Below are 57,545 nucleotides of genomic sequence, written 5' to 3' on the forward strand. Positions count from 1 at the left end.
ACAAGCGGCCGCTGCTCGCGACCTCGACCGACGGCGTGGGCACCAAGGTCGCCGTCGCGCAGCTGATGGACAAGCACGACACGATCGGCTTCGACCTCGTCGGCATGGTTGTCGACGACCTCGTCGTGTGCGGTGCCGAGCCGCTCTTCATGACCGACTACATCGCGACCGGCAAGGTCGTGCCCGAGCGCTCGCCCGCGGCGGGGTGAGCGGAGATGAGGTGGAGCTGAGGTGGAAGGGTCCCGAGACCGGGTCAGCGACGTTGCCGCCCCTGCTGGAAGGTGGAGAAGGCCGCCGTGACGGCCAGGACGGTGAGGATGAGCACGGTCAGCGGGAACAGTGCGGGCCACCAGTGGCCGAGCGAGGCGTCGGTCGCGCCCCGCGAGATCATGGCGCCCCACTCGGGCGTCGGCGCCGCGACACCGACGCCGAGGAAGCCGAGCGCGGCGGTGAGCATGATGCTGACACCGAAGAGCACCGACATGTAGAGCACCGCCGGCCGGGCGACATTGGGCAACACGTGGCGAACGGTCAGGCGCAGCTCGCTGGTGCCGGCCATGCGCGCCGCGTCCAGATACGCCTCGCCGCGGACCTGGAGCACCTCGGTACGCACGAGGCGGGCCTGCATCGGCATCAAGATGATCACGATCGCCACCGTGATCGTCACCGGCGTCGAGCCATAGAGGCCGACGGCGACCAGACCGACCAGGACCGCGGGCACAGCCTGCACGAAGTCGGCGGCCCGAGCGCCGGCCCGAGCCAGAACCCCGATGCCCCCACGGCCCGACTCGTTCATGCCGATCGCGAGGCCGGCGGCCATCCCCAGCGCTGTGGCGGCGAGGACCGTCGTCACCGCGATCAGCACGTCGAGCCGGGTCGCCATCACCGTCTGGGAGAAGACGTCCAGTCCGTTGGAGTCGGTGCCGAACCAGTGCTCGCCCGACGGCTTCATGAGGGGCGGCCCGGCGATCTTCCGCGCGTCATAGGGCGCAAGGAGCGGGGCGAACGCGGCGACCAGAAGGACCAGTCCGGCGCCGGCGAGGCCGGCCCAGCGCCATCCGCCGGCCCTCACGCGGCACCGCCGGAGCCAGGACGACGGCGTGGATCGAGCGCCATGTTGATCAGGTCGACGAGCAGGAAGACCACGAGTGAGACGGCGGCGATCACGACGAGCAGGCCCTGCAGCGCGGTGAGGTCGGCGGAGGTGACGGCATCGGTGAGGTACTGCCCCATCCCGCCGAACCCGAACAGCCCCTCGAGGACGACGGCACCGCCGACCATATAGCCGAAGAGCGTGCCGGACATGGTCACCGTCGCCGGCAGTGCCCGCCGGTAGATGCTGGCCAGGACGACCCACCGCGGCGCACCGGTCGAGATCCGGAATCTCGTTGCAGGGCGGGCCAGCTCGACCTCGAGCTGGGAGCACAGCAGTCGCAGCAGAACGGCGGAGTTGGCGACGACCATCGCGAACACGGGCAGCACGAGGTGCAGCAGCATCGAGCCCACCACCTGCGGGTTCCCGGTCAGCACCGCGTCCAGGAGGGGGAAGCGGGTGACCGGGGTCGGCACCGGGTCGTCGGGCCCGAGCCGTCCCAGGGGACTCGGCAGCCAGTGCAGCGAGGCGTAGAAGACGAAGATGCCGGCGACGGCGACCGCGAACTCGGGGATCGCTCCGGCGGAGCGGGCGTAGGCCATCGCCAGCCGTGAGATCACGCCGCGCGGCCGGAGCAGCACCACCGCGGACAACGCGAGGACCACCACCAGGGAGACGCTCAGGCCGAGCGCGGCCAGCTCCAGGGTCTGCGGCAGCCGCGAGCCGAACTCCTCGGTGACCGAGCGGCCCGTGATCAGCGAGTCGCCGAGGTCGAGCCGCAGCAGCCGACCGAAGTACTCACCGGCCTGGTGGGCCAGGGACCCGTCGAGACCGAGCCGTCGCTGGACGTCGGCGTACTGGTCGTCGCTGATCTGGTTGCCGGTGACGACCAGGACCGGGTCGCCCGGGATCGTGCGCACGAGCGCGAACGCCACAAGCGCAAAGACGAGAAGATGCACGGGAAGCAGGAGGAGGCGGCGCAGCCACCAGCCGTTGTGGTGCAGCCAGGGCCTCATGCGGCACTCCCCGCGCCTCGGCCGCGGAAGGCCGCGACCAGCTGACGGGTGTAGGGGTGGGCCGGGGCCGTGAGCACCTCGTCGCAGGTACCTCGCTCCACGATGCGCCCGTGCCGCATCACCACCAGCTCCTCGGCGACGAAGGCCGTCGCCGGCAGTCCGTGGGAGACGAACGCCAGCGCCGCCCCGGTGCGCTCGCAGTAGTCCTTGATCAGGTTGAGCACCTGCCCCTGGACCGAGACGTCGAGGGCGGAGACCACCTCGTCGCAGACGATCAGCCGCGGCTGCACGACCATCGCGCGGGCCAGCGAGCAGCGCTGTCGTTGACCACCGGAGAGCTCGTGGGGCCGACGGTCCAGCAGGTCCGGGGACAGGCCGAGGGCGGACACGGTCTCGTCGGCCAGCGCGTCAGCGGCGGCGCGGCCGAGACCGCAGAGCTGCTCGGCGGGCGTGCGGACGGCATCGCGCACCGTGCGCAGCGGGTCGAACGACGACATCGAGTCCTGCGCGACGAGCTGGACGACGCGCCGGTACTCCACCCGTTGGCTCCGGGAGCGCAGCACCTGCCGCAGCGGACGCCCGTCGACCACGACATCGCCCTCGTCGGGCTCATCGAGGCCGGCGATCATCCGGGCCAGCGTGGACTTGCCGGATCCGGACTCGCCGACGATACCGATCCGGCGGCCCACCGGGATCTCCAGATCCAGCTCGGCGACGGCCGTGAACCGCTCGGCGCCGCGGCCGAAATGACGGGACAGGCCCTCGGCTGCGACCGAGGTCAACCGCCCCGCCCGGATGGTCGTGGTGCTCACGGGGGCACTCATGCGGCGTCAGGGGAGATGACGTCGAAGTCGGCCAGCGTGGGTAGGCGGTCGAGGCCTGCCGACGCGAGCGTCGGCACACAGGCCAGCAGCGCGCGGGTGTAGGGGTGCTGCGCGGCGGCGAGCCGCCGCGCCGACAGCACCTCCACGATCTCTCCGCGATACATGACGGCGATCCGGTCGACGTACTCGGAGACGAGCGTGATGTCGTGGGTGACGACGAGCGCGGACGCTCGGCTCTGTTCGGTGAGCTCCAGCAACAGCTCCATCACCTCGCGGGCCAGGCCGGCGTCGAGGGCGCTCGTCGGCTCGTCGGCGATGAGCAGCCGCGGGCCACTGGCCAGCGCGATCGCCATCATCACCCGTTGGCGCATGCCGCCGGACAGCTCGCCCGGGCGCGCTGCCATGACCCGCTCGGTGTCGGCGAGCCCGACCCGACGCAGCCAGTGGCGGCAGCGCTCCTGGCGGTCCCGCCGGTCGACCTCCTCTCGGGCACCGACGACCGCGCGCAACTGGCTGCCGACGGTCCAGACCGGATCCAGCGATGTCATCGCGTCCTGGAACATCATCGTCACTCCGTCGCGGGCGCGAGGGAGCCGGTCGCCCACGACGGCCGGCACGTCGCGTCCCATCACCGCGAGCCGGTCGAGGGTGACCTCGCTCTGTTGCGTCCCCAGGAAGCCTGCCACGGCCAGGGCCAGCGTCGACTTGCCGGACCCCGACTCGCCGACGACCGCGACGCGCTCCCCCGCCGTGATCGTCAGGGAGACGTCACTGACCACGGCAGGCCCGAGATGCCCGCCGGGCAGCCGATAGCGGACGCTGAGCCGGTCGGCGACCAGCACGGGGTCGGCCGACGTCGCCGACCCGGGTGCCGCCGCCTTCGGCGCAGCGGCGGAGCGCCTGCGCGCGGAACGTCGTGCCGGGTGGGAGCTCGCCACCCGCGATGTCGTGGTCTCGGTGCTCATCGCGCCTCATCTCCGTCTCGATCGCCGGGGTGCACCATGCTTGTCGCGCGTTGTTTCGCGGGTGCCTGTCGCCTGTGAATCGTTGATTGCGCCGCCCGCGGCAGCGGCTGACCCGCGCAGACGCCGCCGCCCGGTGGACTCGCCGCCGGGCTCGGCCTGTCCGGACTCAGCCTGCGAAGTCGTCGGCGAAGGCCACGCCGCTGAGCGCGATCCGGTCGCTGCGCAGATGCGTGTAGCTCAGCTCCTGCGCGACACCGTCGATGTCGAAGACGACCGACTCCCGCAGCAGCACCGGCGCTCCCGCACCGACCTCGAGCGACAGCGCCGTGTGGTCCTCGCACGGGATGGCGGCGAGCACCGAACTGCTCCAGCCGAATGGCCGTCCATAGAGGATCTCGAAGACCTCCGGGTACGGAGGGGGCGCGGTATCCACCTCCTCGCGGGCCACCAGCAGGCGGTCGTGGGCATGGACGCGGGCGTAGCCGGTGCGCACGCAGATCGGGGCCCCGTCGGCGTGGAAGGTCTGCTCGATACGGACCACCTCGGTCACGTCCGGGCCGAGGCGGGCCCGTACCACGGACGTCGCCGGCACGGCCTCGACGGACGTGGTGTCGATCAGCAGTCGGTGCCGGGCCGCGTTGCCGAGCAGGACTCGCGGCACGACCTCGCCTCCAGCCAGCTCGATCTGGTCCCGCGCGAGGCGGGTGCCGAGCTTGGGCTGCCTGCTCAGCAGGCCCTCCTCCGCCAGCAGACGCAGCGCTCGTCGTACGGCGTTGCGGCTGGCGTCGAGCAGGGTGATCAACTGTGCCTCGCCGAGCAGGTCCGCGGTGCTGAGCTCACCGGAGCGCAGCAGCGTGCGGAGCATCTCGTAGGCCCGTCGGGTGGCCATCGGCCCGGAGCCACCGGGAGGCGGTTCGACTCGCTGGCTGCGATAGAACGACGATCGCCGTTCCTCGGGCTGGGAGAAGCCACTGCGGAGATGCGTTGGCACGGGCACTACAGCCTCCTCTGGACGGGAAGGGCCGCCGACCACGGCAGGGTTGGCGGCCATCGGGCGATCGATCCCCGAGATGCGGGTGACCGGTCCGTGGCGGACCCGGTCAGTCACTCAGCTCGCGAGCTGAGTGAAGGCAGAGCGATGCCAGACAAGCGGGCTGTGCTCGAAGTCGCTGTGGAAGGCATGCACACGGAGAACCACGATGTCGTGGTCGCCCGCTGGGTAGAGGTGCTCCACGGAGCACTCCATCCAGATCGGCGCATCCTCGAGCAGCACCGCGCCCGCCTCGGTCATCGCGTAGCGGACACCCTCGAAGCGCCGCTTCTTGTCCTTCGCGGCGAGCTGTCGCGCCTGCTCGGCGTGCGTGACCCCGAGCACGGAGACGCCGATCGCGTCGGCGCGGCCCAGGAGCGGCCAGGTGCTCGAGCTCTTCTGCACCGCGAACATCACCATCGGCGGATCCTGGGAGACGCCGACGGTGAAGGAGGACGCGATGAGGACGTGCTGCTCACCGTCGACCTCGGCGGCGACCGCGGCCACGCCGCACGGGAAACCGGAGAACGCCGACCGCAGCGCAGTCAGGTCGTCAGAGCAGGCGCGGATCATGCGGATACCTCCTGAAGGAGTCGGCGAACCACCGGCGCCCAACGGCTGAGCCACACGGCGCGGGAGTCATCGGTGTCGAACGTGGAGTCGAGCTGGTAGAGGGCCGCGGTCGGGCAGACGGCCCCGAGCTCGACGAGCACGGGCTTGAGCGAGAGCTCCGGGGCCAGGGCGTGATCACGCCCCGCGCCGAGCATCAGCGGCACCGCGACCTGACCGGCCAGACCGGTCTGCCCGGCGAACTGGTCGAGGAAGAGCTTGAGCAGACCGGTGTAGGTCGCCTTGAACGTCGGCGAGGCGAACACGACGAGATCGCTCGCCTGCACGCTCCGCACCGCCGCAGCGACGGCAGCGTCACCCCATCCCAGCAGGCCGGATCCGAGGTCGGCGAGCTCGATCACCTCCCTGTTCGTCGCCCCGAGCCCCCCGGCGAGCATCTCGGCAGCGGCGCGGGTGCGTGATCCCCGCTTCGGGTTGCCGACCACGACAACGGCTCTCATGTGCTCACTCCCGGCTACTGCGATCCGGACTCCCCGGCGCGACTGGATCCATGCTGGACCGAGCACGTCACAGCCCTATTGCGCCGACCCTGTCGGCTGTAACGCCTTGGTCGCGCCGCTTCCGAGGGCGGCTCACGCACGGGACTCCGCCGGAGCGTCGACGCATCTCGCCAGACCCACCCGACCCGGTTCTCGATATCCGCCGCCTCGAGGAGTGGTCGCACATGCACTCGCCGTCAGCCGGGGTGGTCGCAGCCGAGTTCACGCCGTCACCGCCATGCCCGTCGAGCGCTCCACGCCGTAGACCGACGCACGGAGGTCAAGAGCGGCTTGGCAGGCGACTAACGAGCACCTGTTTGATAGCTATGTATAGTCGCTGATGTGACCGCGCGCCCGATGACTGGCAACTCCGACCCGCGTGCGCGGCGTGCGCGTCAGGCGCTGATCGAAGCGTTCGAGTCCAAGGTCGTCGACCACGGCCTCGAGGAGATGACGGTCAGTGCCCTGTGCCGGGCGGCGGGCGTCACCAGGTCGACCTTCTACCAGCACTTCGCCTCGCCCGACGAGCTCGCCCTGGAGAGCCTTGGCGCGCTGTTCGACCACCTCCGAGACGCCGACATCGTGCTGCGCAGCGCGGGCAGCAAGGTGACCCCGGCCGAAGCCAGCCGTCACGCGATCGCGGGCATCGTCGGCCTCGTCGGGGGGCACCGCACGCTCTACGCCCGCCTGCTCGGGCCGACGGCTCCTCCTCGGCTGCGGACCGCGGTGACGACTGCGTTCGCCGAGCACAGCGTCGAGCCTTTGACCCGCATGTCCGTACGCCCCGCCGGCGTCGATCCGCGCACGGTCGCCGACTACCTCGCAGGGGGCGTCCTCGCCGTGCTCGGCTCCTGGCTCGCCAACCCCGACGACAGCGCCCGCACGGCCGACCACGTGGTCGAGGAGATCCTCCTGTGCCTGCCCGCCTGGCTCATGGGCGCTCACGACAGATCCAGCTGAGCGACAACCCGTCGCTCATCACTGCTCAACTGACGAAAGAGGACACGGATCATGGGACAGCTCGAGGGCAAAGTCGCCTTCATCACCGGTGCAGCACGCGGCCAGGGACGCAGCCACGCGATCGGGCTCGCTCGTGAGGGTGCGGACATCATCGCCGTGGACCTGTGCGCCCAGGCCGAGCACGTGCCGTACCCGATGGCGACCGCCGACGACCTCGCCGAGACTGTCCGCGACGTGGAGTCGCTCGGCCGCCGCATCCTCGCCTCGCAGGTCGACGTCAGGGACCTGAACGGCCTCCGCACCGCAGTGGATGCCGGCGTGGCCGAGCTCGGCCGCCTCGACATCGTGCTCGCCAATGCCGGCATCAACTCGATGGCCCCGACCCTCGAGATGGACGAGGCGATGTGGGACGAGATGATCGAGATCAACCTGACCGGGCAGTGGAAGACGATCCGGGCCGCCGTCCCCCACGTCGTCGCCGGCGGACGCGGCGGCTCGGTCGTCATCACCAGCTCGCTGGCCGCGATGTCGACGAACGAGAACATCGCCCACTACACCGCCGCGAAGGCGGGTCTCATCGGCCTGATGCGCGTCCTCGCCAAGGAGCTTGCTCCGCACAGCATCCGGGTCAACAGCCTGCACCCGACCACCGTCGCCACCGGGATGATCCTCAACGACGCCACCTACCGCCTCTTCCGCCCCGACATCGACAACCCCACCCGCGAGGACTTCGAGGTCGCCGCCCGCACCCTCAACAAGCTCCCCACCGCTGCGCTGGAGTCCGGGGACATCACCGCCGCCGTGCTCTACCTCGTCGGCGAGAGCGGTCGCTACATCACCGGCATCACCCACGTGCTCGATGCCGGCGGTCAGCTCGGCTGAACCGCCGATCCGTCGGACCCATCTAGCCACAGCACTGCAAGAGGAGAGCCAGTACATGCCCACGTTCAGCGACAAGGTCGCCATCGTCACTGGAGCCACGACCGTCGAGCCGGGCGGCCTCAACATCGGCGGCGCGACCGCCGTCGAGCTCGCCGCCGGCGGCGCCAAGGTCGCGCTCGCCGACATCAACATCCAGGGCGCACAGGCGCTGGCCGACCTCCTCAACGAGCGCCACGGCGACGGCACCGCGATCGCGGTCGAGACCGACGTCCGCTCCGAGGACCAGATCGAGCGACTCGTCGCGACCACCGTCCAGCAGCTGGGCGAGCCGACCATCACCATCAACATCGCCGGCATCTTCCCTGCGGACGACACCGAGGTCGCCACCATGACCGTCGAGGCGTGGGATGACGTCATGGCAGTCAACCTGCGCAGCGTCATGCTGCTCAGCAAGCACACCCTCCCCTACCTCCGGAAGTCAGGTGGCGCCATCGTCAGCACCGCGTCCACCCACGGCTCCGCGGGCGACACCAGCCTCAGCGGCTACGGCGCCTCCAAGGCCGGCGTCATCGCCCTGACCAAGTTCCTCGCCACCCAGTACGGCCTTGAGGGAGTGCGCTGCAACGCCGTCAGCCCTGGAACGACCCAGTCACCTCCGGCCCAGCAGCTGCCCCAGAACATCAAGGACATCTTCCAGCGCCAGAACCTCAATCCCTCGATGCCGACGCCCGAGCAGCAGGCCAAGGTCTTCGCCTTCCTCGCTTCCGACGACGCCGCCGGCATCAACGGCCAAGAGGTCAAGGTCGACGCCGGCCTGCTGTCCCACCAGCCCATGGTCGCCGACATGCGAGCCCTCGGAGCGACCACGGTCTAGGTGAAGCGCCCAGGTTTGATGCCGCTCCTGTTGGAGTCCAGGACGATGAGCACCACTCCGAAGAAGATCGATGATGAGCTGAAGACCCGGGGGGTGGCCGGTGAATGGTCACCAGGGCGAGTACTCGTCGATGACGGCCGCACGCGCCTGCCCCAGCTCGGCATACCCGTCGAGGACGTCGGCCAGCGGCGACAACTGCGCGTCACGGTGATCCGCTACGGCTTCGATCGCCTCGCGCAGGTCATTGGCCGAGACTGAGTGCCGCCGGGATAGCGTCCAGACGTCTCCGAAGCCCCACCACCGCGTGTTGGCCAGGTCTCGCTGGGTCGCGTCACGATCCTCTCCGCAGCTCGGACGAACAGCAGAGCCTCTCGCGCAGAGGATCTCCTACGAAGTCTCCCAGTACGCAAGGTGCGACCGGTGGAGCCAGTCATCAACCCACTCCCGATCGGGCTCATCTGGGACAGCGGCGTCGGCCTCTGCCGCGGCCAGCTCGGCTTCGGATGCATCGAGCGCTTTCAGTACCTCGGGCAACGAGACCTCCCCACGGCGTACCGACCGCAGGAACGACAGGTCCGGCTCCGGAACGGGAAGGGTGATCCGGCCGGTGCCCAACAGCTCGACTCCCTGAATGCCCAGGCGAAGCGCGTGCATCGCGAACTTCGTGTCATAGCCGTGCACAGCGACAAGCTCCGGGCGATTCGTGTGCGCGCCGGATTCGCCGAGCATCGCGGACTTCTGGCTCTGCAGGTAGCCGAGGAACCGGGCCGCCGCGAGCTTGGAGACGAAGCGGTGCGCGTTGTCGACCAGCTCGGCTCCTACCTCGTTTCTGAACACCACTTCCTCGTCCGGTACGAACAGCGCGAGCAGGACCGTCGGGTTCCCGGCCAGCGCAAGCCGGCACCACTTGCGCGCCGAGTAGATGACCACGTCAAGATCGCCTGCGCCGGACCGGTTCGCCAGTCCGCCGGGCTTGTCCCAAACGGTGTGGCGCTGGTACTGCTCGAACTCGACTTCGGCCTCGCCATCGATGCCACGAGGAACCCGCGCGAGGCCAGTGACGAACTCACGCGGCTCGAGGCAGATGCCCATCTCATCGCGGTCGTCCTGGCCACTGATGGACGTCCCGTGCACCCCCGAGCCGACCTGGACCCGCAGGATCAGGCCCGCCTCAGCGATCGCGCGGGCCTCCTCGGACGCGTGCGGGTGATTGAAACCCGCCGGCAACGAGCGGTCGCCGAGGATCGCTCTGGCCATACTCATGAGCGAACGCTATCCGTGCGCCAGCGTGACCAGCGACCACTTTCGTCCAGGTCTCCCGTTGGATTCATGCTCGGCGCACGGCGGACTTCGTCGGGCCGCGCACGCTCGTGCTCCTCGCTCCGCCCAAGGCGCCCGGGACGAACCGAGCGATCGCCAGACGACGCCCTCGGTCTCGGGGCTCGCTACGCTCGCGCCTCAAGCGGCGGGCGAAAGCGGGGCTATAGGCCCCGAAAGCAGATCGAGGCCAGACGATGTCTGGCCTCGATCTTTGGTAGCGGGGGCAGGATTTGAACCTGCGACCTCTGGACGAGGTCGGGGCGCCTGCGACAACTACGGAGTCAAGACGGTTGCTACGGAGTTCCCTTGTTTTGAGGGGGAAACCGGGCTGCTTCCAGTCACAGGGTACCCGTTGGATACGGACTCGCGGCGACTCAATCTGGACCCATTGTGGACAGGGGCTAATTCCCGTCTCCGCTCGTCTGCGCAACTCTCCTTGCATCCACTTCGGTGGAGGTGGAGATGAGCTGACTCGACCCCCTGACCGGATCGCCCCGTCAACGAGTTCGCCCTGCCCCTCGTCGGAGACGTGCACGATCGGCAGCCCGTTCGCCGCCTCGAGTCTCGCAGATCCGCGATATCCGGGTGCACAGCGCGCCTCCAGGGCGACCGGATCACGCCCTCGGTCGGAGACCTGGGCATGGTCGAGGTCACCCTCGCGCGCCGCGATGATCCGGTCCACATCCCACGCAGAGACCACCTGCGCTCAGGCCTGTCGAAGAGCTCGCGACGCGGTGACCAACATCCTGGCGGTCATTTCGGCCGTCTGCAGGAAAACGAACAGACCTGACGCCGGACCGCGCGAGCCTAGGCAGCCCGGCGGTCCGGCGTGTGCTCAACGACCGCACATCACAGACCGAGCACTTTCTGCATCCTCTGCCCCAAGGATCCACCTCCGCCATTTCCGGGAAGTGGGCGACGTGCTCGCACGTCGCCGCCATCTTGGGCAGCTACTCGATCCTCAGGAAGACGTCGTAGCTGTACGCCCCTTCCGGCTCGCCGACGATATTCCACGACCGGGACGAGAACACGATCCTGCGACCATCAGCGGCCATCGCCACGGGGCTGTGGACACCCGCGTTGGTCTCTCCGCCGTCCGGGCGCTGCGCGATCAGCTGCGTGCGGCCATCCGACAGGTCGACGACATATCCCTCGGGAAGCCAGCTCGTCGTTCCGGGCACGAGCTCGACGGAGCGGTAGGTATAGGACACTCGGCCTCCGTCGGCGGAGACCTGAACACTGTTCCCGCCTGCTGATGACGGCAGACGTCCGTCGGGTGTCAGCGATACGACGCGCACCGTGTCGGTCCAGCGATCCCAGAGCTGGGCAACGTAGATGTCGGGGCCAGATCCCGGGACGGGATGGGGGATCGGCGTGGAACCCTTGAACGCGACGAAACGGCCGTTCCCCGAGATGCTCGGCATTCCGGCGGAACCCGGCCCGGCTGGGCTGACAATGAGCGGATCGAAGGTCCCGGTCAGACGATCCCAGACGGCGACGTCGTCGCCGGGGTTGGTGTCGGCCCAGAGGTTCGTGGCCCGGGTCTCGAACACTACGTACCGGCCATCGGCTGAGATCACCGGAGTCACGGAGAAACTGTCGGCTGGCGCCCCGCCGGGCGCCCCGGTCACGAGTTGGGTCTGTCGCGTCACGCGATCCCACACGAAGATGTTGGCCTGCGCTGTCACGACATCGTCGGTCAGATTCGTCGCCGTCGACTCGAAGGCGACGTAACGGCCGTCTGCTGAGATCGATTGGTGGCGAAGATGGCCGTTCGGAGCGGGTTGGTCGTCCGGCGCGGCGACGGTGATGCTGCGACCGTCGTCGCGATCCCAGAGCACCAGCGAGACCGGGTCCAGCGGACTACCCGGGGGGATCTGCGGCGCTGATTGGTAGACGACGAATCTGCCGTCTCCGGAGATCTCCGGCCTGGTGTAGGCGCGCGGTGAGACGTCGCCGACAGGTTGCGTGCTCACCTGCTGAGTGATTCCCGTGACCGCATCGAAGGCGAAGACATCGGTCGCTCCAGCGTCGTCCGGAGAACCCTCGAGGAACCCGTTCGAGTGGTAGACGACATGGCGGCCGTCTCCGGAGATGGCAGGCTGGTACGACCAGCCACCGCTCTTGTCCATCGCCGCGCTGACCCGGACGAAGACAGGACCTTTCCTCGTCGTCGGGGCCGATGGCTGCGTCGTCACTACTCTGCGTTTGGGCGTCGCCACAGGGCGATGGCGCTTAGCGCCGAGCCGTACATCGCGCGCATAGACCCGGTAGGTCGTGGTGGCTGAGCGCACGTGAGACTTGAATCGAAATGAGCCGTTCCGCGCAGTCCGCGAGGACGACACAGTGACCCACCCCTTGCCCGTCTTTCGTTGCAGCACAACGGGACGCGATTGACGAGGTGGCAGCTTTCCTCGGAAGGTGATCGCGGCTCCAGCCACGCCAGCGCTCGGGGTGACACGGAGAGATCCGGCCACGGCTGCCGATGCCCGCGGCGGCTGCGCAACGAGTACGCCGAGGAGGAGCCCGGCAAGACACATCACGACACTGGCGGTTCTCAACCTATTGCGGACGGCAACCCGTCGGAGCATACGGGGCATTCGGGCATGCTAGACCGGTCGGACACGGGAGCGGAGGCAATCGGCGGGGTACCGCCGGGCGGTGACGGTCGAGGTGCTTGAGTTGATCACGGAGTATCGCGGCAACGGATTCGGAGTTCGGGTCCACCGAACACCAACGGCGGCCCTGGATCCCGATCTACCCGCACGCCGCGCGCCATCCAGGACGGTCCGGTCGGCAGGGGCTTGCAGACCTCGATGACGTCGTACGTGCCGATCGCAGCTTGTGGGCGCGTCCACCAGCCATGCGATGTCCCGCGGCGGTGCCGGACAGCGGGACGCCGGGGGTCCATGCCGGACAGGTGCGCCAGCCACGACGAGGCAGGAGCGAGCCGGCTCGGAGCACGACCAGGGACATGGCGGGGCAGGCCAGGGCACGGTGACGTATCGAGCAAGTTTGTGGCCATGTGATCAAGTCTCAAATGCACTCAGGCTCGGAGGACCACGGTACATCGTGCGAGTGGACTCGGCATGGGAGGCGGTGATCGCCTCAGCGATCCGGACGGCCTCCTCGATGCTCAGGCCGGCGGGCAGAGGGAGGTCGTCGGGCGCGGACGTCAGGGATGGGTTCACCCAGAGGTTGTACGGGACCGGGACTCCCCCACTGGATCTGGCCCGGTAACGCCGCCACCGGGGCCAGTCGTCGAACCACACGCGACTCATGCGCGGAACGCTCTGTTGCACTCGATCTACGACCAGCCCGATGCCGACGCGGTCCACGCCCAGTTCGACCGCGTCGTCGACGCCCTCGCGGAGAAGCTGCCCACCGTGGCTGAGCACCTCGAGGAAGCCCGTGCGGACATCCTGGCGGTCAGCGCGTTCCCCAAGGAGATCTGGCGCCAGATCTGGTCGAACAACCCCAGCGAACGGCTCAACCGCGAGATCCGCCGCCGCACCGACGTGGTCGGGATCATCCCCGACCGGCCCAGCATCATCCGCCTCGTCGGTGCGGTCCTGGCCGAGCAGCACGACGAGTGGGCCGAAGGCCGCCGCTGCCTCGGACTCGACGTCTCACCCGCGCTCAAGCAGTCGATGCGCCCAGCGTCGAGGAGGTGACCGAGCCCGAACTCCAGGCCCTCACGGCCTAACCGACACGCCCAACCGAGGGCTCAACCTCGTACACCACCCCAGCGGACTTGACCTCTTCGCGGTGCAGCGGTCGGTGGCGATCAGGGTGCCGTCCAGGCGCACGAATTCCCAGCCCTCCCGTAGCGCCTTCGCGAGCACCTCACACAGGTCTGGTGCTCGGGCAGCGATCACGTCGATGCCCTCGCGCAGGTAGCGGTAGGCGGTCGCGATCGAAACCTTCGCGTCACGCGCCAGCATCTGCAAGTCGGTGTCGTCTTTTGAACCAGCGCAGCACTATGAGCGCCTGGATGTAGACCGTGGCGGCCCGTTGCCACGGGCGTGCGTCGTTATCTAGGAAAACCCCCTATGCTTACGACACGCACGGTAGGCGATGGACGCACCCAGCGTCCGGAGCAAAAGCCCTGACCAGAGAGTTTAATTTGCGAAGACTCTCGACACCACGAGGGCGACCGTGCGCGCCAAGGAAACCCTGCCGACCCGCGAATAGAACAGGATTTCATACAACATGATTTTCCGTGTCCGCAACCTGATGCTAACTCTTGTGTCGATTGCCACGATCAGCCTTGCCGTCTTGCCGAGTGCGCGTGCCGATACGCCGGAACCAGACGTTGAACCGATGTCAGTCGTGACCTGCGGACAATCCCATCACATGATGAGGGCGGTCCCATATGGCTCCGGGCCCAACTGGCTCGAATTCGGTGCCTATGTCTTCTGCAGCTTCCCGAGGGATTTGAGCGCCGATATCGTGATTGAGCGCAAGTTCCCAAGCACCAACACCTTCAGGCCCGTGGCTCGCGCTACCCGCTACTCGGTGGCCTCGGCAATGACCGTGTCTGACACGGAGCAGTGCACGAAGAAAGACAAGTATTTCGAGTACAAGATGACGGTCTACGCAACGCTCAATGGAGTCCAGCAGACCCCCTACGTCCTGAGGGAGGCGCTTATGTGCAAGTTGCCCTCTCTCTACTAGCAAGCATCCACCTGATTTGCGGCGTAGTGAGCCGCAGTCTGGCGGAGGCCCCCTCGCTGGAGTCGTACAGGCGTCACCAGCAAGGGGGCCTTCGGGGCCCTTCCTCTCCAGTTGTCCCAAGCATTTAGCGGGCTTCAAACGGTAATCGTCACTTCGTCAAAGGATCTTACGATGAACTTGTCCGCCAGCGACATCGTCCGCGCCAATGGCCTCACCTACGTTCGGCGCCTTTACGAAGGGGAAACGGAAAACGGTTCGCGCGCCACAGGAAGTCTCGAAGATCGGTTCGCCTCCAAGCCAACAGACGACATAACAACATTGGTAGGATCAGCCCGCAGGTACGCACGAAATTGTCGCTATTCAATTAGCGAGTATGCCGAGGATTTTCATATTGCTGTCGCAGAGACGCTCGAGGTGAAAGACGCGAGAGATGCTCTACCGTGGCAGGTTGCCGATTCATCTGGCGTGATCTCCGCCCTCATATCCCCTCCATTGATTGGGCGCCGAGTCAAGTTGACGAACGTATTCCTGACGGTAACCGATCACCCAGTCCGACCTGGCGCTCTTCACCTCTGGAGTTATGAGCGAGTATTCAACGAAGCCCGTGACGAGCGCCTTCTGTCTTTCGGGTGCGATCAGATGGATTCGGCGGTGCTGGCGTCAGCAATACTGACCGTGGGCTAACCCGGATCTTTCACCGCTCGGCTGCCTGATCGGCGTGTAGAAGCACGGAAGTGCCCGTCCTGCTTGGGATTCTTGTTCTTGCGACAGTCCAAGAAGCTCGAGCTGGAGGGCACTCCGTAGGTGAAGCGTACTTCGTGGTCTACAGGCTTGTCCGTGTCCGCTGATGGTGTCGGCGTGGTGGCCCACGCGGGCAGCGTCGCGACCCGGCTTCTGGCCGACCGGACCAGCCTGACCGGCGAGTTGTCCAAGGCGAGGGTCTGCTGCGCGGATAGGTGACATCTTGTCCTGCCCAGCCGATGACCCACGGATATGTCAGGAGAGCCGCCATTCCGTGGCCGGTCGCGGGCGTCACGAACCCCGCTCCGCGATTTCGCAACAGCCACCTGATGCCTGGGAACTCCCTGTCAACGACCACCCGACCGGCGTTCTATTTGAATCGTATGTGAAACACACTGTCCGGACCCCGGCGTTGGTCACGATTCAGCGGGGACGCTGCTGCCCCGACTCTGTGCCGTGTCAGCCTCTGGGCCCCGCGACTCGGAGAAGCCGCCACCAACGCCGACAGATCCAAGCTCGCTCAACTGCCCGGCGCCACTTGCGCCAGTTGCACGCCCAGTCGTTGAACCAGGGTGATCGCAGATTCCGCGCTGAGCACGAGTCTGGGCTCGCGCCTTTCGTCGGGCTCGATGACGACCCACGTGAGCGTGTCGCCGATGTGACGGCCCAGCCAGACCTGGAGATCGGTGCCCTGCAAAGATGCCGTGACGGGGATCGTGTCCTCCATCGCGACCACAGCAGGAAGGTACGACGCCTCGCTGCAGTGATAGCGGTCCGCAGGCTGGTCATCAGCATGGTGCTCGCGGACGCACCAGGACGGGCATACCTCGTCGAACCAGTCCCGTGTACACATCAGTGCGCCACCCGCCCTGACGCGCCGGCCGACGCGCCACGGACGCGCACATCCCCCACAAGAGCAGAGACCATCACGCGCATCGCCGTGACCACTCCAAACCCCGCGAACTTCATCCCGTCCCACGCCAGCAGCATCACCACCACATACAGCCAGCGCGGCGCACCGGACAGCACAACGAGATGGACAGCGTGTGCCAGCGCGATCGCTGCGAACCCCAGCGCGATGAGCACCGCGGCGTCGTGGATCCGCCGTGACCGTCGCCGTCGCCATCGGGCAAGGAGGAGGTTGGAAGGGGCGTAGGGGTGCAGGTATCGGTGAACGAGTGCGACCGGCACGATCACCGACGCGATGAGCAGCATAGGCATGGCGACTCCTACGAGAGTTGGAAGTGACCATCCCGGTGTACGTGGCAGATTCGGCGCGCGCCTGCTCACGCCTTGATCCTGTGGATGACAGGCGCTGTGGTGCGCCTGTGCGGCATCTGGGGTCACGCGGCTCGTGGGCGGGATCGAGCAAGTCGCCACTAATCTGCCCGTCGCGCGGATGGTTTACCTCGATCACGAAGTGGCTGCCCACCACGCCCCCTCGCTCGCGCCACCAAGTCGCGCTGCCAAGTCGCGTCTGAGCATCGTCCGAGGTGCGGAGCGGTGAGGGGTGGTGCGGGAGACGTCCCTACGCCACCCCTCGCCGGGCTCAACGGGTCAGCGGATCAGCGGGTCACCCGGATGCTCCTGGTGACCTTGACTCCGCGGAGCAGCGGATCGTCCGCGTACCGCACCGCGATGGAGCGTCGCCCGAGGCCGGCGGTGCGGGGGATCTTGATCCGCACGACCGCGCGTCCCCGCGCGTTCACCGGCACCGTCACCGTGCGGCTTCCGACCCGCAGGGTCACCGTCCCGGAGGGTCTGATGCCCGATGCCCGCACCTGGACCCGGACGGCGGCCGTCCTGCCACGCCGCACCGTCGGCTCGAGCCGGATCACTCGGAGCCGCGCGTCGGCCTTGACGATCCGCACCCGGGCCGTGGCTTGCGACGGCGCGAATCGACCAGGGACCCCGGTGTACCGGACCGTGAGGCGGTGGGTGCCGGGCATGAGCGCCTTGGCCGGCAGCAGCACGGTCGCTTCGCCGTCGGACAGCTCTGCCTGCTGTGGGGTCGAGCCCGGCAGGTCCACCACCACCGATCCGGTCGCGTTCGGGGTGAGGCGCACCCGGAGCCGGGTCGGCTTGCCGTAGACCTGACGGCTCGGACTCACCAACGCCGAGGTGGCCGTGGCGACGGGTTCTGGGCCGGGGTCCTCGCCCGGCCCGACCGCCAGGGTCACCGCGGGCGAGGGTCCGTAGCCGACCGCTCCCCCGGGCTTGAGGAGGCTGACCCGGTACTGGGTGCCGTCGTCGGCCGCATCGGCTGGGAAGGACAGTTCCGCACCGGTCTCGTCTTCGACGGTGGTCCACTCCTCGGCACCGGCGACCCGCTTCTCCCATCGGTGCTCGGTGAGCACGGTCGCGCCGTTCTCCGGCAGCTCCCGGGTCAGGGTGACCAGGTTCCCCGCGGTGTACGACGTCGCACCGCCGACGGTGGGCTGCTGCCGGGGCGCCCCGCCGTGGTCGTCGTGCTGGATGGTCACCGGGTCGGTCACCAGGGTCTCGTCGGAGTCGCCGTACTCCAGCCTGGCCCGCACCTCCACCCCGGCGAGCGCCTGCTCGGCGATCAGGTGGTGCGACAGCCCCGAGGCACCGGGGAAGGGCACCCAGTCGGCGCCGGGCCACTTCCACTCCCAGACGAGGGTGTCTCCCGCGTCGATCTCGGGGTCGGCCACCAGGTTGAGATCGATGTCGTAGCCCTGATGGTAGTGCTGGCTGAGGTTCTCGAAGAACAGCAGCTGGGTCCCAGGGTCGGCATCGGAGACCTTGACGGTGGTGCTCCACTGAGCCGCCCAGATCTCGTCCCCATAGAGAGGGCCGGCGCCGTTCGCCTCGGCGACGGCGACGAAGTGGAGCGGCTTGTCGTGCCAGTCCATCGTCATCGGCAACTCGATGCTGAGCGCGTCGGGGCCCTCCTTCAAGGTGGTGGTCTCGGACCCGTCGACGGTGAACCATCGGTAGGTCAGGCCCTCGCGAGGCGGGTACACCTCCGCGGTGGCCGTCAGGCTCTGGCCGACTCGGTAGACGCCACGGACGCCCTGCACCAGCACCTCACGCGCCTTCACCTCTCCGGTGACCGGCGTGGACATCGCCACCACCACACCGTCCCGGAGGGTCTGGACGGCGAACTCCGAGGCTCCCATCGGGTAGGGCGGCCGGGCCACGATCGTGTCGTCGACCCGCTGCGTGCCCGGCACGTCGAACCAGGGGCTACCGCTGCGGTAGACCAGTCGCGCCGACTCACCGGCAGCCGGCTCGGGGCCGTCGAGGGGGAAGACGAGGTCGTCGCCGAGGTACTGCATGCCCTGCGGGAAGGCGGTCGTGACCGGGGCCACGGCGTTCTCCACCCGGAGCGGTACCCAGGCGGTGTCCTTGCCGGTGACGTACGCCGTCCCTTGGCGCAGTCGGGCCCGGATCTCGTACCCGTCGTGCCGGACGTCGAGCAGCTGTCGCAGGCGGCCCTGGGAGGCCTCGGTGCTGTCGCCGTCGCCGTAGAGGACGTAGCCGCCGGTGGTCGCTCCGACCGGGCGGATGATCCACCGCCAGCTCTGCTCCTCGGTGAGCTCGTGCCCCACGACGCGCGCCCGGAGGACGTCGCCGACCTGGTACGACGCGTCGATACCGGCGATGCCGAGCTCGGTGGCCGTCTCGTCGGTGACGCTGACCGTGACCGGCTCGGACGGTCCGTAGGCGACCTCTCCGGTCGGCTTCAGGATCGAGACCCGGTACGACGCGCCGTCGTCGCTCGGTCGGGCAGGCAGCGCGAGCTCCTTGCCCGACTGCCCCTCCAGGACCGCCCACTCCTGGGCACCGGCCGCCTTCCGCTCCCAGCGGTGGCCGGTGAGGATGGTGGGGCCGTTGCCGGGGAGCTCCAGACGCAGGGCCAGGCTCTCCCCCGCGGTGTAGCCGGCGCTCGCGCCGGCTACCGAGGGGAGCTGGCGCGCGGGCGCGCCGTGGTCGTCGACGGCGATCGTCACCGGGCCGGCGATCATCGACTCCTGGGCCTGGTCGGCGAAGGTGAGCCGGGCACGGACCTGCACCCCGTCCAGTGCCTGCTCGGAGTTGATCTGCTCACCGGCGGCGGCGATACCGGGGAACGGCTCCCAGTCCGACTCCGCCCCGGGCCACTTCCACTCCCAGGTGATCTGGTCGCCCTCGGCCAGCGCCGGATCGATCGCCAGCCGCAGGTCGATCGGGTCGTTTTGGTGGTAGTGGGCGAGCAGGCTGGGCAGCTCGAAGAGCTGGCCGGTCTGCTCGGTGACGTTGATGGTCGTCGACGCGCCCGATGAGGAGCCGTCGGGGCGGGTGACGGCAAGGCCGAGTCGGGCACCGTCGTCGGCCAGGCTCAGCTCGCGCAGGACCGGGGTCGGCGGCGTACCGATGCCCTCGGCGATCACCGTCGCCGAGCCGCCGGGCGGGGTCCACCGCCAGGTATAGGTGACGTCGTCGACGCCGTCGCGGACGGGAAAGTAGCGGCCGGTCGCCGACAGGGTCTCACCGACGCGGTACAGACTCCGCACGTCCTCGATGTGCACCTCGTAGAAGCGGATCGTCAGCGCGACGGGCGCGGACTGACGCACCGGCACGCCGTCCCGGACGACCCGGACGGCGAATTCCCGCTCGGCGGGGTTGCGGACCCGGAAGCTCGACTGGGTCTCGCCCACTGCGACGTTGGTGAAGGTGGCGTTCAGGACGGCCCACCGGGTCGCCGAGGTGCGGGTCACCACCTCCAAGGACTCACCGTCGGCGAGGCCGGTTCCCGGATGGTCCAGTACGACCGTGTCGCCGGTGAAGAACGGGGCGGGGGTGGCAGTATTGATGGCCAATGACGGGCCGGTGCCCTCGGGCGTCACGGTGATCGGCACCCAGCCGGTGGTGGCGACCGGGGTGGTGCCCTGGCGGACCTGGGCGCTGATCTCGTAGCCGTCGTCGGAGGCGCCGAGGACCGTCGTGTACGTCGTGCTCGCCGCTGTCGCCAGGGTCGCGCCGTTGGCACTGGTGGAGCCCTGCGATCGGATCCGCCAGCGCACCTGCTCCCCGTCGGCGAGGGTGTAGCCGCTCAGCGTCGCGGTCAGGGTGTCGCCCGGCTGGTACGCCGCCTCGATGCCGGTGACAGCGAACGGCTCGCCGGAGGCATCGGTGACCGTCACCGTGACGGGTGACGAGGTGGAGGCGGTGGCGAGGTTCGTGGTGGTGGGCACGAACGCGGCGGTGAGCGCGTGGGCCCCGACCGCCAGGGCAGGGACGGTGAGCTGTGCGATCCCGGTCTCGTCGACCGGGTCGTGGCCCAGGACCGTGGCGCCGTTGCGGAACTCGACCGCCCCGGCGATGCCCTCGATCCCGGCCGGACTCACCCTCGCCGTCAGCTCCACCGGGTCACCCGCGCTCAGCTCGGTCACCGAGGCGGTCAAGCTGGTGGAAGTCAGCACCTGCTCGGGCAGGTCGCCGACGACGAAGGTGTAGACAGCGGTGTCGGAGACCGGCTGCCCGGCCACAGCGGCATCGGCGCGGACCGTGAGCTCGTAGACCCCCGGCGCGGTGAAGGCCCAGTTGGCGTGCAGGTGGGTGCGTGGGCGGGTGAACGCGCGGTGCGCAGGCTCGTCGCTGGACCAGAGCCGCTCCGTGACGGCTCCGCCCATCCCCGACTGCCAGATCTCGACGTCGCCGGGTCCGGTCACGTCGAGGAGCGAGAGCGTGGTGGCGTTCTCATCGAGAGTGCCGGCCGGGACCGACTCGGTGGAGAAGCCGGGCCAGAGCTGCCCGGGTCCCTGGTCCTGCGGTGCCAGCCAGACGGTCGAGCCCTGCGGGGCCACGAACTCCGGACCCGTGCCGGGCCAGCTCGCGACCCGGGAGTCGTCGTCGACGTGGAACCACACCTCGTCCGCGTCATACCGCGTGCCTGGTGCGGGAGTGTCGGCCCGTGAGGCCAACCTGAGCTCACCGTCCTCCCAGAAGGTCGCAATGGCGTCGGTGTGGACGTCGGCGACCACGGTGCGCTGCGTCGACGGCGGTGCCGGCCCGTCCGCCGCTTGTGATGACGCCGAACCGGTACTGAGGACCAGGCCCGCAGCGGTCACGAGAGCAAGGAACGCGGTAGCCGGACGAGTCCGCCTTCGGCGCATGGCCGTCGACTTCACAGATGGCATCTTCAACTTCCCACTAGATCAATAATGAGAGTCATTATCACTTGTCGGGGATGGCGGTGCAAACTGGCCCCGCTCCGCGTGTGCAGGTCGCCCCCTCCCTGCCGCGCGTTGCGGCCCGGGATCCCTCCCGTCGATCCGGCAGAGGTACGCGGCGGCCACCTGCCGCTCTGAGGTCATCTATCGAGGATCGGCCCAGACCATGCTCTGGGGCGCTGGCGCGGAGGCTTGTCGACCAAGATCCACCGGCTCGTCAATGGCCGCAGCCATCCGCTCGTGATCGCGTTGACGTCTGGCCCGGCTGACGATTGCCGATGCTGGAGCCGTTGTTGTCGCAGGTCGCGGTCAAACGGCTTGGTCGTGGCCGTCCCCGAATGCCGCCCGACGCAGTGCTCGGCGACAAGGCCTACTCATCCGGAGTGATCCGCGCCAAACTCCGCTCGTGTGGGATCCAGGCCGTGATCCCACAACCAATGCTCCTCTTGGCCGTCAAGGCCGACAGGGCTCAGCGCTGCAAGATCAGTTGCCAGGCGAATCCGACGCGGTTGAATGGCTCTCGGTCGCAGAGCTCCACCTCGAGCGCCAGCAGGTCCTCGAAGAAGGCAGGGTCGTGCTTGGCGGTGTTGTCGATCAGCAGGTCGTTCGCGATCCGGTTGCCGTAGACCCCGAGGGGGGCCATGCCTGCCTCGGCTGCTTGGCTCGCGATGGCGTCGACACTGACCTTCCTAGCATCAGTTTGGAAGGTCTCGACCTTGGCTCGCTCGGCCTGTAGCTCAGCGAGTGCCGCAGCGGGGCCACCATTCAGCAACTCGCGAAGGACACGGCCGTCCGGGTTGACGTCCATGATCGAGAGCCGCCCGCCAGGACGGACGCGACTCGCAAGGGCCGCGACATCACCGTCGGCGCCGCTTCGGTAGCGCAGCACGAAGTGACACATCACAAGGTCCCATTCACCGACGGGCAGGTCATCCAGTCCACCACGAATCGTCGCGACGTTGGTGCCCGCAGTGGCCGCGCGCCGCGTGACCTCTTCCAGCCACTCTGCTGAGGGATCGACGATGGTCACGTCGTGGCCCGCCAGCGCGAGCGGTAGTGCGTCCATGCCGTCGCCGCCACCGACGTCCAGGACGCGGATCTGCTCGCCGAGGTGTTCGCACTGACGTCGCAGGACCTCCTCGACTACGCCGTACCGAATCCGCGCCCACGGAGTTTCGGTGTAGTCGCGCCAGGCTGCCAACTTCTCGCTAAACACATCAGTCACGTGGCCAGTCTGCCGTCCGATGATTGTTGGGCATCATGCGACGGCCAGCAGTCACAGGCCGTCGACGCCCCGGACCGCGACCGGCGTGGCGAGCAGCCGGAAAGCCTCGCGCGCGATCGCGCGCTTGAGCTTGCGCAGGATGTCACGGCTGCTGAACCCAGCGTCGCGCTGACGGCCCACGAACTCCTTGGTCCGCAGATCGCTCGACATACGCACCAGCGCGATCCGATAGAGCTCCCTTACTGAGCCGAGATGGCCTCGACTCCAACCGCCGCCGACCGAGGCTCCAGATGCTCGGCGGATTCGACCCTCCCCGCGTCCCGGGCTGCGCACTGGGCACGCAAGCGGTCCGCGCGCTGCGAGTCACTTACCGCTCCCCCGCCGACCGGCTGGTCCGCTGTGATCCGGTAGCGGTCGCGGTAAGCAGCCACGGTAGACGTCACCTCCAGCCAGAATTCGCGCTCGGCGCCCGTAGGAGGGGGCGTGCCGAGCCGACGGACCCACGGCTCGCCTGCGCAGACCGCTTCTTCTATGAGCGCCCGGGCGCGGGCCTCGATCAATATCTTGCGCTCATCGATCGCCTGGCGATCCTCCTGGTTCATGGCTCCGAGAGGTTCCGGGATGAGCCCGGCGATCAGCCTCGGGCGTAGTCGGCAACCCCGCGGAGGCCAGGCGGCAACCCGATCGACGCGGTACCGAAGGACAGCTGCGATGTCGGCGGCGTCATCGAGACCATGCTGCCCCACGATCAGAGGAACCAGTGTCTCCAGATCATGGTGATAGGCCTCAGCCCTCCGGAGTGCGGCGGAGAGCGGGCCGAAGACGGAGGAATCGAGGACGGCAGCGTGCTGGTCGGCCCTCAGGCCCGAGCGCCGCAGGAGGTCGACGAACCTGTCGTGCTGAGCCTCGGCCGCGATCGTCTCAAGCTCCGCGGCGAGCCGGTCTATCCCGCCATGGATTGCGTACTCGGCCTCCATCGTCTGGTGTGCGGACATGCTTGCTCCGCTGTGTTGGAGCACCCCGAAGAGCACGGTGTGAGCCGTGACATCGTCGGGTTCGGGAGTTGAGTGGCTGTCGTCGGGCTGGTCGAGGGCTACGTAAGCAATGTTCGACTCCCGGCCGCGGCTCATTGACACGTAGAGGTTCTCCCTGGTCGTCGACGGGGCGACAACGACGTGGGAGGTGTCGACGGTGATGCCCTGGGCCCGATGTGCCGTGACCGCGTAACCGAGGTCGACGTACCCCCGAACATACTCAGCCGACAGCACCGTCTTGCCTCGACGTCGCGGGTCGAGCCGGTCGACCAGCATCGAGCCGTCGCGACGGATGTCGACCACGCGCCAGCGGTCACCGTTCTTGACCCAGCCACCGCGAGAGGTCCGAACAGTGCGCTCGTTCCGCCGAGTGATGACCACATCCCCCACCGACGCGCTGTTGCCGGCGGCCAAAGGGACCTCACGACCATCGACAGCGCCGTCGAGCAGCAGCCGTTCTGCGCGGGCCCGCTCGTTCAGAACTCTCACAGCGTGCGACGACTCGGTCACCAGGATGCTGGCCTTGCCCGCGCTGGAGTCCGCTCGCCATGCCTCGTAGGCCCGGTCGAGCATGTCTTCAGTCAGCCCTTCGCGGACTCGCTTCTGACCCACGTACGTCGCGATCACCTCGACCTCACCGCGGCGAAGGGCGAGAGAGGCATGCCTCTCCCATTCGCTGACGAAGCGATGAATGTCGGTCAACTCGGGAACGTCGGTGCGGCGATCGACCAGGAGCGCGAAGGCGCCCCCGGCTTCCACAGACTGAAGCTGATGGGGGTCGCCGACGAGCAGGACCTTGGCTCCCGCCGCCTCGGCGACGCCACCGATCCGGTCGAGCGTCGCCGTTCCCGCGAGCGTGGCCTCGTCGACGATCACCAACTGCCCGGCGCGGAGACCTGTGCGTCCGTTGTCGTACTCATGCAACCACTTCGCCGTGTTGTCACAGGCGACCCCCAGGTCGTCGGCCAGCGCCTGCGCAGCTGTCGCGGACGGCGCCAGACCAATGACTCCCCGCTGCCCGTGCTCGACGATCCACGCGGAACGAAGGGCGCGCATCAATGTCGTCTTGCCAGCACCCGCGGGACCGACCAACAGGTCCACCGGTCGACCGGACGTGGCGATGCTCTCGAGGGCGGTCCGCTGCTGAGCGCTGAGCCGACCGTTCGAGTGCATCACCACCCGTGCCAGCGCGCTGAGGCGCACTGTCGGCGCGCCCGTCCCTTCCGAGCGGTTCAGAAGTCGTGCTTCTGCCTCGATGATCGCGGTCGATGAGTACTTGGCCGAGTGCCGCGGTCGGAAGAGGCTCGTGCCGTCCTCACGCTGGAAGCGAACCGGACTAATCGCCAGCTCCGGCGGGGTCAGCGACACCGACTTCCCCTGAGCGGCGTCGACCACCATGGACACGACCGCCTCACGGTCCGAGGTGGTTGCGAACCGGAGGTCCATCGTCTGCTTCGACGCCTCGGCCATGAGGTTCCAGTGGTTCCACACTGCCCTCCTCACCTCAACCGCCGCCACGACCTCAGCGCCGATCGCATCGATCGCTGCCAGCGGAACGTCGTGGACGGTGAGCGGAGCGCCACCTACACCGAGGAGCGTCGCCGCCCACGTGGTTGCATCGACACCCAGTCGCTCAGATGCGCGGCTTCGCCACTCTGCGGTCAGGTCAACGAGAGACCGCAGCTCCTTGGGTGGCCGAGTCGCCAAGGTCGCCTGGGCGCGTAGCTCCACGATGGTCTTCGGCGACGGCATCCGACCGTGCCGTGCGACGTACTCGGCGATGAGTTCGTCCTTCTTGAGCTCGATCTCGTGGGTGCGGCTCGAGAACTCTGCGATGAGCTCATCGCTGATGCCAGCGATCTCCCATTGCGGGTTGCGGTCGGCGCCGCGTTGGCGGAGTTCCCACTCGACGCCGATGTCTCGGCTGAGTCGGTCGGCGAGCAGGGCGTTGTAGTGCGCTGACAGTCCAGTGACGGAAGAGAACACCGGGCGGCCGTCGAGGCTGCGCCACCGACCGTCGCGCAGCGTGAGGACCTTGTTCGACACCACTAGATGGGTGTGCAGCTGGGGGTCCCCTGCACGGGAGCCGAAGTGGTCGTAGGCGACCGCCGCGACGCCCGCGACTTCAACCTGCGTGACCGCACCACCATCACCGTGGCTGCCAGTGTCGGCGAACCCGGACCGAGTGGCGGCCACCTCCCGCTCGACAAACTCCAACACGTCCGCCACGGCCGCATGATGCGCAGCAACGATCCTCTCCTGCGTGGACGCGTCGGTGATCCCCCACAGCACCGAGACCGACTTCGGGACGCTGAAGGTGAGGTCGTAGCCAGCAACCGCCCGACGTACCCCCGCGGCGGCCTCCTCGATCTCGATCCGTGCCACTTCCGCAGCACAGTCCCCGACCGACAGCTCGGAGTCCAGACGTCCTACGCGCTCGTCGACCCGGGACCTCAGCGACGGGTACTCGGGGTAGGCACGGCCCAGTTGTTCGCCAGTCATCGGATCACGGCCCATCCCGATCAGCAGCGCCAACTGCGCCTCCGTGACCTCCATGCCGGGCGCGATCTGGCCGCCGCCGAGCGCCGCGAGCCCGCTACCCATCCATCGCCCAGGTGGGGTGCCAGCCTCGGCGTAGTACCGCGTCATCGGAGTCGTCAGCGCTCTGTTTCCGTCGCCGGCCGCGACGGACCGCAGCAGGTATTGGTACCCGGCCCCCGCCGACATTCTGCGCAACGACACCGTCACCGAAGTCTCACCCCTCCATGGCCTCAGGTGGGCAGGGCGTCCCAGTCCCCCTCGATCTGCAATGCGTGTGAAGCGCGGGAGGAAGTCGGGTCGAAGGCAAGACGGGCATGACTAGGCGAGGCGGTGGCGAGTGGTAGCGATGGGCTACCTGATGGACGAGCCCTGTGGAGAGGCATGGGCAAAAAGGAAGATCGGGCTTACGATGTGGACCCAGACGATCGGCACACCGGTGTCGCATCGGCTGGAAACCTCGAGCCCGTAGGGCGAGAGGACTCGGGAACTCCAATGACTCATCCACTCGGGTTGAAGTCGTGGGCGACCGGCGCACTGATGCTGGCCGCAATGAGCGCCTGTGCCAGCGACGGCCTAGATCCAGACCTCCCGGCGCCGCCACCCGAGAACCCGTCGATGACGACTACGGCGACACCGAGCTCCTCATCCTCGTCGGCTTCAGATGCCGCGACCGCCACGGCGACGAACCTGCTCGCCAGGTACTTCGAGACCGTCGACCAGGTCAGGTCGGACCCAGCGGCATCGGTCGACAAGCTCAAGGACGTCGCGATCGGCATCCAGCTCGACGCACAGTCAAACCTAGTCCGGCGTGAGCGGGCTGACGGCCGACGCCAGGTCGGCACTACGAGCGTCGCCGTGTCGAAGGTGCAGTCGGTCAGCCTCGACAACACCGATCCCGCGAATGGCGTCGTGCCCACGGTCGTGGTCGACGTCTGCTGGGACGTGAGCGATGTGGACATCGTGGACACCACGGGCAAGTCAGTGGTCACCCCGGCCCGGCAGGATCGCGGTTGGACGCGCTACACCGTGGCCAACTACCAGTGGAACGACGACCCCGAGGGCGGATGGCGGGTCGCATCCGGCGAGGACCTCGAGGAGGAGCCATGCGCGCCCTGACCGCCGGGCTGCTGCTCTCACTCGCGTTCGTGATCGCCGGCGTTACCTTGAGTGCTGAGCCGACGTACGCCGACACGAAGTGCGTGCAGACGGATCCGGCCACCGGGACCTGCCTGGTCACCATCGAGGCACCGGACCCGGACCCGGCGCCAGACCCTGCCGGCGATCCGAAGGACACGGGCTCCGGCGCAGCGTGCTACTGGGACCCGAGTAAGCAGGGGGTGAAGAGCCCGCCTGCTGGGCCGGTGCCCTGTACGGCTGCGGAGGGCTACTGGTCCAACGCATACAACTGCTACATCAGTCCGTTGAGCCCGCAGCCGCCGGCGAATGATCCCTCGTGGCAGGGGCACCAGCCCGGCGACGGTGCGGTCTACAACTGCTTCCAGCCACAGACCCAACTCCTGGTGTCGATCTGGGCGGCGACGGCCCCGCCCGGCTCCGGAAGCGGACCAACACCTAGGGATGTCGCGCAGATCGCGATCGGCCAGATGGATCTGAGGGCGATCCGGATCGGGATCTTGCCGAAGCCGGGACCGGACAGTGTCGGCGTCGTCGGGATGCCGGTGTGGATGTGGGCGCGGACTCCGGACGCCCACACCTACGGACCGATCACCGCGTCTGCGTCCGCGGGAGGCATCACGATCACCGCCACCGCTCGTGTCCGTCAGATCACCTGGGACATGGGTGACGGCACCAAGGTCGTGTGCAGGAAGCCGGGCACGCCCTACCAGCCGTCGTACGGCCGCAAGCCATCGCCCGACTGCGGCCACACCTACACCACGTCGAGTGCCCACGAGCCGCAGCAGACGTACGCCGTGACGGCGACCTCGGACTGGATCGTCCAATGGTCCGGCGCCGGCCAGACCGGCACGATCCGGCTCAACGGACTCGTCCGCAGAACACAGATCACGGTCGGCGAGGCACAGGTGCTCGTGAACTAGCCATGAGCACTGCGAGAGGACGCGAAGCATGACGACCACATCCTCACGAGACGACCGAACGGCCGCCCCGCCGCAGAGTGCTGCGCCGTCGCCGATGCCGCCGCCGCGGATCAGGCGACGCCCGTCCCTGGTCACAGCCGGCATCGCGGCCATCTGCCTCGGTGCACTACTCGCCGTATCGGCATGGACGTCAACGACCAAGACCCAGGAGGTCCTCGCAGCTCGCACTACGATCCACCAGGGCGAGACCATCGAGGCCGACGACCTCCAGCGGGTGCGGATCAACGGCGACCCAGCACTGGACGCGGTGCCGGCATCGGCATACGACACGATCGTCGGCCGACGAGCCGCCCTCGACATCGCCGCGGGCGGCCTGCTCACTGCAGCGTCGAGCACCGATGCCGCGGTGCCTCCCGAGGGCCAGTCCATCGTGGGGATCTCCCTGGCTGCGGGTCAGGTTCCGTCGGTGCCGCTGCGCGGTGGGGATCGCGTGCGGGTCATCCTCACGCCGGGCCAAGACGGCGAACCCGGAGCCGGTCCCGCGGAGTTCACCGCCGCGACCGTTGTCGCCACCCGCGTCGACGAGACCACGGGGAACACCGTCGTCGATGTACAGGTTCCCTATACCCAGGCCGGTGCGCTTGCCGAACGTGTCGCCACGGGCCGTGTCGCTGTCGTCCTCGACTCGAGTGACTCAGGTGAGCAGTGATGGCAGTCATCGCCCTCACCTCGGCCTCCGGCTCTCCCGGTGTCACCACGACCGCCGTCGCGATGGCCCTGAACTGGCCACGACCGGTCGTTCTCGTCGAGGCCGATCCGACGGGCGGCTCCGGGATCCTCGCTGGGTTCTTGCGCGGCACGACGGCGTACGACGGCGGACTGGTCGAGATCGCGCTCTCCCCGCATGTCGTGGCCGAGTCGCTTCGCGATGTCGTGAGACCGCTCGCTCCGGATGTGTCGTTCGTTGCCGGTCCTCGTACGCATACCCAGGCCGCCGCGCTCCGTGATGTGTGGGAGCCGTTGGGTGCAGCGCTCGCCGATCTGGATGAGAACGGCCAGGACGTCGTCATCGACTGTGGCCGTCTTGGCCTCGTCGGCTCTCCCGCGCCGCTGCTCGAGCGTGCCGACCTGTCTCTCCTTCTCAGCCGCGCCACGCTCCCGGCTCTCGCCGCCGCGCGCTCGTGGGCCGAGCTCGCGCGGAACCCGACAACCGGTTGGCAGCAGGCTGGTGTGTTCCTGATCGGCGAGGGACAGCCATATCGCGCGAGCGAGGTGAGCAAGGTCCTCGGCATACCGGTCGTGACCGACCTTCCCGATGATCCCGAAGAGGCGGCTGTCTATCACCGCGGGACCCAACCCGCCCGGAACCACGGCGCAGGCGTCTACGCACGCGCGGTCACCTCCGCAGTACAGGCGATACGCGCCCGTGTCGCGCGCCGGCGATTCAACAAGGTCAACGTGGCCGACGTGGGCGGCGTGGCCAAGGGGGTTCCGCGATGACGGAGGCTGCCAAGCTGGGGACGGCGTATGGCGACATCACCCGCCTGCCCGTGTTCGCTGAACCCGCCGCGAACGTCGATGGCGCCGACAGGAATGTCGTCCGGCCGATCCACGCCGGTGCGACAGCTGACGGACCATCCGCTCGGGAGATGGACTGGACACTGGTCACCGCCCTGCGAGCTCAAGCCTCGGAGCAGCTGAGCCAGTCGGTGGCGGCGGACCGGACTCGGCTGGACCGCGCCGCGCAGGAGGAGCTGGGACGTGCCGTCGTGCTCGACCTGGTCGACGCCGCGATGGCCGAGGCCGTCAACGCAGGTGAGAGTGCGTGGTCGCCGCAGCGTCAGCGCGTGATAGCCCAGGCAGTCTTCGACGCGCTGTTCCGGCTCGGTCGGCTCCAGCCGCTCGTCGATGACGACAGGGTCGAGAACATCATCATCGCCGGCTTCGACCACGTGCTCCTCGAGCTCGTCGACGGCTCGCTCGTGGACGGGCCACGGGTCGCGGAGTCCGATGAGGAGCTGATCGACTTCCTGGTGTTCCTCGCCTCACGCAGCGAGGTCAACGCCCGCTCGTTCTCACAAGCACAGCCACGGCTGCACCTGCGGCTCGACGGCGGCTCCCGACTCGCTGCCGCGGCCTGGGTGACCCCTCGCCCATCCGTGGTCATCCGCCGCCACCGGCTGATGCACGTCACCCTCGAGGATCTCGTCGAACGTGGCGCCATGACGCCGGTCGTGGCGTCGTTCCTCCGGGCCGCCGTCCGTGCTCGGAAGTCGATCGTGGTCTCGGGCGAGCAGGGCGCCGGCAAGACCACACTGGTACGGGCGCTGTGCGCGGAAATCGACCCGCTCGAGGCGATCGGTACCTTCGAGACCGAGTACGAGCTGCACCTGCACGAGCTCGGTCGCCACAAGATCGTCCACCCATGGGAGGCGCGACCAGGCTCCGGCGAGCGCGGCCCCGACGGACGCCAGGCAGGCGAGTTCACCCTCGACGAGGCGTTGGTCGACTCCTTCCGCTTCAACCTCTCCCGCCAGATCGTGGGCGAAGTCCGCGGCCGTGAGATCTGGGCCATGATCAAGGCGATGGAGTCCGGCACCGGCTCGATCTCCACCACTCACTCCACGGACGCTGTCGCCGCCGTACGCAAGCTCGTCACCTGCGCGATGGAGGCCGGCGCCCATGTCACCCACGAGCTGGCCACCAGCAAACTGGCGGCGACCGTCGACCTGATCGTCCACCTCACCATGGACAGCATCCACACCGTCCAGGGCGGCGATCACTCGCGCCGTCGCCGCCGGGTCACGGAGGTCGTCGCCGTCGCGCCAGGCGAGCGAGCGACCGGCTACGCCACGACCCACGTGTTCCGAACCGACTCGCCGGAGTCGGGGTCGTCGGCTGGGGCGCTGCCCGGCGTCCTGCCCGATGACTACCGGGCACTCGCGGAACACGGCTTCGACCTCGCCGGGTACCTCGCCGGCCAACCGACCGGGGTACGGCCATGATCGCGCTCGTTCCCGGACTGGCCGGTGCCCTTGTGGTCGCGGGCATGCTCAGTGTCTGTCTCGGGCTCCGCCGTGCACCGGTCTCCGCGACCACACAGCCTCGACGACCGCGACGGGGCGGCCGGTCGAGCTTGCTTGTCTCTCGACGCACCCGAGTCCTGCTCCTGGCTGGAGTCGGGCTCGGGGTCGTGGGCTGGCTGATCACGGGCTGGGCACTGGCGCTGATCATCGCGCCGGTCACGGTCATCGGGCTGCCGATGCTGCTGGCCGCTCCCCCGGCCGTTGCTCAGATCGCGCGCCTGGAGGCGATGGAGGAGTGGACCCGCTCGCTGTCGGGCGTCCTGACCGTCGGGATCGGCTTGGAACAAGCCCTGACGGCCACGCTGCGCTCGACGCCGGCGGCCATCGCCCCTGAGGTCGGGCGCCTGGTGGCCCGCCTGCGGGCGCGGTGGGACACCGAGGATGCGCTGCGTGCCTTCGCTGAGGAGCTCGATGATGCGACCGGCGACCTGATCGCCCTGAACCTCATCCGCGGCGCGCAACGCCGGGGCACCGGTCTCGCGAACGTCCTGGACGGACTCGCCGAATCGGTTGCGGCCGATGTCCGCGGACGGCGACAGGTCGAGGCCGATCGAGCGAAACCCCGCGCCACAGCACGCTGGGTGACCCTGATCAGCTCATCGGTCCTCATCGTCCTCGCGCTCTCCGGCTCCTACGTCGCCCCCTACCGCAGTGCGCTCGGCCAGATCGTCCTCCTCGCCTTGCTGACCGGCTACGTCGCCACCTTGATCTGGATGCGCACGATGACCAACGGCCGACCAATCCCCCGACTGCTCACCACCGGTGCCGGATCTTCTCTGCCAGCGGCTGGGAGACTGCGATGAGCACGGCGCTCCAGCTGATGGTCCTTGCCGGTGGGCTGGCCGGGCTCGGCATCACGCTCCTCGTCGCCCGAGCTCTGCCCGCCGAGCCGGACCTCGCCGATGCCCTCGCCCGCCTGGACCGCACCACGACGCGCACGCCACAGGTGGACAAGGGTCCATCGACGGGGAAGGAGCGGGTGGGGCTGTGGGCGATGCGGACGTTGCCGAGCCCCCTGTGGGGTCGCACGCCCGCCCGGGAGCTCGCACTGCTCCGCATCCCGATCGCCCGGTTCTACGGCGACAAGCTCGCCTACGCCGCCATGGGTCTGGTCATCCCACCGCTGCTGACCTGGTTCTTCGGCCTGATCGGCCTGAGCCTGCCGATCGTCGTGCCGGCGGCCGCGTCCCTGGGCTTGGCCGGTGTGATGTTCCTCCTGCCGAACTACAACGCGATCGACGACGCGCGCCGTGCCCGCAAGGAGTTCACTCGCGCTCTCGCCGCCTACATCGATCTCGTCGCGCTCGAACGCAACAATGGCGCCGGGGCTCGTCAGGCGATGGAGGCGGCGGCCGAGGTCGGCGATTCGTGGGTGTTCACCCGGCTTGCCGAGGAGCTGGCCCGATCACGCTGGTCCGGTCTCCCGCCCTGGGATGCACTGCACACCTTGTCCACGGAGCTCGGGCTGCCCGAGCTCGATGACTTCGCCGACATCATGCGGCTCTCGGGAGAGGAAGGGGCGAGCGTCCACACCATCCTGCGCGCCCGCTCAGCCGCGATGCGCACTGCCCTCCTCAACGACGAGATCGCCGAAGCCAACGCCGTCGGCGAACGCATGAGCATCCCCGGATCCCTCCTCGGCGTGATCTTCATGGCGCTCCTCGTCGCCCCGTCACTGCTTCGCATGTTCAACGACACCTGAACCGCCACAACAGCACAGGCCACACCAGGAGCCGGTACCAGCAACCCCGGATCAGCACTGTCTCGGAAGGAACCGCCAGGAGGATTCCATGTTGAAACTGCTCGTCACCATCCACGCGATCGCCCACCGACTCCCAGCGCGCCTACATCGCCAAGCATCCGAGCGCGGCTCGGTCACCATCGAGCACGTTCTGTGGGCGGTGGCGGCGATCGGGTTCGTCGGCTTGGTCGCCGCAGCGGTGAAGGCCTATGTCACGGCCCAGGCCGGCAACATCAAGTAGCCGCCGGTCGGCCGGCAGCATACGGGGCTCGGTGAGCATCGAGCTCGTCATCGTGCTGCCCGCACTGTTCGCGATCCTGTTCCTCGGCATGCAGGCCGCGCTCTACCACCACGCCCGCACGGTCGCCATCGCCGCCGCCCAGGAGGGAGCCCGCGCGGCAGGCGCCGAACATGGCACCGAGAGTGCGGGCGTCACAGCCGCGACCGCATTCGTAGCCACCGCCGGCGGTGACGACGTCCTCGCGACGGCGACCGCAACGGCCGACCGCACCACCACGACCGTGACGGTCACCGTCACCGGTGTCAGCCTCAGCGTCATCCCCGGCTGGCACCCCCGCGTCACCCAGACCGCGAGCGTCCCCGTCGAACGGCTGACCGCACCCTCAGGTGAGTTCGCGAATTCTGAAGGGGTGAACCGTGGGAACTGACGGGTTCAGCCTCTCACAGACCGTGATCGCGGCCTTGAGTTCGCGAACTCAGGGCCCGTCGCGTGGTGGCTGGAGGTCAGAGGTCCTCGAGGTCGGGGCTGGGGAGGTAGCGCAGGGCGGTTTCGACCTTGATGCCGAAGAGTTCGCAGATGCGACGCAGGTCGCCGCCGGTGGCGTTGACCTCGTGGAGGATCCGGTCGTCGCGGATGACGCTGACGGGCACGTCCATGGTGCGGCTGACCCAGTGGAAGCCGACCGGGGTGAGGTTCCCGGCGTTGCGGTGGTTGATGAACATGTAGGGGTTGGCGGTGTTGGGCCATCGTCGGGTGCGCTGGTCGAGCCAGGCGGCGAGTCGGATCTTGACGGGTTCGGCGAGCAGGATGTTGCGCTTGTCCTTGGGCTGGTCGATGCGCAGGCGCCCGTCGGCCAGGTCGGCGAGCAGCATGTAGCGGATGTCGCGGGTGCGGACGCCGTGGAAGGCCGCGAGGGCGGCGATCGCGGCGCAGGCGCGCTCGGGCGAGTTCAGTGCGTTCTGGATACTCGCGGTGTCCAGGGGCAGGGGTTGGCGGCGTTCGTGGGTACCGGTCCGGACGCGTGCGATGGGGTTGACGAACAGGACTTTGCGGGCCTTGAGCAGCGTGAAGATGGAGCGGAGCCCGGCTCCCATGATCGAGCGCGGGTTGCCCGACGGCGGCAGGGTCGCGATGACGTCGGCGTGGGTGATCTCGCGCAGCGAGGTGTGTCCCTGACCGGCCCAGATCGTCAGGGCGGGCATGGCGCCGCGCAGGTAGTGCCGCATGGTCTCCTGTTCACGGGGACGTCGTCGCGGTGGCGTGGTCGACCCGTTGAGCATGATGTCGAACCAGTCGCGCAGCTCTGCCTGCATGGGAGCGGGCAGGTCGGCGATGGTGTCGGCGAACCAGCGGTCGATCGCTGGCTCCCGGTCGTCGAGCATGACCCCGATCGCGGTAGCGATGTCGATGACCGGGATCGCTGCCAGCTCGATGTCGTTGAGCAGCATCGCGTCGCTCGCCGAGAGCATGGCGCCGGGGGTGTCCTGCATCAGTTGGAGGACCCGCATCGACCTCTGGGCACGGTGGGTGCTGGACTTGGACCAGCCGTGGCGGCGGGCGTGGTCGCGCACCGCGGCGTCGAGGTAAGCGTCCATCCGCGGGTGCGGCGGATCCGGGTATCCGCCGTTGCGTTCGGCGGCAGCGCGGGCCGCAGGCAGGTCACGGGGCATGTCAAACAGGGTCAGCTGGACCTCTTCGACGGGATAGAACGCGAGGCGGTCCCTGGCACGTTGGTCGGCCCGCCGAGCGGCGCGCGGGTTCAAGGGGATGGCGCGTCGTCGCGCGGTTCCATGCGCCGTGCGGGTCGGTTCCCAGGAGATGTTGGCCAGGTAGAGCTGCTGTCCGCCGGCGTTGGCTTCCTCGAGACTGGATCCGAGGGCGATTACTCGCTGTCGGTCGCACAGGTTGCACACCTCGTCGGGCGTGACGGGAAGGTCGGGGCGGCGGCAGATCCGACAGGTTCCTCGGTCGAGTCGCGCACGCCAGCTGGTGCAGCGCCAGCACAGCCACTTGTACTTGCGGATCACACCCCAGGCCAGGCAATGACGACACGACTCGACGTGCTGCGGCGCCTTCGGGTGGCAGCGGGTGCACAGACCCTGGGAGTAGTAGGCGACGTCGTAGGGGTAGCCGTTGTTCCCGTCGTCGTGCCCATCGTGGTGCCGATCGTCGTGCCTGTCATTGCCCTCATCGGCGGTTCCGCCGGTTCCGCAGCGGCTGCAGGCGGGCGGGGCGAAGGGACCGCCGGGCAGGCAGTCGTAGCAGTAGTCGACGCGCGGGGTGGTCCAGGCGACTGGACGAGCGCGGCAGATGGTGCAGGGCTTGGGTGGTTTCGCCACTTCTGTGCCGGCGCCGTTCCCTGTGCCTACGCCGGCGGCTTGGTGCGGTTGCGGCCGAGTCGTGGCTGCACCGCCGGGCCGGGAGCAGCCTGGGGCTCCTCACCGGTCGCGGTCTTCGCCGACCTGCGTGCCGCGACCTTGTCGGGTTCGCGGATCAGCAGCTTGGTGGGCTCGCAGTCGAGGACCGCGCAGATCACGTCGAGGTCGTCGAGGCGGATGGTGGTCGGGGTGCCGGTCCACAACGCCGACATCTTGCCGGCGGAGATCTCGAGTCCGGCTTCGGCGAAGAGCCGCCGCAACTCGGTGGACTTCCAGATGCCGCGTTCGGCCGCAGCCATGCGCAGGTTCCACTGCATCGGATCATCGCTCCTTCGAGTCGGCGTTGAAGTCGGTACCGAGAGCGAACCGGTCGGTGAGGCGCTGGTTCGATTCGGCCCAGGCGTGCTCGATGTGGTCGCTGTGGACGTGGACGTAGACGGTGGTTGTCTTGAGCCACTCGTGGCCGAGCAGCTCCTGGATGGCCTTGAGCGCCATGCCGCGGTGGTAGAGCGTGCTGGCGCAGTAGTGCCGCAACACGTGCGGTGTCAGGCGGCCGTTCCAGCCCGGCAACCATCGTTCGACGGCCCCGACCAAACCGGAACGCAGCGTGTCGGGGCCCGCCCTGGTGGGGAGGTTGGTCATCGGGTCGTGGCGCTCGCTCGGCAGCAGTGGCGCTTCGGGGTTCTCCCAGTCGTCGCCGAACTGGTGGCGTACGTCTCTCAGCCACCAGGTCAGCAGGTCGTCGACGCCATTGATGGCCGGTACCAGCCGGGTCTTCGGTCCGCGACCGCGCGAGCCCTTGCCGTAGCGGACATGGAGCTTGCCGTACTCACCGAGGTCGGGGCGCCAGTCACGCAGGTCGAGCATGACGGTCTCGTTGAGCCGCAGCCCGACGCGTCGCCACAGCGATGCAGCCATGTAGTCGCGGGCAGCGGTCAGGTACTTGCGCTGGTCGGGCAGCGCGTCGCCCCAGCTGGCGAAGAGGTGGTCGACATCGTCGTCGCTGGGCGGTACTCGCACGGCGCGGGTCCAGGTCGACGCGGGACGGTTGAACTCGTCGATCGGCTGGGCGACAACGACGCCCGTGAGTGCGTGGATGTCGCCCTGGTAGCGGGCGATCATGAACTCGAAGAACCGTGCCACGGCGGTCGCCTTGGACTCCACCGTGGATCGGGCCAGGCCGCGGTCGCGTCGCAGCCAGGTCAGGTAGCGGTCGGCGTCGTCGCCGGTGGCCTTCCACACCGGCTCGCCAAGGTAGCGGGCGAACTCGATCACCGCGGAGCGCTCGGCGTCGATGTAGCCGTCGGTCAGTCCGGCGCCCACCATCGCCAGTGCGTGCTGGTCAACGATGTCCTGCTCGAACTCCTCGATGTCGGCAGCCGAGGCAAGCCGTCGCGGAGAGTCGATCGACCGCACCACCGCCAGCGTCACGAGCGGACCTTGGGATCACGAATCAGATGCACAGGTCATAGATATCAGACGCTGTTCGGGAATCCCGACATTCTCTCGAAGATGGATGGAGGTGTCGGATGCCCGCGTTGAGCAGGAACAACGGCCACAGACGGAAATCAGGGGGTTGGGGAACCCACGGCATTAGGGACACCATGAGCCGGAGTTCGATGATGAGACCGCCAATGGAGCGGGGATCCGCCTCGATCGAAGCAGCCGTCGGCGTACCCGCCTTCGTCCTCTTCATCGGCCTGATCATCCTCGGCGGACGCACCGCCACCAGCCACCAGGCCCTCCAGAGCGCCGCAGCCGACGCCGCACGTTCCGCCTCCATCGCACGCGACGCCACCGCCGCCAAAGCCGACGCACTGACAGCAGCGAAGTCGAGTCTCGCCAACCAGGATGTCCCATGCACCGCAGTGTTCGCCACGGTCGACACCGCAGCATTCCTCAAGCCCCCGGGCGAACCCGGCGTCGTCTCGGTGACCGTCTCCTGCCGACTCGACCTGTCGGACCTCGCCATTCCCGGCATCCCCGGCAGTCGCATCCTCCGCTCGACGATGTCGAGCCCACTCGACACGTGGCGGGAGCGGACATGACACACCTGGACCTGCGAAAGGGCCGCGGCGAGCGCGGGTCCGTGAGCATCTGGCTGGTCACCTCGAGCCTCGCGATGATCCTGCTGGTCGGCCTCGCCGTCGACCTCGGCGGTCAGGTCCACGCGCAGCAGCGCGCGCACGACCTCGCCGCACAAGCCGCCCGCGCCGGCGGACAGGAAGTCCAAGGGCCACCGGCCATCGAGGGCAGCAGCCTCGCGATCGATGTCGCCGCGGCACGCGCAGCGGCGCTGCGCTACCTCGAAACCGCAGGCCTCACCGGAACCGTCGAGGTCTCCAGCGCCGACACCATCACCGTCACCGTTCACGACCGCTACGAGCCGCGATTCCTCGGCGCGGTCGTCGCCGGCGACCTGCCGGTCACCGGTAGGGCTACAGCCCACCTCGTCCGCACCCTGGGAGGCGACCCCCGATGAAGAGGAACCTGACACCGTCCCACCTCAGGACGCGCGCAGCCGGGCTGGGAGCAGTCGTCGTGCTGCTCGTCTTCGTCCTCGGCACGCCGGCACTGCTCCTGGCCATCGAGGCCGGACCGTCGGCCACGGCGTTCGGCTGGTCCACACTCACCTCACGTGACGACGGCACCCTCGCCCTCGCGGTCATCGGCACCGTCGCCTGGGTCGCGTGGGGAATCTTCAGCGCCTCCATCATCCTCGAACTCGTCGCCCGCGTCCGCGGCGTCCGCGCACCTCACCTGCCGGGGCTGGCCGTACCGCAGATGGCATCGGCCCGCTTGGTCGGCGCCGCCTCGCTCTTGTTCATCGCCCTACCCACCCTCAGTGCCGTCACCGCGGCCGTGAACACTCCGCGCGCGGACGCGGCCCCAGCTCCTGTCCATGTCCCTGCCACGCGCCCTATGAACTCGCCAACCCCGGCAGTCGCTCCCTCATCCCCGCCGACAGCAACATCAACGCCGGCATCGGCGGGGGTCTCGACAGCGATCGGGGCGGCGACGGCGCACGTCGACGAGACGAGCGGAACAGAGGCATACACCGTGCGTCGCGGCGACAGCCTCTGGAAGATCGCCAAGGAACGGCTCGGCGACGGCACCCGGTACGTCGAACTGGTCGACCTCAACCGCGGAGTGCTCAACGGGCGACCCGACTTCCTCACCCCAGGGACCGTCCTCCGCGTTCCCTCCGTCAACCAGACCGACGATAGCCGCGGCGAGAGGCCCAGCGAAGATCTCGGCGGAGATCTGGGCAGAGACCTCGGCGAGACGACCTATGTCGTCCAGCCCGGCGACACGCTCTCCGAGATCGCCAACAAGACCGTCGGTGATGCCACGGCCTACCCGCGGCTGTATCGAGCCAGCATCGGAACCCCCCAACCCGATGGCGCCCACCTCACCGACCCGGACCTCATCAGACCGGGCTGGCACATCACCATCCCCGCCAACGACCCGACAGAACGGGAAGGCAGTCCGGCTAGCCCGGACCCAGAGCAAGAACTCGGCCCGCCGCCGAGCCCCGGCGACGCCCGTCCAGGTTTCCCACCCCCACCTCCGCCAACGACAGCTGCAGAAGCGGAACCGACCCGCTCCTCAGACGCCGTTGTGTCTCAGCACGACGACGACCGCCAAACACCAGGATGGCTGCTGCCCGGCCTGACCGCAGGCGGTGCCGGATTGGCAGGCGCCTTGCTGATCGCCCTACGACAGCACCGACGTACCCAACAGCGCTACCGCCGACCAGGCAGGATCCTCCAAGCCCCGCCAACCGAGCTACGCGCGACCGAGAAGTCGATCCATGCAAGCGGGTCGCTCACCGCTCCCCGCATCGAGGACATGGACCGCGCATTGCGCGCTCTCTCGGCGACCCACCCGTCAGTGGGCATCAAGACCGCGCGGCTCAGCGACACACTGCTCTCGCTCGAACTCGATGAAGCCGACCACCTGCCGAGCCCGTGGCAAGGAGCGAACACGACCTGGACCCTGGATCTCCGAGACCAACTGGCACCGGAGGCCGACGACGATGCCGACATCGCGGCACCGTGCCCGCTCCTGGTCAGCATCGGACAGACCAGTGACGGCTCGCTCGTGTTCGTGAATCTCGAGCGCTTGCGCGTCGTCACCCTGACCGGCGACCGCCAGCTGTCCGAGGCGCTCGGGCGGCACATTGCAGCCGAACTCTCGCTCAACCCCTGGTCACGACTCGTCGAGATCGACACTCTCGGCATCGGTGCCGAGTTGGTCGAGATCGACCCGCTGCGCATGCGCCACCATGCTGACGGCGACACCGCGTTCCTCGAGCAGATCGGAACCGATCTGGAATCAGAGGACCCGCACCTTGAGCCTGACCGCTTCCGGGCCGTCGTCGCCAGTGCGGAGCTGGCCGATCCCGGCATCCACGACAAGGTCGCCACGATCGTGACCAGCCACCCACGCCGGCCCGGAGCCACGATCATCACCATCGGCGGCCAACCCTCCGCCCACAGCGCCGTCGTTCACCTCTCGCAGGGTCGGTTGCGGATCGAAACCGTGGGCCTCGACCTCATTGCAGCAGGCCTTACGAGCGAGGAGGCAGCGGCGTGCGCCGCGCTGGTCGACATCACCCGCGACTACCCGACCAACATCGACATCCCCGCCAGTCCAGCCGAAGCCAACGGATCTCGGGTCGACCCGAACATCACCGTCTCGCGCGACACTACCGCCACCGACGCAGCCGGCGCACTCGCAGCAGCACTGACCCAGCCGCGTCCAGTGGGTCCTGCGGGTGAGGGATCACTGCTTCCCCTAGACGCCGCGGGGTACGAACACAGTGCGGCCACCACAGCCGATGACATCGACCGCCTCGCACCGCTCGCAACCGACGACGCCGCGAACGCGATCCGAGAGTCCGACCCGACCCTCGATGACGACCTGGCCCGCTGGGAGGCACCCGTCGTCCTCGTACCCCAGCTGACGCTCCTCGGTCCGGCCAACGCCCGCACTGCCGGCGACGCGAAGCAAGTCGCCCGCCGCAAGCCCTACTACGTCGAAATGCTGGCCTACCTGGCCCTCCACCCCCAAGGAGCGAGTGCAGCCGAGGTCGCCGATGCCTTCGGCATCCGAGTCGAGCGCGCACGGACCGACCTCAGCGTCCTACGACACTGGCTCGGCAACGACCCCACCACCGGGCAACCGCACCTCCCGAGCGCGCGGTCACGGAAGGCTCCTGGTGAGCCTGGTGGGGCGAAGTACGCGCTTCAGGGTGTTCTCACCGACTTCGACCTCTTCCGGCGACTTCGCGCCCGTGGGCAGAGCCGTGGCGCCCATGGCATCGATGATCTCGTCCAGGCGCTCAGGCTCGTTGCCGGCGAACCGTTCTCGCAGTTGCGTGCCGAAGGATGGACATGGCTCCTCGACGGCGACCGACTCGACCACATCGCCACCTGCGCCGTTGTCGACGTCGCCCACATCGTCACCACCCACGCGTTGGCCATCGAGGACCTCGAGCTTGCCCGCTTCTCCGCCGAAACCAGCCACCACGCAGCTCCATACGACGAAACCGGCAGACTCGACCTCATCACCGTCGCCGCCGCCACCGGCCACACAGCAGCAGCCGAACGACAAATCACCAACGGCATCCTGCTCCGCACAGACGACCACCTCGGCCCAGTCGAACTCCCTGAGCGTTCAGCGGCCCTCCTCCGAAGCCGCAGTCCGAAACGTCATACCGGTGAAGAGACGCGACCTTGACGTCGCCATTCAACAACCGGTCGACCAGTTCGGCGCAGTCCATACAGAAGGGCGAGTGCCGCTTACGCATCAGCCAATGGCCCCTGTCCCAAGTCGAACTCATCCCCTCGCAGGACCCCCGAGGGCGAGGTTCGCCGGCGGTGTCCGTCCGGATCAACTCGCTCTGGGGACATTGGCGATCAGGTTCTCCAGGAACGACTCCAGCCCGGAGCCACTGCTCTCTGGCCGCTCCTTCCACCCGCCGTCACCGACGTTCGCACATACCAATCACGTCGCCGGCCATGTTCTCCACTCACCAGCAGCTCTCTTCTTTTGCCGGACCCGAGGCGGAACCAGAGGTAGACCGGTGTTTCTCGGGAAGCCGAGCACGAACTCTCTGAATCTCAAACAGCCACGCCCGATCCAGCAACCCTCGTTGGCCAGCCCGAGTGCGTTCTGCCCAGCTGCTGCCATGCGTCGGAAGTGGATCCGGCTCCGGCCTCGGCCTAGGGTGGATCACTATCACCCCTAGATTTCCCCTTTTGGAAGGCGCCCCGTCATGGCCCAGCGTGTAGTGACTCAACTGATCAGTGACCTCTCCGGCGAGGAGATCAAGACCGGCAAGGGCGAGAGCATCGAGTTCGCCTACCGCGGCATCGCCTACCGCATCGACCTCACCAACAAGGAAGCAGCTGGCTTCGACAAGGCGATCGCTACCTACCTGCAGCAGGCCACCAAGACGAGCGGACGCCGCAAGGTCACCTCCGCATCCTCCAAGAACGGCTATGTCGCCAAGGATGTCCGCGCCTGGGCTGTGGCTCACGGCATCGATGTGCCCGGGCGCGGTCGCATTCCTGCCGGAGTGCTTGAGGCATATGACGCCCGGCGATGAGCTTCCGGACACATCCCTGCGTTTGGACAGAGCCCCCGAGGGGTGGCGGGTTTTGAGGTAATCCTCAGTGCCTACACGTCGCTGCTCCCGATGGCGGCGACCGGCTCAGTATCGCTGGCGTCGTAGAGCTTGGCCATAGACCCCTCGGACAGGTAGCGGCGCTCGCCAGCGATCCACTCGTCGTGCATGTCGATCAGCACCGCTCCCACCAGCCGGATCACCGCGGCGGCGTTAGGGAAGATGCCCACGACCCGGCTGCGGCGCTTGATTCCCTTGTTGACCAACCCACTCGAGCGGGTTGGTCAACCAGATCCTGCGCCAGTGCTCGCGTGGGAAGGCGGTGAACGCGGTGGCCTCAGCCTTCCCCTCGTCCATCAGCGGGCCGAGCTTGGGGAATCGGGCGGCGAGCTCGTCGCGGGTCCCGTCCCACGCCGCATGGACGTCCCCGGCGGTGGGCTGGGCGAAGATCATCCGGAACGCCGCAGCAACATAGTCGGCCTGCCCCTTGTGGAGGTGGGTGATCAGGTTGCGGGCGACGTGGACCCGGCACCGCTGATGCGCAACACCTTGGAACGCCCGCTTCAACGCTTTCACGAGGCCGGAATGCTGGTCGCTGATCACGAGATTCACACCGGCCAGTCCGCGTTGCTTGAGGCTAAAGCAGGAAGCTGCGCCAGAACACTGCGTCTTCGCCGATCCGCACTGTCGTCGACGCCCAGGCCGAGGATCTCCCGTTCACCGGTGGCGGTGACACCAGTCGCGACGACCACGGCCATCGACACACGACCTGTCCGCCCTTGCCGGGGGCATTGTGGACGTGGAGGTAGGTCGCATCCAGGTAGACGTAGGGGAAACTCGACGTGGTCCAGGGTGCGGGCGCCGAACGCACCGACGGTCTCGTCGATCCCGGCGCAGATCCGCGAGACCTCAGACTTCGAGACACCGGTGCCGCCCATCGCTTCGACGAGGTCGTCGACGCTGCGGGTGGAGATGCAGTGGACGTAGGCCTCCATCACGACCGCGTACAACGCCTGGTCAATGTGACGGCGGGGTCGAGGATCATCGGGAAGAACGACCCCTCGCGCAGCTTCGGGATCCGCAGCTCGACATCGCCGGCCTTGGTGGTCAACTGCCGCGGACGGTGACCGTTGCGTTCAGCAACGCGGACCTCGGTGCGTTCATAGGGTGCGGCGCCGTGCGTTCGGTGGCTTCGAGCTCGATCAACTCCTCCAGCGCGACCCGGACCGAATCACGGACCAGATCAACGCCATCACCGGTGCGGAATGCCTCGACGAGTTCGGACAGAGCAGACCGGGTAAGGCCATCGGTGGACCTCCTTCTTCGATGAGTGCTTGGCCGTACACACCGAAGATCCCGCCGATGGCCCTCTACGTCTTCACGCCTCGCTGCCGGCCCTCAAACCCACCACTCCCCGGGACTCTCCTCCTGTCCGCGGTCGCGCCACCGAATCAGAGTTGGGGCCGCGACCTCTTCCGTACTGCGTCGCACTACTGGTTGAGGGTTGTCCATCTACCAACAGGGCTCTACAGTTAGCCCTTACCAGAATGCATATCCCGAGGAGGGACCGCCGCATGAGCGCCATCGGAATCGGTCGAACGATGCCTACCCGCCACCATCGCATCGCGCACTTGGAACTGATCACGGAGCTTGAAGAAGCCGACGTCGTGACCGACGACGACGACGGCTCCGCCGAATAGGCGCAGGCTTGCACAACGCCAACGCGGATGGCGTCGAGCCTTTCCATGCCGAAAGCGGGCTTCGCTTGGGACGCCGTAAGCGCGGAGACCGTCCTCTATATTGAGTCAGCGAACGTCGCTGGCGTGACAACATCTGCTCAATGGGCAGTCCGCCACTTCGAGGACAAGATTCAGGACGCGAACGTAACGCGTGTCGTCGCGCGCATACCTTGCGACCGACTTGAGCTGCCACTGGCCGACTGGCAGAGAACCACGACGTACGTCCGCTGGAAGGGCGATGACCAGCCCTATGGACCTGACGCGCCCCTTGCAAGTACGAAGCATCAGGTCCAGACCTGCCGTTCCCGTAGCGCGCACGACGACCTGCTGGTCGAACGTTGGCTAGCCCGAGCCATCAAGGACGGCACGCGGCTGGCTCTAGGTCGTACCGTGCTGGATGATCGTGTCACCGAATACGTAGACGCGTGGATGTCGGATCCTCGCCGGATATCGTACGTCGCGCTCTGTGACGAATGTCGGTCCACAGTGGGGCACGCGACGCTCCTGTCACCATGTCCGAACGATGGGCAATCGTCCACCCCGTTCATGGAACTGGTTGACCTGCTGGTGGAGGATGGGCCGTGCGCGAGCACGGCACGGCGCGCTCTTACTAGGGAAGCCATCGTCGCGGCGAACAATCGCAAGCAGGACCTTGTGGGCAACGTGACCCATCTCCCAGGCGAAGGCACCGGTCGCAGCGGCGCTCGCACGATCTTGGACCGCTTGATCGAAAGTGGGTGGATTCCGCTCTACGCCCTCCTTCAAAGAGACATATCTTCATTTTGAGTCGGCGGCCTTTGGCGCCACGGAGAACTATTTCAGGTAGGCGATCTCGTGATTCATGCGGGAAATACGGAAATTCCAATGACCGTGGAGTTTTCCGAAGAGAAATTGCGGCAAATTCTATCTGCTCCACGAGGCTTCGGGCCGGCCCAATTGCTGTCAAAGGCTCGGCTGAACAGTTCTGGAAGTCGTATCGCCGCTCTGGTGATATCTATTCTAGCTCACGAAAACCCACATCTCTTAACTCGTGGAGCCAAAGACGAGCTCGACCGAGCCCGAGATCGCGCGGAGATCTATAGCGCAGTTTGGCAAGCCGTGGCCGCGAGGTCGCCCTCGGCGTTCGTCATCAAGGGACCTGAGTTATCGTCGCTGTACCCGCGAGGGATTGTGCGTCCTGTAGGAGATCTGGACGTAGTTTGTCCGAGCCAAGATCGGTCAGATTTCTGGAGCGCCGTAATCGCGGCCAGACGGGCGTTCGATCCGAAACGAGTTCGGCTTGAGATCTTCGAGTGCTCGGACGAACAGACCCACTATGTCGTGAGTCTCCACCGGCCGTCGCCTGACCCTCTTCTGGATCCGGAGCTCCGCCTTGAGATCAGCACATTCGCCTTCATCAACCACTCGAAGCAAGTGCCGATTCGACGTGACATCCCGCAGACCGGACCAGTCAGGCAGCTTATCTCGATTGCGAACGAGGGCTTCACAAGAACCTGGTCTACGTGTGACATTTTCGACGCGCTCTTGGTTCTGAAGCTTCTGACAGAAGCAGAATGGGAATCCGCTGTTGACGCCGCAATGAATTCGCTTGTAGCGCCAGAATTGGCATCGCTGATCCAGCGTGTCGTCGAGGTCTTTCCTGAGATGTGCGAATCATCTGCGCGGTTCTTGTCCATGTTGTCCGCCGCCGACGAGGCAGAGCGCCAACGGCGCGCTGACGCCGACAGGTCGCCGCCCGTGGCGGACCTGGGCGCTCAGCCTCTCACATATCCATCGTCGCAGTACAGCGGGTTTGAGATTAGGCGCACCGCGCTCTCAGCGCGGGGCGTGGTGGTTCTTGAACTCGATCAAGAAACGGTTTGCGAAACACCTGTCGGACATTTCCTGATTCCCGGAGCAGGGACGAACCGTGACTCGATTCGGCGCGTTCGCGAACTGGTTGACCAGAGGCCGTGAGTATCGGGAAGGGGCCGCACAAGGCGCCTCGGCTGCCGGTTTCCAAGCCTTCAGGTGAAATCTCCATGGCTACCCACGTTTCCCGAGCACGCATTCCGTGATCAACCTCTCAAGACTTGCGTCAAAATCGCCCGGCACAGGGCGTCTGCGCCTGAACCTGAACTTGTTCGTCGAGAGCGTACGCACCAGCGCTTCGCTCGAGCCACGCCTGTTCGCCGCTTCTCTTGCGCTTCATCTGACAGTCGCTGTCGGATCAGTTCTAGGGCTGCTATGCATCAGGACCGTCATTCGTGCCTTAGAGAGCTATCCGGACACAAGCGCTTTGACGATTTTGCCGTGGTCGGCGCTACTGGCGGCAACCATGGGCACAGCACGTGCGGCCACAATCTTGAACTCCCGGACGAGGGCAGCCATCGGCAAGAGCGTGGACCGAGTGATCGAGCAGGAAGTTGTCAAACTATCTCTATTGGCGCCTACGCGCACTCACGACGATCAGAACTTCTTGCACGTTCGCGAACGGGGCGCGTACTCAGTGTCCCGGCTCAGCGACAAGGTAGTCGCCGCCTGGCTCGGTTCCTATCTGCCGCTCGCTGCAATCGGGAGTGTTCTCGTTAGCGTGAGCTGGCTATTGCCGGCAACTGTTGCAATCGCGTCGTGGGTAGCGTACTGGACATCCAAGCGCATGGGCGTCGCCGCTGGACAGCAACGGCGCATCGAGTCGCGATCACAACGACAGAAGGACTCTCTTGCTGACGCGCTGTTCAGCGACAGCGGGGCCTTGGAGCGCTATTTCCACGGCGTCGATTCCGTTCTCTATGCCGCGTATCTGGAAGCGGCTGATCGCGAGTTCGCTGCCACGAAATCGGGGATGCGCTCGCTCAGTCGGTTGAACATGAAGAACTCGATCTACCGTGGGATGGCAAACTGTCTCGTCTATTCGAGTCTTGGTTTCGCTGTCTTCTCAGGAGCGGCAGGCGTAGCTGACGTTGGCATGGCAGTCGCGGCGCTCGCTATGGCGAGGAGATTTCTCAAGACAGGTGCGTCGGCCAGCGGCCAGATCGCGGAGGAGTTCAGTTCTTTCGAGGAACTGGTGAACGAGCTTGGCCAAGTTGATCGAGACCCGACGTGCCGTATTGATATCAACATCGGAGCGAAAGCTCCGGTCGTGACGTTTTCAAATGTCAGCTTTCGCTACCCGAGTAGTGAGGGTTTTGCACTGGAAGGCGTATCCTTCTCAGCCTATGCTGGACAGGTTGTTCTTGTGCTCGGAGCGAATGGCGCAGGCAAGAGCACGGCACTTCGTTTGGCAACGTCGCTGTTTCAGCCAACCCAGGGACGCGTCTCGTACTCCGAGGGCTTCAAGCCACCAGTGGACATTGCCTATCTTGGCGCCGACAGCACGGCATACCCTGTGCCTGTCGGCGCCCTATCAGGTGAGCTCCAGGTCGCGAAGTTGAGTGTAGAGATGGGCGGCGAAGGGCTTGCTCCTTGTCGGCCAGGTGGAAAGTCGTGGAGATTCGACTGCTCCGACCACTTGCAGGTTCCAGTGGGGAATCTGTCGACCGGCCAGCTTCGCCGTATGGAATTGACCAGGACGATGTCGAAGCCCGCGCGACTCGTCATCTTGGATGAGCCAACTCGTGGTCTCGATGTTGCTTCGGTTCAGCAGTTCTTTCGTACGGTCCGCGAGACCGCGGATCTAGGCGTCGCCGTCGTGCTTGCCGACCACTCGCCCGTTGCTCGTACGATCAGTGACGTTGTGGTCGTTCTGGACGACACGGAGGGTGCTGCTGGCCACGCAACGTGATGTCGAGAGACCGAGAGCTCTCGTTTCGTGCGGTAGCTGCGGCCGCCGAGGCGGCGCGTGCGAGGTGTACTTTCCCAAGGGCCAGTGCACCGACTGGGCTCCTACCCGCCGGACCATCTTTCTTAGGCACCCCGTGTCCATGGAGGTTTCAATTGAGGTACGTCTCCTACAGCGGTCCCACGATCAGTCCGCAAGAGGTCCGACAGCATTGGGAACAGCGCACTCCGATTGAAGCTCGCCCTCCGGTGCGCCATGGTGACCTTCTCGCCACCGGGTTGAAGATGGGCGATTCCGTTCTTATCATCGATGGGAACTTTCATCAGGAAAGAGCGGTTCGGCACAAGGAGATCCTCGTTCTTCTCGACGCCGGTGTGTCTGTTCATGGTTGCTCGAGCCTTGGGGCCCTACGCGCTGCCGAGCTTTGTCGTTACGGCATGGTCGGGCACGGAACAGTTTTCGCGCGCTTCCGCAGCGGAGAACTCGAGGGTGATGATGAAGTTGCGGTGGCTCAGGCTTCTGCCGACGACGTCAGGGCAGTGAGTGTGCCGATGGTTCGTGTCCGCGAGTGGGTTGCGCTCGCGGCGGAGACGGGAGTGTTGGGCGGGAATGATCGGGCGGCCGAGTTCATTGACACAGCCCGAAATATCTACTATCCGCTACGCAGTATGCCTGCCTTGACGAAGGCGTGGAGAGGTGTCGGCCATGACGGCGTGAATCTGTGCGCGTGGCTGACGTCCATGCTGGGCCGAGACGCTCGGTTCGGCGATGTCAAGTGGGTCGACGCAGTCGGTGCCCTGCGGGCACTGCCTCAGCCTGGCCAACACCTGGCGAGCGACAGGTACACGTCTGAGCGCGATCTCGGTCCATGGTGGCGGACTCCGCTGGTGAACGCGTGGAGTGATCGGTATGCCTCAGCGCATGATCGACCTTCCCACCGGGAAAGAGTATTGTATCAGCAAGTATTCGGTATTGATTTCAGTTCACATTGGCGTGAATACATGGAGATCCTGTCGCTTGATGAGAGCCTGCGCCTGGTTGACCGCCTGCACACAATTCTTCCATATGTGAGGCCAGCGAATATCGAGACTGCCAGTGAGTTGTGGTGTCCTCAACTACCTACCTCCCCTGGCGACTTCGATGTTCTGCTAAGGGACGAGTCTGCCGCGGACGTGGAGCGGCTGGTGGCGTACCTCCAATTGTGGCGGTGGGACCTGGCCCGTGAGTCCGGGCCGTCCGACCTGAGCGCGCTCCAGATCGAACATGCACTGTCCCAGATCTGGGGCGTGCCGCGCGGAGGTCTGGGCCGGGAAGCTCGTGCGCGAGGGTTCGCTTCGAGGGAGGATTGCCTGACCTCCACGCCAAAGGTGCTGCTTGGCCATCTCTACGACCAGCACCGACGACGGGCGCGCGAGGAGCCCGATCTCTCATGATCGAACGTCTGCGGCTTCCTGGAACATATCGCTCGGTATCCCCAGAGGAAACCTGGGAATCTGCACGCGTCCTCTTCGACGCAGCGGGCATCACGAGAGTGAGCGATGTGACGCATCTCGACCACATAGGCATACCGGTGGCGATTGCGTGCCGGCCGACATCGGCCACCCTCGCGGTAGCGCAAGGCAAAGGCGCTACGTTGTCCTTAGCCAGAGTTTCGGCCGCAATGGAGAGTCTGGAGCTCTGGCATGCTGAGCGAAGCATCGATGCCGCTCATACAGGGTGCGCGCGCGATCTCAAGCTTCCCTACTCAATACACCGCCTGGCGGGTAGACGGATCGCTGATGGCTACATCGACCAGTTGGTACTCGATTGGACGCCGGGCATTGGGATGTTGTCGGGTGCGAGTATCCTTGTGCCGGTCGATGCAGTACGGCTCAACTTCTCCGAGCGGTCGCCGTGGCATCTTCGGGCGTTCGCTTCCTCGAGCAACGGCATCGCATCAGGAAATAGCCGATCGGAAGCAGCTCTGCACGGTCTCTATGAGCTCATAGAAAGACACCTGGCCGGCGGCCTGACGGCAGGCAGGAAAGACGCACGGCGATTGGTCGATATCACGAGCATCGACGACGCCTCTCTCCTGTCGCTTGTTGCTCGCCTAGACCAGGCGCACGTCACCCTGGAGTTGGCGGAGATTCCCAACACGTTTGGCGTCTCGTGCTTTGTGGCACATATCTGGTCGGAGGAATACCCGATAGTCTGTGGGGGCTCCGGGTGCCACTCTGACACTTCGATCGCCGCATCCCGTGCGATAACAGAGGCGGTGCAGTCGCGACTTACGCAGATAAGCGGTACCCGCGACGACATAGCCTCGCGGACCGACCGATTAGTGACGTTCACCAATCCACTTCTGCCGGGAACTATGAAGTGGAGCGAGGTGGTGACGGACTTGCCCACACGACGTCTCGATGAGGAGGTCGAGTGGGCGGCGGAGAAGATTGTGCAAAGTACGTCGGCGGAGCCGATCATTGTCGAGTTCGACAACTCGATGTCCGACCTTGCCTTTCTTCGCGTCCTAGCCCCGGGCCTGACGATCGGCGATCTGCGGACAGTTCCGGTCTGACAGCGTCCTCAGGATCTCCCCCTGCCGCCAACTTGGTTCGGCGCACCTTCGCTATGGAGGACACCGCCCACTGGATGGCGCACGGATCATGGCGCTGCCCGGCCAGCGCGATCCACTCCGGGCCGAGGTGGAGGATCTCTGGTCGAGTCCATCTCCGACTATTTGCGGGAGTCACGCCCCGTGGCCGCCTCGGACCGGGCGCATCTACTCCAAGGTGCCTGGTCGCCGCCTTGTGCGAGTAATGCCCATCCGTGACCGCGCCCCGTCTCGCGATCTAGCTGCCGTCGTGAACTGACGGCCACGGAAGGGGAGGGCTCCGGCTGCCCGGCTGGCAGTTCAGTTCAGGTGTGATTCACAGGCTACAGTTTGCCCAACGCGGTCGGTCCCCAGTCGGCCGGGCGCTACCGATGATTCCGAGTTCGACGATGTCCTGTTGGTTGAGGGGTGCGTTCCCAATGTCGCTCAGCGAGAAGTTTCCGTCCGTGTGCATCATCGTGAACGGTCCATCTGCGGTCGGGAAGTCGACGCTCACTAGCGGGCTCCAGCAACTATCGCACGAGCCGCTCCTTAGATTCGGCGTGGACGAGTTCTACAAGACTATTCCCGCGAAATGGTTGGCTGGAACGCCGAACAATCTTGGCAAGCGTGGCTTTCAGTACGTCGAGCACGGCGAAACCGCCTCGGGCATTCGCCTCCGCAATCTAGAGAGCGGAGTGGAGGCCATCCAGATGTTGCTCGTCATGAATGTTGCCATCGAAGCGATGCTGAGGGCAGGGGCATCCTTGATCGTCGACGGGCAGACGTTCGATCAGCCGGTGACAACCGATTTGTGGCGCCGGCTCAAGATGCTGGAGAAGGAAGGGGTTTCCATGCCCCTCTTCATCGAACTTAGCGCCGATCCGCGAACGATAGACAAGAGAAATTCGCGTCATGCGCATCCTTCCTATATCGGTGTGTATCAGTCGACCTTGGCTTCGCAGAACCATGAGGTTGATCTACAGCTTGACACGTCGGCTCTTAGCGCACCACAGGTCCTCCAGCGCGTAGTCCTCTACCTGGAGTCACGGGGCGTTGTGCTGCGGGCCCGCGCCCATGGTGACCATGTCGAAGGATGAGGCGTCGGCAGATGCTGCCGCGTTGTCTTCGTCCTCCGTCGGCGACGCCAGCTCAAGTGGTGGACACACTCAACTCGGCATCTCGGTAGTTGAGGCCGAGGAGGCGATGGCAATGGGCGCTCGTTGGGGCTTGGAATACAGGAACAAGGCGCCCAACGCGATGACCGGCGTCGATTCGTTCCTCAACCTGTGGATGAACCCGAAACGTATCCGCCAGCGGGCGACGTTGCATGTCAGCAGCGAGGGTAACATCAATCGCGTCGGGATGTCTGGCGAGCACGCGGCTGATGATCTCGACCCCTTGCATCCGTCATGGACGGCAGCCATCGAGCCGCGCATCCTCCCACTTGTCAATGTCCTCGCCCAAGAATTCGGCGTCGTCACGTATGACAGTTGCGAGGGCCATCGATCGCGGAATAGACCCGCAGCGAGGGTTGGGGTTCTGCCGCGAACCCACAGCGAGGGGGACCTCTTAGCACGCGCCGCGCTACGCGCTGTCAGCAACCGAATCTCGGAGACCCCGTGGACCTGGGCGGCGTTCGTGTCAACCTTGAAATGTAGCGACACGGGAAGGAGATTCGTTTCGATTGAGCTCCGGCTGGACTCATCAACCTTCGCCGACCGCACTACATTCTTCAGGCTCCGCGGGCGGGCCGTCGAACTGTTTGCATCCGAGATGCGTCGGAGTCTCGCGAACATCGGAGATCTTGAGTCCGTGAAACGTCCAGCAGGGCGTCGGATACGCCGTGCTTGAGCCGACAGTGATCCTCGCTGGCCCCGTCGTCTTCAAGATCCTCAGTACTATAGACGTCGGTGGGTGGAATCTCGCCTGCGCCGAGTCTGCTCCGGCGCCGCAGGTGCTCCTCCACACGCGTGTGAGTAGACAACGTTCGATGGTCGTCACACGCCGTGCACCCGGCGCCGCGCCCAACGTCTGGTCAGCCAAGCGGACCTGCCTGTTGTCCTACCTCACGTTCCAGGAGGCATGCGCTGATCGCGCCACAACAAAGAACTTCTCGATAGCCTCGGAGCCGGAGATCAGAGGATGGGATCGGTATGTCGATCTCGCCCACGCGGACGAGTTCGACAATCGTGTGCTTACGTGGGCGTTGGCGGACGAGCGCGATGAAGTACTTCATCGGTATCCCTCGGCACATCGACGCTTGGTTGCTGCGGCACGGCGAGCAGTGTGGACTGGGAAACAAGTCTTGGTTCATGCCGATTTTCATTTCGACAACTGCCTGGTGTCGACCGGCGGAGATCGTGTCGTGATCTTGGACTGGGACGGCGCCTACCGAGGGTGCCTGGGTGAGGGCCTCGATTTGGTGTGGGCCGATATGGTCGAACGTGGCCAGGACCCCGCTGTCGCTCTTGAACTTGTGTACAACTGCCGGTTGCGGTACGGACACGAGAGCCTCGAGGCCTTTTGTGCTGTGCTGCTCCGCGGCGCGTCACGTCGACTGATTCGACTGATCGACTCGATGCTTGCTAGGAAGAGACAGCCTGCACGGATTGGCGCCTATGTCATGGCCTGGTATTCACGATACCACTACGTGATAAACATGCTCGGCAGTCACTCCATGTTGTTGGGCGAAGATCTCGAATGAACAAAATGGGCATCCTCTCGGCTGGGGTAGTCCTGGGGATTCCGTCCGCCCGGCCCGACCGGCGCTACGGGCGTTGTGTTGAGCATCGTGGCATAGTCTGGTCAGTTGACACGGTGACCTGCGTGTTGATGCCAATTAACGGATCTTCGCCAATGGTCGCGTTGGAGAAGCCCTTCAATGATTGCTTCGTGGCGGATATTTGCAGCTCCGGCGAAAACCTGGTCGTTGTATTCGGCGCCCGGTCGTGGAGTTCATATAGTGGCACGTGGCAAGTGTGGCGAGTCAGCCGCGAAGGCCTTCTCTTGCAACATGTCGCAGTGCCGCTCGACGGTATTCCGAGTGCCGTGTCTGGCGATGGCGATAGCCTTCTCGTTGGTGTTTCATCTCTAGAAATCTCCGCCACAGATGAGTGGGCCGGTGGCGGAATTGTCTCGATGGGTCCACGCGGCGACGACGTGCTCTACCGCCACAGCTCGCTATCGACGCGATTCTCCCCGTCCGGACTAGCGGCCGGCCCGCACGGGGTGCTGTACTTCGTCGATCAAGGCATGCATGTGTTGGGCCGACTCGACTCGGCGGGTCCCAAGGTCGTCTTTGGTGAATTGGGCATCCCGCGCGGAGATTGCACCGGCCTCTCCGTCCCGATGGGTGTGGCTCTGAGCGGTGATGTCATCTATATCGCGGACTCTAGGAATGGTCGTATCGTCGCGGTCGACGTAGGTGGGACATTCCTGGGTACAAGTCCTCAGGGTCGCCTGGCTGACCCTCGGTCGGTCGTCTGCAGCCAGGGAATTCTCCACGTAGCTGACACCCGGCGGCCAGAACTAGTCGAACTGAAGGCAGGCGACCTCGTCGCTGGGGACTCGGACGAGCCAGTACTTGAGCGCGAGACCGAACTGTCGTTCCCGCGAGTGATCCGATCGAGCGATGGCGTCCTCCTTGTGGCTGACACCAATCACAATCGCGTGCTGTCCGTAACGTTGGATGACAGGATGAAAGCCGTGGAAGTAGCCGCGCTTGAGTGCTCAACCACATGGCCGCGAGGCGCTTCACTCTCCCCCGACGGGACGCACGTCGCGATCTGCGACGGTGTCGGCGCGGCTGTCAAGATCGTGCAACGTTCCTCGGGCGAGCAGGTCGCCATCGTCGACTCGGTTGACGGTCGACGAATCGTGGACCCGCACGACGCAGTCTGGATCAGTGAGACAGCACTCGTCGTCGCGGACGGTATGGACGTCGCGCGCGTTGATGGGTTCAAAGAAACGGTGTGGTGCATTCGATCGCCAGACCCGCATCAACTCGCCCTCGGCGAAGGCGAGAGCATCCATGTTGCTGATCCGACTTCGGGCTGCATCCTCCAATTGGACCGCAACTCAGGTGCTGTGATGGGCTCGTTGTCGCACGCCCGAAGTTCCGGTGGAGGCACCATCTCTCTTCGCAGGCCCCGCGCAGTCGCGGCAGCGCGCAATCTACTGGCTGTAGCCGACGAGAATGGCTCGGTGCTGTTCATCCGGGACCGTCAACTGTACGCGTTGTGGGATGGCACCTACGAGGTCGATGGAACCCAGTACGTCGCGCAGGCCGTGCGGGGCCTCGACTTCCTGGGTGACCACTTGCTCGTGAGCGACCACCGCAACCACATGGTGATTGCGGTTCGCCCGAGCTTCGGCGGAGGGTTCGCCAACTGCGGCTAGACACCTCCGTGCGGGGTCCATATGATGTGACACGATCAACTACTGTGCAACGACGTGAGCGAGTGTAGAGCCACTGCGAGGTGGCGGTCCACCAAGGAGAGTTTAAAATGGAACCTGATTTCGACGCCGATAGCTTCGCTGAATTTGTCGACGCTCTGGACAGTGCTTCGGCCTCTGAGGCGGAAGCAACCTCGCACCATCACTCAAGTGTTTCCACGCGCGACTGGGAGGTTATTCGGTCCCTGACCGACGACTCCGTGGCGTGACGATCGCGTCTCCGGCTGATGCAAGAAGCGGCCCGCCCCACGGCCCGCTTCTTGCGATTTTGAAACTTGCCGGCCAGCAATGCAATCTCGATTGTCTTTATTGCTACGAGAGGCGCAAGCCAGCCACGCGGGGACACTTGTCGCCGGAAGTCTTGGAACGGTTCCTTGACAAGTTGAACGGCGAGCGGCTCAAAGTTGTCCTGCAAGGTGGCGAGCCACTCTTGGTATCGAAGGACCGAATGGCGGCGCTCCTTCAGGTCTTGAGTTCCTACGCGGCGCTCGACAGGATTGCGATACAGACCAACGGGACGCTCATCGACCAGTCGTGGTTAGAACTCTTCGCAGAGTTGGCGCCCTCGATCGAGTGGGGCGTCAGTTTTGATGGTCTAGGCGACTACTCCAGCCTTCGGCAAACTCATGACGGCGAAGCATCGTGGATGCAGACAGTCCGCGGTATTGAGCAGCTGGAAGGGTCACAGATTCGTTACGGACTGATTACCGTGGTCACCTCTCGGCACACAGAGCACCCGATGCCTCGAGAGTTCTTGGCTGGCCTCGACTCGTTCTCGTACCTCACGAATCTCAAGTTGGTTCCGTGCCTCGACGGTCCGCAGACGGCACCAAGCCGACGTCAGACGGTGAGCGCAGTCCGTCAGCGCGCGGGACTTAGACCCGGTGCGCCGCCCTCTTGGGCTGTTAGCCCCAATGAGTTCCATTCTTTCGTCGAAGTTGTCGAACGAGATTGGATCAACCGAGGCCATTGGCGGCGATACCGGCTGGATCCAATCGCTTCCGTTGTCGAGAACCTGCTCGGCCGCGGATCGAACTACTCGGACTTCAGTGGGGGCAGCGACGCCGATGTCGTGACGCTGTATCCCGACGAGACCATTGCCATCAACGACCGTTCCATCGAGTCGATGTCCGGTGAAGCCGACCTCTCTGCGATTGGCGACGTCCGGGTATACCTGGCCAAGCGCCGTAGTCAACTCGCCGACGAATGGCATCGTGAGTATCTTCCTATGTGCAGTCCGTGCCCCGCGTGGGACGGCTGCGGTGGCAGCGAGCTCTACATGCGCAGGTCGTTGCGAGAGTCGTCGCGCGAGGAAGAATTCTGTCATGGGCGACGGCAGATGGTGGCCAACGTCAAGCAACTGTTGGCCAGCATCGGTCGTGCTCAACCCACACGAAAGGCCGCGAGATGATGCTCGCTATCGGTGACGAGCAAAGGTTCTCTGACGAGTTGCTCGCTTCGCGAGTGGGCGCCTTTAGTGACATGTTTTCACGTCTGGGAATCGATCTAGCTGCGCGGCTGCCAAGAGCTACACCTGCCGCCCAGGTGGCGGTCATGTTCCAGGTGGCACATGTCATTCGCAAGCACCGGTCCGTCAAGGAAGCTGATGTCATTGTCGACTCACTCGCGTGGCTGTCCAATGGTTCGGCGCTCCTGCGCGTCGCGGGCTTGCCCAACGGCAAGCCAGTGGCCACGGCGGAGCGGATTGTTTCGGCGTCCGCTGATAGAGGTTTGATGGATGCTGCGCTCGAACTTGTCTCTGCGACGGGCTGGCGTCAGCGGGTTGACGCCAACGTTGGATTGGTCGTCATTATTGGAGATGTCGTTTCGGGCACACAGATCTGCAGTTGGACGAATCCGACCATTCTGCACACCATTCATCAAGATTTGATTCAGTCAAGGCTGATCATGGCCCGTGATTTGGTTCACGAAGCTACGCATCTAGCGCTCAACAATGCTCTTGAATCTCTGGACCTGAAACTTGACCGCGATACGCCGGCCTACTATTCTCCATGGAAGAAGGTAGATCGCCCTGAGTTCGGTTTCCTTCACTCAATCGCGAGTTTCGTCACGGTCGTCGATTTTCTTGAATCGGCTCTCGCTCACCTCTCAGGCACGGAGGCGGATGTGTGCGCACGCCTCATCAAGGCTGAAGTAGAGCGATTGGCTCAAGCTCGTCCAGCCGCGGAGAGGTTCGCAACAGAGGCCCGCTCCGATGCGGTCAGCCTTGCCGAACCAATCTTCGGCCGTCTGTTCGAACTCACGTCAGACAAGACGTGAGTCTCCACTCTCAACTGTCGCAAGACCAGTTGGGGAACGCAGTCGCGCGGCGGCAAGGGGATGGCGACATCGCGATCTCTGTAGCGGGCCTCGCGTCCTTGGAGAACGACGTACGGTTTTCCGAGTCTT

General features: G+C 66.3%; 53 protein-coding genes and 4 pseudogenes (1 of these 57 only partly in view). 34 read left to right on the forward strand and 23 right to left on the reverse strand.

Features of this window, described 5'->3' with window-relative positions; genetic code table 11:
* Positions 1-191, forward strand: a pseudogene (locus tag KVF89_RS25205) (AIR synthase related protein); the annotation flags it as partial.
* 62 nt (positions 192-253) lie between these two features.
* Here the strand turns inward: KVF89_RS25205 and KVF89_RS25210 are convergent.
* From KVF89_RS25210 to KVF89_RS25240, 7 genes are all read right to left on the reverse strand, one after another.
* A complete protein-coding gene (locus KVF89_RS25210; protein WP_257429709.1) occupies positions 254-1,072 on the reverse strand; it encodes an ABC transporter permease in 819 nt (272 codons plus the stop codon).
* The gene (locus KVF89_RS25215) at positions 1,069-2,109 is read right to left on the reverse strand and encodes an ABC transporter permease (RefSeq protein WP_257429712.1); all 1,041 of its coding nucleotides are present in this window, start codon (positions 2,107-2,109) and stop codon (positions 1,069-1,071) included. The genes KVF89_RS25210 and KVF89_RS25215 overlap by 4 nt, the downstream gene beginning before the upstream one ends.
* Positions 2,106-2,921 carry an ABC transporter ATP-binding protein gene (locus tag KVF89_RS25220; protein WP_257429714.1) on the reverse strand — a complete coding sequence of 272 codons (816 nt, stop codon included), beginning with the start codon at positions 2,919-2,921 and terminating at the stop codon, positions 2,106-2,108. Before KVF89_RS25220 ends, KVF89_RS25215 begins: the two co-directional genes overlap by 4 nt.
* Before the next feature lie 8 nt (positions 2,922-2,929).
* Positions 2,930-3,898, reverse strand: a complete 969-nt coding sequence (locus KVF89_RS25225) for an ABC transporter ATP-binding protein (RefSeq protein WP_257429717.1) — start codon at positions 3,896-3,898, stop codon at positions 2,930-2,932.
* A 166-nt stretch (positions 3,899-4,064) separates the two neighbouring features.
* On the reverse strand, positions 4,065-4,787 hold the full coding sequence (locus tag KVF89_RS25230; protein WP_257429718.1) for a GntR family transcriptional regulator: 723 nt from the start codon (positions 4,785-4,787) through the stop codon (positions 4,065-4,067).
* Between the two features lie 219 nt (positions 4,788-5,006).
* The gene (locus tag KVF89_RS25235) at positions 5,007-5,501 is read right to left on the reverse strand and encodes a flavin reductase family protein (RefSeq protein ID WP_257429720.1); all 495 of its coding nucleotides are present in this window, start codon (positions 5,499-5,501) and stop codon (positions 5,007-5,009) included.
* Entirely contained in the window at positions 5,498-5,998 is a 501-nt protein-coding gene (locus KVF89_RS25240; RefSeq protein ID WP_257429723.1) for an NAD(P)H-dependent oxidoreductase, read from the reverse strand. The genes KVF89_RS25235 and KVF89_RS25240 overlap by 4 nt, the downstream gene beginning before the upstream one ends.
* A gap of 381 nt (positions 5,999-6,379) precedes the next feature.
* Here KVF89_RS25240 and KVF89_RS25245 point away from each other — a divergent pair, with 381 nt between their 5' ends.
* Genes KVF89_RS25245 through KVF89_RS25260 form a run of 4 tightly spaced genes read left to right on the forward strand, consistent with a single transcriptional unit; the run spans position 6,380 to position 9,011 of the window.
* The gene (locus tag KVF89_RS25245) at positions 6,380-6,997 is read left to right on the forward strand and encodes a TetR/AcrR family transcriptional regulator (protein WP_257429726.1); all 618 of its coding nucleotides are present in this window, start codon (positions 6,380-6,382) and stop codon (positions 6,995-6,997) included.
* Between the two features lie 51 nt (positions 6,998-7,048).
* Positions 7,049-7,879: a mycofactocin-coupled SDR family oxidoreductase gene (locus tag KVF89_RS25250; protein WP_257429729.1), complete on the forward strand. Its 831-nt coding sequence runs from the start codon at positions 7,049-7,051 to the stop codon at positions 7,877-7,879.
* A gap of 55 nt (positions 7,880-7,934) precedes the next feature.
* A complete protein-coding gene (locus tag KVF89_RS25255) occupies positions 7,935-8,753 on the forward strand; it encodes an SDR family NAD(P)-dependent oxidoreductase (protein WP_257429731.1) in 819 nt (272 codons plus the stop codon).
* Positions 8,754-8,798: 45 nt separating this feature from the next.
* A complete protein-coding gene (locus KVF89_RS25260) occupies positions 8,799-9,011 on the forward strand; it encodes a hypothetical protein (RefSeq protein WP_257429734.1) in 213 nt (70 codons plus the stop codon).
* Between the two features lie 129 nt (positions 9,012-9,140).
* Here KVF89_RS25260 and KVF89_RS25265 read toward each other — a convergent pair whose 3' ends face one another.
* Together KVF89_RS25265 and KVF89_RS25270 are read right to left on the reverse strand one after the other, a co-directional pair.
* Positions 9,141-10,016, reverse strand: a complete 876-nt coding sequence (locus tag KVF89_RS25265; RefSeq protein WP_257429736.1) for a DNA polymerase beta superfamily protein — start codon at positions 10,014-10,016, stop codon at positions 9,141-9,143.
* 1,007 nt (positions 10,017-11,023) lie between these two features.
* Positions 11,024-12,367 carry a TolB-like translocation protein gene (locus tag KVF89_RS25270; protein WP_257429738.1) on the reverse strand — a complete coding sequence of 448 codons (1,344 nt, stop codon included), beginning with the start codon at positions 12,365-12,367 and terminating at the stop codon, positions 11,024-11,026.
* Positions 12,368-13,354: 987 nt separating this feature from the next.
* On the opposite strand from KVF89_RS25270, the pseudogene KVF89_RS25275 reads away from it, so the two are divergent.
* Positions 13,355-13,779: pseudogene (locus KVF89_RS25275) on the forward strand (transposase); the annotation flags it as partial.
* Between the two features lie 64 nt (positions 13,780-13,843).
* On the opposite strand, the pseudogene KVF89_RS25280 reads toward KVF89_RS25275, so the two are convergent.
* Positions 13,844-14,105: pseudogene (locus tag KVF89_RS25280) on the reverse strand (IS5/IS1182 family transposase); the annotation flags it as partial.
* A gap of 180 nt (positions 14,106-14,285) precedes the next feature.
* Here KVF89_RS25280 and KVF89_RS25285 point away from each other — a divergent pair.
* Both KVF89_RS25285 and KVF89_RS25290 read left to right on the forward strand, forming a co-directional pair.
* Positions 14,286-14,750, forward strand: coding sequence for a hypothetical protein (locus KVF89_RS25285; protein WP_257429741.1), 465 nt, complete (start codon positions 14,286-14,288; stop codon positions 14,748-14,750).
* 171 nt (positions 14,751-14,921) lie between these two features.
* Positions 14,922-15,434 (forward strand): hypothetical protein, encoded by a 513-nt coding sequence (locus KVF89_RS25290; RefSeq protein ID WP_257429743.1) that lies wholly within the window; start codon positions 14,922-14,924, stop codon positions 15,432-15,434.
* A 577-nt stretch (positions 15,435-16,011) separates the two neighbouring features.
* Here KVF89_RS25290 and KVF89_RS30660 read toward each other — a convergent pair.
* From KVF89_RS30660 to KVF89_RS25325, 7 genes are all read right to left on the reverse strand, one after another.
* Positions 16,012-16,344, reverse strand: a complete 333-nt coding sequence (locus KVF89_RS30660; protein ID WP_372497966.1) for a DUF6907 domain-containing protein — start codon at positions 16,342-16,344, stop codon at positions 16,012-16,014.
* Positions 16,344-16,712, reverse strand: coding sequence for a hypothetical protein (locus tag KVF89_RS25300; protein WP_257429748.1), 369 nt, complete (start codon positions 16,710-16,712; stop codon positions 16,344-16,346). Before KVF89_RS25300 ends, KVF89_RS30660 begins: the two co-directional genes overlap by 1 nt.
* A 344-nt stretch (positions 16,713-17,056) precedes the next feature.
* Positions 17,057-21,568, reverse strand: coding sequence for a choice-of-anchor M domain-containing protein (locus KVF89_RS25305; protein ID WP_257429750.1), 4,512 nt, complete (start codon positions 21,566-21,568; stop codon positions 17,057-17,059).
* A 571-nt stretch (positions 21,569-22,139) separates the two neighbouring features.
* A complete protein-coding gene (locus KVF89_RS25310; protein ID WP_257429753.1) occupies positions 22,140-22,895 on the reverse strand; it encodes a methyltransferase domain-containing protein in 756 nt (251 codons plus the stop codon).
* Between the two features lie 51 nt (positions 22,896-22,946).
* Positions 22,947-23,111, reverse strand: a complete 165-nt coding sequence (locus KVF89_RS25315) for a hypothetical protein (RefSeq protein WP_257429757.1) — start codon at positions 23,109-23,111, stop codon at positions 22,947-22,949.
* 23 nt (positions 23,112-23,134) lie between these two features.
* Positions 23,135-26,656 (reverse strand): MobF family relaxase, encoded by a 3,522-nt coding sequence (gene mobF, locus KVF89_RS25320; RefSeq protein WP_257430060.1) that lies wholly within the window; start codon positions 26,654-26,656, stop codon positions 23,135-23,137.
* A 311-nt stretch (positions 26,657-26,967) separates the two neighbouring features.
* Positions 26,968-27,246: a hypothetical protein gene (locus KVF89_RS25325; protein ID WP_257429760.1), complete on the reverse strand. Its 279-nt coding sequence runs from the start codon at positions 27,244-27,246 to the stop codon at positions 26,968-26,970.
* A gap of 79 nt (positions 27,247-27,325) precedes the next feature.
* On the opposite strand from KVF89_RS25325, the gene KVF89_RS25330 reads away from it, so the two are divergent.
* The 9 genes from KVF89_RS25330 (at position 27,326) to KVF89_RS25370 (ending at position 34,022) form a co-directional block, all read left to right on the forward strand.
* Positions 27,326-27,586, forward strand: a complete 261-nt coding sequence (locus KVF89_RS25330) for a hypothetical protein (RefSeq protein WP_257429761.1) — start codon at positions 27,326-27,328, stop codon at positions 27,584-27,586.
* On the forward strand, positions 27,574-28,527 hold the full coding sequence (locus KVF89_RS25335) for a hypothetical protein (RefSeq protein ID WP_257429763.1): 954 nt from the start codon (positions 27,574-27,576) through the stop codon (positions 28,525-28,527). Before KVF89_RS25330 ends, KVF89_RS25335 begins: the two co-directional genes overlap by 13 nt.
* A gap of 28 nt (positions 28,528-28,555) precedes the next feature.
* Positions 28,556-29,236 (forward strand): SAF domain-containing protein, encoded by a 681-nt coding sequence (locus KVF89_RS25340; protein ID WP_257429765.1) that lies wholly within the window; start codon positions 28,556-28,558, stop codon positions 29,234-29,236.
* Positions 29,236-30,027 carry a CpaE/TadZ family protein gene (locus tag KVF89_RS25345; RefSeq protein ID WP_257429767.1) on the forward strand — a complete coding sequence of 264 codons (792 nt, stop codon included), beginning with the start codon at positions 29,236-29,238 and terminating at the stop codon, positions 30,025-30,027. Before KVF89_RS25340 ends, KVF89_RS25345 begins: the two co-directional genes overlap by 1 nt.
* 149 nt (positions 30,028-30,176) lie before the next feature.
* The gene (locus KVF89_RS25350) at positions 30,177-31,532 is read left to right on the forward strand and encodes a TadA family conjugal transfer-associated ATPase (protein WP_257429770.1); all 1,356 of its coding nucleotides are present in this window, start codon (positions 30,177-30,179) and stop codon (positions 31,530-31,532) included.
* 188 nt (positions 31,533-31,720) lie between these two features.
* Positions 31,721-32,416 (forward strand): type II secretion system F family protein, encoded by a 696-nt coding sequence (locus tag KVF89_RS25355; protein ID WP_257429773.1) that lies wholly within the window; start codon positions 31,721-31,723, stop codon positions 32,414-32,416.
* Positions 32,413-33,315, forward strand: a complete 903-nt coding sequence (locus KVF89_RS25360) for a type II secretion system F family protein (protein WP_257429776.1) — start codon at positions 32,413-32,415, stop codon at positions 33,313-33,315. The genes KVF89_RS25355 and KVF89_RS25360 overlap by 4 nt, the downstream gene beginning before the upstream one ends.
* An 88-nt stretch (positions 33,316-33,403) precedes the next feature.
* Complete coding sequence (locus tag KVF89_RS25365) at positions 33,404-33,595, forward strand: hypothetical protein (RefSeq protein WP_257429778.1); 192 nt, start codon at positions 33,404-33,406, stop codon at positions 33,593-33,595.
* 31 nt (positions 33,596-33,626) lie between these two features.
* The gene (locus KVF89_RS25370) at positions 33,627-34,022 is read left to right on the forward strand and encodes a TadE family protein (protein ID WP_257429780.1); all 396 of its coding nucleotides are present in this window, start codon (positions 33,627-33,629) and stop codon (positions 34,020-34,022) included.
* Positions 34,023-34,098: 76 nt separating this feature from the next.
* On the opposite strand, the gene KVF89_RS25375 is transcribed toward KVF89_RS25370, so the two are convergent.
* The 3 genes from KVF89_RS25375 to KVF89_RS25385 are packed head-to-tail and all read right to left on the reverse strand — an operon-like array spanning position 34,099 to position 37,404.
* Positions 34,099-35,934, reverse strand: coding sequence for a site-specific integrase (locus tag KVF89_RS25375; protein ID WP_257429783.1), 1,836 nt, complete (start codon positions 35,932-35,934; stop codon positions 34,099-34,101).
* Positions 35,935-35,960: 26 nt separating this feature from the next.
* Entirely contained in the window at positions 35,961-36,290 is a 330-nt protein-coding gene (locus KVF89_RS25380; protein ID WP_257429786.1) for a helix-turn-helix domain-containing protein, read from the reverse strand.
* 4 nt (positions 36,291-36,294) lie between these two features.
* Positions 36,295-37,404 (reverse strand): tyrosine-type recombinase/integrase, encoded by a 1,110-nt coding sequence (locus tag KVF89_RS25385; RefSeq protein WP_257429789.1) that lies wholly within the window; start codon positions 37,402-37,404, stop codon positions 36,295-36,297.
* Positions 37,405-37,607: 203 nt separating this feature from the next.
* Between KVF89_RS25385 and KVF89_RS25390 the strand changes: the two genes are divergently transcribed.
* The 4 genes from KVF89_RS25390 (at position 37,608) to KVF89_RS25405 (ending at position 42,589) form a co-directional block, all read left to right on the forward strand.
* A complete protein-coding gene (locus KVF89_RS25390; protein ID WP_257429791.1) occupies positions 37,608-38,021 on the forward strand; it encodes a TadE/TadG family type IV pilus assembly protein in 414 nt (137 codons plus the stop codon).
* Complete coding sequence (locus KVF89_RS25395; RefSeq protein WP_257429794.1) at positions 38,018-38,455, forward strand: pilus assembly protein TadG-related protein; 438 nt, start codon at positions 38,018-38,020, stop codon at positions 38,453-38,455. Before KVF89_RS25390 ends, KVF89_RS25395 begins: the two co-directional genes overlap by 4 nt.
* Positions 38,456-38,514: 59 nt before the next feature.
* Complete coding sequence (locus KVF89_RS25400; RefSeq protein ID WP_257429797.1) at positions 38,515-41,718, forward strand: LysM peptidoglycan-binding domain-containing protein; 3,204 nt, start codon at positions 38,515-38,517, stop codon at positions 41,716-41,718.
* Positions 41,719-42,256: 538 nt separating this feature from the next.
* On the forward strand, positions 42,257-42,589 hold the full coding sequence (locus tag KVF89_RS25405; RefSeq protein ID WP_257429801.1) for a histone-like nucleoid-structuring protein Lsr2: 333 nt from the start codon (positions 42,257-42,259) through the stop codon (positions 42,587-42,589).
* Positions 42,590-42,660: 71 nt separating this feature from the next.
* Here the strand turns inward: KVF89_RS25405 and KVF89_RS25410 are convergent, their stop codons facing one another.
* From KVF89_RS25410 to KVF89_RS25420, 3 genes and pseudogenes are all read right to left on the reverse strand, one after another.
* Positions 42,661-42,837 carry a transposase gene (locus KVF89_RS25410; RefSeq protein WP_257429803.1) on the reverse strand — a complete coding sequence of 59 codons (177 nt, stop codon included), beginning with the start codon at positions 42,835-42,837 and terminating at the stop codon, positions 42,661-42,663.
* Positions 42,821-43,219, reverse strand: a complete 399-nt coding sequence (locus KVF89_RS25415; RefSeq protein ID WP_257429805.1) for a transposase — start codon at positions 43,217-43,219, stop codon at positions 42,821-42,823. Before KVF89_RS25415 ends, KVF89_RS25410 begins: the two co-directional genes overlap by 17 nt.
* A pseudogene (locus KVF89_RS25420) lies at positions 43,216-43,730 on the reverse strand (transposase); the annotation flags it as partial. The pseudogene KVF89_RS25420 and the gene KVF89_RS25415, both read right to left, overlap by 4 nt.
* Before the next feature lie 451 nt (positions 43,731-44,181).
* On the opposite strand from KVF89_RS25420, the gene KVF89_RS25425 reads away from it, so the two are divergent.
* The 13 genes from KVF89_RS25425 to KVF89_RS25485 all read left to right on the forward strand — a co-directional run.
* Positions 44,182-44,307 (forward strand): hypothetical protein, encoded by a 126-nt coding sequence (locus tag KVF89_RS25425; RefSeq protein WP_257429808.1) that lies wholly within the window; start codon positions 44,182-44,184, stop codon positions 44,305-44,307.
* A 27-nt stretch (positions 44,308-44,334) separates the two neighbouring features.
* The gene (locus KVF89_RS25430) at positions 44,335-45,132 is read left to right on the forward strand and encodes a hypothetical protein (RefSeq protein ID WP_257429810.1); all 798 of its coding nucleotides are present in this window, start codon (positions 44,335-44,337) and stop codon (positions 45,130-45,132) included.
* A gap of 48 nt (positions 45,133-45,180) precedes the next feature.
* The gene (locus KVF89_RS25435) at positions 45,181-46,302 is read left to right on the forward strand and encodes a hypothetical protein (protein ID WP_257429812.1); all 1,122 of its coding nucleotides are present in this window, start codon (positions 45,181-45,183) and stop codon (positions 46,300-46,302) included.
* Positions 46,303-46,399: 97 nt separating this feature from the next.
* The gene (locus tag KVF89_RS30505) at positions 46,400-48,109 is read left to right on the forward strand and encodes an ATP-binding cassette domain-containing protein (protein ID WP_257429814.1); all 1,710 of its coding nucleotides are present in this window, start codon (positions 46,400-46,402) and stop codon (positions 48,107-48,109) included.
* 245 nt (positions 48,110-48,354) lie between these two features.
* The gene (locus KVF89_RS25445) at positions 48,355-49,539 is read left to right on the forward strand and encodes a TfuA-like protein (RefSeq protein ID WP_257429817.1); all 1,185 of its coding nucleotides are present in this window, start codon (positions 48,355-48,357) and stop codon (positions 49,537-49,539) included.
* Complete coding sequence (locus tag KVF89_RS25450; RefSeq protein WP_257429820.1) at positions 49,536-50,663, forward strand: YcaO-like family protein; 1,128 nt, start codon at positions 49,536-49,538, stop codon at positions 50,661-50,663. The genes KVF89_RS25445 and KVF89_RS25450 overlap by 4 nt, the downstream gene beginning before the upstream one ends.
* A gap of 455 nt (positions 50,664-51,118) precedes the next feature.
* Positions 51,119-51,778, forward strand: a complete 660-nt coding sequence (locus KVF89_RS25455; protein WP_257429823.1) for a phosphotransferase-like protein — start codon at positions 51,119-51,121, stop codon at positions 51,776-51,778.
* Positions 51,765-52,532 (forward strand): hypothetical protein, encoded by a 768-nt coding sequence (locus KVF89_RS25460; RefSeq protein WP_257429825.1) that lies wholly within the window; start codon positions 51,765-51,767, stop codon positions 52,530-52,532. The genes KVF89_RS25455 and KVF89_RS25460 overlap by 14 nt, the downstream gene beginning before the upstream one ends.
* A 139-nt stretch (positions 52,533-52,671) precedes the next feature.
* Positions 52,672-53,385, forward strand: a complete 714-nt coding sequence (locus KVF89_RS25465) for a phosphotransferase (RefSeq protein WP_257429827.1) — start codon at positions 52,672-52,674, stop codon at positions 53,383-53,385.
* 5 nt (positions 53,386-53,390) lie between these two features.
* Positions 53,391-55,079 (forward strand): NHL repeat-containing protein, encoded by a 1,689-nt coding sequence (locus KVF89_RS25470; protein ID WP_257429830.1) that lies wholly within the window; start codon positions 53,391-53,393, stop codon positions 55,077-55,079.
* A gap of 262 nt (positions 55,080-55,341) precedes the next feature.
* Entirely contained in the window at positions 55,342-56,547 is a 1,206-nt protein-coding gene (locus KVF89_RS25475) for a radical SAM protein (RefSeq protein ID WP_257429833.1), read from the forward strand.
* Entirely contained in the window at positions 56,544-57,416 is an 873-nt protein-coding gene (locus KVF89_RS25480; protein WP_257429835.1) for an aKG-HExxH-type peptide beta-hydroxylase, read from the forward strand. The genes KVF89_RS25475 and KVF89_RS25480 overlap by 4 nt, the downstream gene beginning before the upstream one ends.
* On the forward strand, positions 57,413-57,545 hold the beginning of the coding sequence (locus KVF89_RS25485; protein ID WP_257429838.1) for a serine hydrolase domain-containing protein. Its footprint extends 1,046 nt past the window's final position; only the first 133 of its 1,179 coding nucleotides appear in the window; the start codon lies at positions 57,413-57,415; the stop codon falls past the right edge of the window. Before KVF89_RS25480 ends, KVF89_RS25485 begins: the two co-directional genes overlap by 4 nt.

Source organism: Nocardioides carbamazepini, assembly GCF_024614185.1.
In the GTDB taxonomy this organism is placed as follows: Bacteria; Actinomycetota; Actinomycetes; order Propionibacteriales; family Nocardioidaceae; genus Nocardioides; species Nocardioides carbamazepini.

What these genes read in the sequence shown, in the direction of transcription:
- KVF89_RS25340 (WP_257429765.1), top strand. Translation starts at nt 28,556, where the DNA reads ATGACGACCACATCCTCACGAGACGACCGAACGGCCGCCCCGCCGCAG.
- KVF89_RS25240 (WP_257429723.1), bottom strand. Translation starts at nt 5,998, where the DNA reads ATGAGAGCCGTTGTCGTGGTCGGCAACCCGAAGCGGGGATCACGCACC.
- KVF89_RS25335 (WP_257429763.1), top strand. Translation starts at nt 27,574, where the DNA reads ATGCGCGCCCTGACCGCCGGGCTGCTGCTCTCACTCGCGTTCGTGATC.
- KVF89_RS25405 (WP_257429801.1), top strand. Translation starts at nt 42,257, where the DNA reads ATGGCCCAGCGTGTAGTGACTCAACTGATCAGTGACCTCTCCGGCGAG.
- KVF89_RS25465 (WP_257429827.1), top strand. Translation starts at nt 52,672, where the DNA reads ATGGTCGTCACACGCCGTGCACCCGGCGCCGCGCCCAACGTCTGGTCA.
- KVF89_RS25285 (WP_257429741.1), top strand. Translation starts at nt 14,286, where the DNA reads ATGATTTTCCGTGTCCGCAACCTGATGCTAACTCTTGTGTCGATTGCC.
- KVF89_RS25470 (WP_257429830.1), top strand. Translation starts at nt 53,391, where the DNA reads ATGGGCATCCTCTCGGCTGGGGTAGTCCTGGGGATTCCGTCCGCCCGG.
- KVF89_RS30660 (WP_372497966.1), bottom strand. Translation starts at nt 16,344, where the DNA reads ATGTGTACACGGGACTGGTTCGACGAGGTATGCCCGTCCTGGTGCGTC.
- KVF89_RS25235 (WP_257429720.1), bottom strand. Translation starts at nt 5,501, where the DNA reads ATGATCCGCGCCTGCTCTGACGACCTGACTGCGCTGCGGTCGGCGTTC.
- KVF89_RS25290 (WP_257429743.1), top strand. Translation starts at nt 14,922, where the DNA reads ATGAACTTGTCCGCCAGCGACATCGTCCGCGCCAATGGCCTCACCTAC.
- KVF89_RS25390 (WP_257429791.1), top strand. Translation starts at nt 37,608, where the DNA reads ATGGAGCGGGGATCCGCCTCGATCGAAGCAGCCGTCGGCGTACCCGCC.
- KVF89_RS25455 (WP_257429823.1), top strand. Translation starts at nt 51,119, where the DNA reads ATGTCGCTCAGCGAGAAGTTTCCGTCCGTGTGCATCATCGTGAACGGT.
- KVF89_RS25345 (WP_257429767.1), top strand. Translation starts at nt 29,236, where the DNA reads ATGGCAGTCATCGCCCTCACCTCGGCCTCCGGCTCTCCCGGTGTCACC.
- KVF89_RS25425 (WP_257429808.1), top strand. Translation starts at nt 44,182, where the DNA reads ATGAGCGCCATCGGAATCGGTCGAACGATGCCTACCCGCCACCATCGC.
- KVF89_RS25325 (WP_257429760.1), bottom strand. Translation starts at nt 27,246, where the DNA reads ATGCCGATCGCGACGTCCTTGAGCTTGTCGACCGATGCCGCTGGGTCC.
- KVF89_RS25430 (WP_257429810.1), top strand. Translation starts at nt 44,335, where the DNA reads ATGGCGTCGAGCCTTTCCATGCCGAAAGCGGGCTTCGCTTGGGACGCC.
- KVF89_RS25460 (WP_257429825.1), top strand. Translation starts at nt 51,765, where the DNA reads ATGTCGAAGGATGAGGCGTCGGCAGATGCTGCCGCGTTGTCTTCGTCC.
- KVF89_RS25480 (WP_257429835.1), top strand. Translation starts at nt 56,544, where the DNA reads ATGATGCTCGCTATCGGTGACGAGCAAAGGTTCTCTGACGAGTTGCTC.
- mobF (WP_257430060.1), bottom strand. Translation starts at nt 26,656, where the DNA reads ATGTCGGCGGGGGCCGGGTACCAATACCTGCTGCGGTCCGTCGCGGCC.
- KVF89_RS25300 (WP_257429748.1), bottom strand. Translation starts at nt 16,712, where the DNA reads ATGCCTATGCTGCTCATCGCGTCGGTGATCGTGCCGGTCGCACTCGTT.
- KVF89_RS25395 (WP_257429794.1), top strand. Translation starts at nt 38,018, where the DNA reads ATGACACACCTGGACCTGCGAAAGGGCCGCGGCGAGCGCGGGTCCGTG.
- KVF89_RS25230 (WP_257429718.1), bottom strand. Translation starts at nt 4,787, where the DNA reads ATGGCCACCCGACGGGCCTACGAGATGCTCCGCACGCTGCTGCGCTCC.
- KVF89_RS25360 (WP_257429776.1), top strand. Translation starts at nt 32,413, where the DNA reads ATGAGCACGGCGCTCCAGCTGATGGTCCTTGCCGGTGGGCTGGCCGGG.
- KVF89_RS25225 (WP_257429717.1), bottom strand. Translation starts at nt 3,898, where the DNA reads ATGAGCACCGAGACCACGACATCGCGGGTGGCGAGCTCCCACCCGGCA.
- KVF89_RS25350 (WP_257429770.1), top strand. Translation starts at nt 30,177, where the DNA reads ATGGACTGGACACTGGTCACCGCCCTGCGAGCTCAAGCCTCGGAGCAG.
- KVF89_RS25215 (WP_257429712.1), bottom strand. Translation starts at nt 2,109, where the DNA reads ATGAGGCCCTGGCTGCACCACAACGGCTGGTGGCTGCGCCGCCTCCTC.
- KVF89_RS25365 (WP_257429778.1), top strand. Translation starts at nt 33,404, where the DNA reads ATGTTGAAACTGCTCGTCACCATCCACGCGATCGCCCACCGACTCCCA.
- KVF89_RS25450 (WP_257429820.1), top strand. Translation starts at nt 49,536, where the DNA reads ATGATCGAACGTCTGCGGCTTCCTGGAACATATCGCTCGGTATCCCCA.
- KVF89_RS25265 (WP_257429736.1), bottom strand. Translation starts at nt 10,016, where the DNA reads ATGAGTATGGCCAGAGCGATCCTCGGCGACCGCTCGTTGCCGGCGGGT.
- KVF89_RS25260 (WP_257429734.1), top strand. Translation starts at nt 8,799, where the DNA reads ATGAGCACCACTCCGAAGAAGATCGATGATGAGCTGAAGACCCGGGGG.
- KVF89_RS25250 (WP_257429729.1), top strand. Translation starts at nt 7,049, where the DNA reads ATGGGACAGCTCGAGGGCAAAGTCGCCTTCATCACCGGTGCAGCACGC.
- KVF89_RS25255 (WP_257429731.1), top strand. Translation starts at nt 7,935, where the DNA reads ATGCCCACGTTCAGCGACAAGGTCGCCATCGTCACTGGAGCCACGACC.
- KVF89_RS25380 (WP_257429786.1), bottom strand. Translation starts at nt 36,290, where the DNA reads ATGCAGTGGAACCTGCGCATGGCTGCGGCCGAACGCGGCATCTGGAAG.